The organism is Amycolatopsis sp. cmx-11-12, assembly GCF_046269425.1.
Classification (GTDB): domain Bacteria; phylum Actinomycetota; class Actinomycetes; order Mycobacteriales; family Pseudonocardiaceae; genus Amycolatopsis.
Map to the genome: position 1 here is coordinate 1 of NZ_JADNQM010000034.1, position 55,779 is coordinate 55,779.

Sequence of the window (55,779 nt, forward strand, 5' to 3'; positions counted from 1 at the left end):
TTTCGGTGGTTATAGCGTCAGGGAAACGCCCGGTCCCATTCCGAACCCGGAAGCTAAGCCTGACAGCGCCGATGGTACTGCAACCGAAGGGTTGTGGGAGAGTAGGACACCGCCGGACTAACATTGATAAAAGGGTCTGGGACCTGGTCGAGAACCCCTCAAGGTTCTCCCAGGTCCCAGACCCTTTTCTCATACCCAAAACCCGCCACACCCGTGATCAGATGGCGAACACACGTGCGTGAACGGAGAACACACGTGATCAGCCGGAGAACACGATGATCTCCAGCCAATCACGCGAGTTCTCCGCCTGAGCACACGAGATACGGGCTCAAGCACGGGAGTTACGGGTTAGGGCGGAGAGGGTCTCGCTTTCCCATACCCGCACCCGCCCGGCGATAGCAAAGGTCCCTTGCTCTCCCCGCCGCGGTCGTTCAGCTGCCTCGCCGGCCGACCGCTCTCCGGCGGACCGGCGACGAGAAGACCAGTGAGGTCGTCGTCTCCCCATAACGCTGCATCCGCTCAACGAGCTCCTCCAACTCCGCGGTGTTCCGACAGGCGACCCGCACCAGCCAACACTCATCGCCCGTGACGTGGTCGGCGTCGAGCACCTGGGGCAGCGGGAGGATGGCCTCGCGGAAACGAGCGGTGTCCAAACTCCGTACCTTGGCTCGAACCATCGCCTCGATGGGCAGCCCGAGCTTCGTCAGATCGACGTCGGCGCGGTACCCAGTGATGACCCCGTTCTCCTCGAGCCCTCGGACCCGCTCAGTCACCGCGGGCGCGGACAGTGACACCCGCCGGCCGAGCTCCGAGAAGGTCAGTCGCCCGTCGGACTGGAGCAATTCGAGTAGCTGCCAGTCGAGATCATCGAGGTTCACGGAACTCCAGGTCGATCGTCGTGCCAGCCAGGAATCTCCAGGCTAACCGGCGACAACACCTGGATTCTCCGATGTCCCGGTTGATCACTGATCAGCACGATTGAGGCATGACGATCGAACCCCGCGCGCTGACGTTCCCGGCTCTCGACAGTGCGACCGCGGCCACGCACCTTCGCGCCGAACTCGCCCTCGACGTGGACCCCGACGACTTGGCTCGCGATCTCACTGCCGGCACTCAGCGCGGCTACGTGGTCGTCGAAACACGGGCTCCCGGAGCGTTCGCATCTGCTCGCATCCCCGGCGCGATCAATCTCCCGTACCGGGATCTGACCCCAGAGTCGGTCAGCCAGCTCGATCGCGACCTCGTCTATGTCTGCTACTGCGAGAGCATCCACTGCAACGCCGCGACCAAGGGCGCCCTGAAGCTCGCGGAACTCGGCTTCAAGGTTAAACGCCTGTCTGGCGGGATCAGCTCCTGGCAAGCAGCCGGTTACCCCGTTGACCGGGACACCCCCGACCTCTCCCTCACCTCCACGCCCTCTCCACGCTGCGCCTGTTGACCAAGGGAGCAGGGGACCTTTGCTATCGCCCCTCCCGAGCGATAGCAAAGGTCCCCTGCTCTCCCGGCGGTCGTAGGCTGGGGTGGTGACCGCTCCCAAGCTGCTCGTCATCCAGCCAGACGAATCAGATCCGATCGGCCCTCTCGGCGACTGGCTCACCGAGGCAGGGGCTGAGCTCGACATCCGGTTGCTGCCCGATCAGGATCTTCCTGCCGATCTTGATGGATACGCGGGCGTCGTGTGCCTGGGTGGAGGGATGGGCGCGAACGATGACGCCGCCCATCCGTGGCTCGCGGACGTGCGGAAGCTTCTTGCGAACGCGGTCGGCGCTCGCATCCCGACGCTCGCGATCTGCCTGGGCGGTCAGCTCCTGGCGACGGCCTTGGGGGGAGTCGTCGTGACAGGCGATCAAGGACCCGAAGTCGGCCCGGGGCTAGTGTCCAAGAAGGACGCGGCCTGGTCTGATCCGCTCTTCGCCGACCTGCCGCTCATGCAGGATGTTCTGCAGTTCCACAACGACGCCATCAGCCGGCTGCCCGCAGGCGCTGAACTTCTCGCTTCGTCGCCGCGCTATCCCCACCAGGCCTTCCGATTCGACCGTTGTGCCTACGGTGTCCAGTTTCATATCGAGACAACACCGGACATCGTCCTCGACTGGGCGCGGCAGTCGCCGGAAATGGCGGAACTCACCCGGCCGGACGCACTGACCCCGGAAAATCTTGCTCGGGTGCATGCCGATATCACCGAAACCTGGCGACCGTTCGCGCATCGCTTCGTCCGACTGGTGTCCGGCGACCTCGCCCCGGCTGCGGAACGTCAACGTACATTGCCGATGGCTTAACGGCCTATGTCTCAAATGCGTATGGGTTGTTAACGCTCTGCTCTTGTGGTCAGGTACCTTGCGAAGGGAGTTTCGAAGGGTTCGGAGGTCGGGGTGGAGCCCTCAGTGTTGGTCGTGCTCGTCGTCGTCACGGCCCTAATTTTCGATTTCACAAACGGGTTCCACGACACGGCAAACTCGATGGCGACGTCGATCGCCACCGGGGCACTGCGCCCCAAGGTGGCGGTGACGATCTCCGCGGTCCTGAACCTGGTCGGAGCGTTCCTGTCGGTCGAAGTGGCCAAGACCATCTCGAATGGACTGGTCGACGACACCAAGATTGGCCCAGCGATCGTCTTCGGTGGTCTGGTCGGGGCGATCGTCTGGAACCTGGTCACATGGTTCGTCGGACTGCCGTCCAGTTCGTCCCACGCGTTGTTCGGTGGCTTGATCGGCGCGACGTGGGTATCGGCCGGAACCGACTCGGTCCACTTCGGAAAGATCATCGAGAAGGTGCTCGTTCCCGCTGCACTGTCGCCGGTCCTGGCAGGCCTCGTAGCGATGATCGTGACGTACTTCGTCTACCGGATCTTCGTCCGCCGGGGCCGTACTGCCGGCTTCCGCGTTGGACAGATCATCTCGGCTTCGCTCGTCTCGCTCGCCCATGGCACGAATGACGCGCAGAAGACCATGGGTGTCATCACGCTGACGATGATCACTGCCGGAACCCTGCCTGCCGGGGCTGGACCGCCGCTCTGGGTGATCGTGAGCGCGGCGCTGGCCTTGGCACTCGGCACGTACCTGGGTGGCTGGCGAATCACCTATACGCTGGGCAAGGGCCTGACGGACATCGATGGCCCGCAGGGCTTCGCGGCACAGACCAGTTCGGCGGCGGTCATCCTCGCCTCGACGAACTTCGGTTTTCCCCTTTCGACGACCCACGTCTGCTCGGGCGGCATCGTCGGATCCGGCGTAGGCAGGAATGAGGCGCCGGTCCGCTGGCGCACAGCCGGCCGCATGGTGATCGCCTGGCTATTCACACTCCCGGCGGCGGCCATCGTCGGAGCCGCGGCCGGTCTCGTCACTTCGACTGGCACCGTGGGCACCATCGCCGTCGGTGTCGCGGGCCTGGTGATCGGAATCGGGATCTACCTGCTTTCGCGGCGGAGCCCCGTCAACGCCGGCAGCTTCACCACCCCAGCCCCGACCGCTCCTGAGCCGGAAATCGGCAAGATCGCCGCTTAGGGAAGCAGGGGACCTTTGCTATCGCCTCCACTCGGCGATAGCAAAGGTCCCCTGCTTCCTTGCGCGTCCACCTGGTCATGGGCGGAACGGCGACTACGGTGGAAGCCGATGGTTGAGCGTGCCAGGCCGACCGCTTCCGTGGCGAGATACGGCTTCACCGACCCCCGTGCCGACGGGCAGCTTCGTGCTGCCGGTTGGTGGACCGAATCCGGCCCGGACAGCGCCGCGGTCGACGTGTTGTCAGCGCTTTCCCGTGCGGCGGACCCCGATCTCGCCTTGAGCGGGCTCGACCGGATCAGGGAAGCCGACCCCGTCGCCTGGACCGCGCTCGACCAGGCGCTTCGGACGAACCGCACCTTCCGCGGCGGGGTGCTCGGTGTTCTGGGCACCTCGAGCGCGCTCGCGGACTTCCTGGTCGCCAACACCGACTGCTGGAAGACCCTCGAAGTCGAGAAGAGCACTGAGCCGGATCAGTACGTGAGCCGACTCCTCGACCATTTGCGGCCGGAAGGCGAATTGCTCACCGGGCTCGAGTCAGAGCAGGCCCTCCGCGTCGGATACCGCGAGCTGCTTCTCGGAATCGCTGCGGCCGACCTCGGTCATCTCGTCGAACCCGGCCTCCACCAGCCGCCCTATGCCGAGATCGGGGCTCAGCTCACCAAGCTGGCCGAGGCCGCACTATCGGTCGGCCTTCTGGTCGCGGAGTCAGAAGTAGGCGCCGGTGTCGAAGGCCGGTTGGCCGTGATCGCGATGGGCAAATGTGGCGGTCGCGAGCTGAACTATGTGAGTGACGTGGATGTCATCTTCGTCGGTGACGGAGATCTTTCGGTCGCGACGCGGCTGGCCAGCACGATGATGCGTGTAGTCGGCAAGGCCTGCTTCGAGGTCGACGCGGCGTTGCGTCCGGAGGGCAAGGCGGGCGCGTTGGTCCGGACCCTCGACGGGCACGCCGCTTACTACCAGAAGTGGGCCAAGACCTGGGAGTTCCAGGCCTTGCTCAAAGCGCGGCCGGTCGCAGGCGACGCCGAGCTCGGGCGTCAGTACGCGGAGATGGTCGCGCCGAAGGTGTGGGCGGCGGCCGATCGGGAGAATTTCGTCCCCGAGGTGCAGAAGATGCGGCGCCGCGTCGAAGGCCATGTGCCGTCCGCGCACGCCGAACGAGAGCTGAAGCTGGGACGCGGGGGCCTTCGCGACGTCGAGTTCGCCGTGCAATTGCTGCAACTGGTCCACGGTCGAATCGACGCCGAGTTGCGTTCTCCGTCCACGATGGACGCTCTCGCAGCCCTGGGGGAAGGCGGGTACGTCGGCCGCACGGATGCCGCAGAGCTCGGATCGTCGTACGAGTTCCTCCGGACCATCGAGCATCGGCTCCAGCTTCGCCGACTACGGCGTACGCACCTGTTCCCCGCCGCTTCGGATGCCAGTGAGCTTCGAACGATCGCGAGGGCGAGCGGAGTACGGCCCGTCCGGGGCAGGAGCGAAGGCGATGTACTGCTGGCGGAGTTCCGACGTCACTTGCAGAGCATTCGCCGTCTTCACGAAAAGCTCTTCTACAGGCCGCTGCTGCAATCCGTCGCGAATGTGCCGACCGAAGCACTGCGGCTGACGACGAAACAAGCGGAAAGCCGTCTTGCCGCGCTCGGTTATGCCGCACCGGATGGAGCGCTGCAGCACATCAAGGCGCTGACCGCGGGAATGTCTCGGCGGGCGGCCATTCAACAGGCTCTGCTGCCGGTCTTGCTGGATCTTCTCGCCGACACCCCGGATCCGGACCGAGGACTGCTGTCCTACCGCAAGGTCTCGGAGGCGCTCGAAGAAACGCCGTGGTATCTCAGGGTTCTTCGGGACGAGGGTGCGGTCGTCGAGCGGCTTGCCTTCCTGCTTGGCACGTCGCGGTTGGTGCCCGACCTGCTGGCGAGAGCGCCGGAAGTGCTGCAGTTGCTCGGCGACCCTGCTCGGCTGGCCGGTCGCACTCCCGCGGAAGTGGCTACTTCGCTGCGGGCCGCGGTGCGCCGGCAGCCAGGTTTGAACGCCGCGGTCACCGCCGCGAGATCACTGCGTCGGCACGAGATGCTGAGGATCGCGTCGGCCGACTTGCTGGGGTTGCTCGATGTCCCGTCCGTCTGCGATGCGTTGTCGAGTGTGTGGGTCGCTGTGTTGCAAGGTGCCTTGGCCGCTGCTTATCGCCAGCGTCAGGCAGAACTCGGCCGGACACCCGCGAAGATCGCCGTCATCGGCATGGGTCGACTTGGTGGGGCCGAACTCGGGTACGGCTCCGATGCGGACGTCCTCTTCGTATGCGAGCCGGACGAGGGGGTGTCCGACGCTGAAGCAGCGAAGTTCGCTTCCTCGGTCGCCGAGACGGTTCGTAAGATTCTTGGTGCGCCCAGCACCGACCCGGCCTTGGTCGTTGACGCCGATCTCCGCCCGGAGGGGCGGAGCGGGCCATTGGTGCGGACGCTGGAGTCCTACCGCAGCTACTACGGGCGGTGGGCAGAGGTCTGGGAATCGCAGGCGCTTCTCCGTGCCCGGTTCATCGCCGGTGATGACGATCTGGGTGCGCGGTTCATCGAGATGATCGACCCCATTCGATATCCCGAGGAGGGACTCGACGCGGTTCGAGTGCGCGAGATCAGGCGGATCAAGGCGCGCGTGGAGAGGGAGCGGATGCCGAAGGGCGCTGACCCGACCCGGCACACGAAACTCGGCCGCGGCGGGCTCGCGGACGTGGAGTGGACCGTGCAGCTCATGCAACTGCGCCATGGCAACGAAATAGCAGGCCTTCGGACCACATCGACGACTGAAGCGCTGAAGGCCGCCGTGGAAGCCGGGCTCGCTGAGCCCGCCGAGATCGAATCTTTGACCGAGGCCTGGCTACTGGCGACGCGCGTGCGGAACGCCGGGATGCTGGTCAGGGGTAAAGCCGTCGACGAGATCCCCAGCTCCGGCCGCGATCTCGCCGCGGTCGCCCGGGTGCTCGGCTACTCCGCCGATGACGATCCCGGTGAGTTCCTCGACGCCTACCGGCGGACGACGCGGCGTGCTCACGCTGTGGTGGAGACGCTCTTCTACCAGGACTGACCGCTCTGACCTGCGGGAAGTGAGCAAGGGACCTTTGCTATCGCCTGCCGCGCGTGGACGAGGCGATAGCAAAGGTCCCTTGCTCACACTTGGGCGTCGCGGACGGAGAGCGGCACTTACAGTGGACCGGTGACTGTGCGCGAGCCGTTTCGCACCCGGATCAAGGTGCGCCATTACGAGCTGGACACTCTTGGCCATCTCAACCACGCCGTCTACCACTCGTACGGCGAGGTCTCCAGACTCGAGCTGATGGAGCTCGCCGGTGGCCTCAACTCAGGCATGCGAGACGCGAATCTCGCCTTCGTGCTGCTTGAGTCCCACATCGTGTTCCGGCGCGAGCTTCGGGCCGGCGATGTCGTCGACGTGACCTGTGACGCCAAATTCGGTACCGGCAAGACCTTCCACATGGACTCGAACATCTACAAGGCCGATGGGACTCTCTCCGCGGAGATCACGTGCACCCTGGGGCTGATGGATCTCGAGCGACGCAAGCTGGTGGACGACCCACGCGGCCGTATCGAGCGAGCGGGTGTCGACCTGAAGGTTCTCTCCACTTCGGAGTAGCCGAGCCGCCGGACCACAAGAAACGCCGGTGGTGAGGGCGTTTCCGCGCCTCACCACCGGCGTGCTCTTGGTGTTGCTACCGCACGACTTACACGTCGTAGTACAGCGAGAACTCGTACGGGTGCGGGCGCAGCCGCAGCGGGTCGATCTCGTTCTCACGCTTGTAGGAGATCCACGTGTCGATCACGTCGGGGGTGAACACGCCACCCTCGAGCAGGTAGTCGTGGTCGGCTTCCAGCGTGTCGAGAACCGCGCCGAGGTCGCCAGGAACGAGCTTGACGTTCTGGGCCTCCTCCGGCGGGAGCTCGTAGAGGTCCTTGTCGATGGGCTCCGGCGGCTCGATCTTGTTCTTGATGCCGTCGAGGCCGGCCATCATCATCGCCGAGAACGCCAGGTACGGGTTGCCGGACGAGTCCGGACACCGGAACTCGGCGCGCTTGGCCTTCGGGTTGTTGCCCGTGATGGGGATACGGACACAAGCCGACCGGTTCCGCTGCGAGTACACCAGGCTGACCGGCGCTTCGAAGCCCGGCACGAGCCGGTGGTACGAGTTGACGGTCGGGTTGGTGAACGCCAGCAGGCTCGGCGCGTGCTTGAGCAGGCCGCCGATGTAGTGGCGGGCGGTGTCGGACAGCCCCGCGTAACCCGACTCGTCGTGGAACAGCGGCGTGCCGTCCTTCCACAGCGACTGGTGGCAGTGCATACCCGAGCCGTTGTCACCGGCGAGCGGCTTCGGCATGAACGTCGCGGTCTTGCCGGCGGCGAACACGGTGTTCTTCACGATGTACTTGAACAGCTGCAGGTCGTCCGCAGCGTGCAGCAGCGTGTTGTACTTGTAGTTGATCTCGGTCTGACCGGCGGTGCCCACCTCGTGGTGCGCGCGCTCGATCTCGAAACCGGAGCCCTGGAGTTTGCGGACGATCTCGTCGCGCAGGTCGGCGAAGTGGTCGACCGGCGGGACGGGGAAATAGCCGCCCTTGAACTTCGTCTTGTAACCCTGGTTGCCACCCGGCACGTCGGCACCGGTGTTCCACCAGCCTTCGACAGAGTCGATCTCGTGGAACGAGGCGTGCTCGGCGGAGTCGAACCGGATCGAGTCGAAGATGTAGAACTCGGCCTCCGGGCCGAAGAACACGTTGTCGGCGACGCCGTACTCGGAGATGTACTGCTCGGCCTTGCGCGCGATGTTGCGCGGGTCGCGGCTGTACGCCTCGCGGGTGAACGGGTCGTGCACGAAGAAGTTCAGCGAGAGCGTCTTCGCCTTACGGAACGGGTCGATACGCGCAGTCTCGGCGTCCGGGAGGAGCAGCATGTCGGATTCGTGGATCGACTGGAAACCACGCACCGAGGAGCCGTCGAAGGCCAGGCCTTCTTCATAGGCTTCTTCGTTGAACGCCTTCGCCGGAACGGTGAAGTGCTGCATAACGCCGGGCAGGTCGCAGAACCTGACGTCGACGACCTCTACGTTCTCGTCGGCGATAAGGCGCTGAATGTCGTCTGGAGTAGTGGGCACCCTCGGTGACTCCTTCTCGTTCGTTGCCGGCGGCAGTACTCTCTTCGGCTCACGCTAAGAGCGCGGTGTTGCCCGACCGTCACCCGTATGTTTCGCCGGTGTTAACGGGGCGGCGATATCGGGTAGTCGACCAGGGCGAATGTGTCCCGCGCCACCGGCATACCCTGGATGGGTGGCGAGATGGACCGGAGAATGGCTGCCCGGAGCCGGGGACGGAACGACGGCCGGTGGCGAGGGTACGCAGCGGTGGCGTGGTGAGCGACTCGGCTTGCCCCAATCGGGTGTCGGGTCCGTGGCGAGCGGCGGGCCGCGTCTCCTCGGGTTGATCATCGATCTGGTCCTCGCCTCATTGGTCACCGCTCTCTTCGTGAAGCCGAGCTTCCAGGATCCGACCGTTATGCAGACGTTCAACCTCTGGTCAGTAGGCGTCTGGGCGGTCATCACGGTCATTCCCGCGACCTTCTTCGGCTTCACGCCCGGGATGGCAGCGGTCGGAATCCGCGTCGCCAGGCTCGACGGTGGGCAAATGGTCGGAGCGTGGCGAGCCGTCGTGCGAGCGGCACTGACCTTCGTGATCCTCCCGGCCGCGTTCCGCAACATCGACGGGCGAAGCTGGCTCGACCGGCTGACCGGAACCGTCGTGATCCGGATGCGATGACCTCGGCTGGGGGAGCAAGGGACCTTTGCTCTCCTCCCGGGCACCGGCTGTGTCAGGCGGCGGGTGTCGCGGGATCGCTGCCGAACTCCGGAGGCGGTCGTTGCCGAGCGCGCCGGTGAGCAGCTCGCAGTTCCTGGATCACCACCAGCGGCTGGTCTCGGAGTCGCGCCGGGCTTACTTGGACGACGATGAGACCGGCGGCGGCCAAAGTGGGTGTCTCCGATGGGCTGCTCGGATCGAGAGCGACCTCGTCGTAGCGGATCTGCATGGCGACACCGACCTTCGGCCACCAGGCGTCGGCGACACCGATGACCTGTCCGTCCGAGGTCCGTAATACGGCTTTCCGCATTGGCCTGGGCAACCCGCTGCGCTCGAGTGCGGTCTCCAGCCATTGCTCGACGGCCGAGTCGACGCCGTCTTGGAGGGCGCCGACAACGATCCGGGGGAGTGCCGAGCCGATCGTGCTTGCCTGCGCCAACTCCTCTCGTAGTTCCTCTGGAGTGCAGAGTCCGCGATGGACCGCATCGTGGATCATCGCCCGCACGGACTGGAGTTCGTCCATACGTCGAGCCGCGTCGATCAGGGCCCTGGCGAGCGGAGCGACCGGCAGCCCGTCGATCTCCACCGGTTCCGGCAGGTGGATCGTTCGTTCGACGACGGCGAATCCCCAGGTGGCGACCTTGCTCTGGTGGGGGATCAAGGTGTGAGCCCGTCTTTCCGGCGGAAGTCTTCGGACTCCGTACAACCGGGCCGCCTGGACTCCGGTGAGCATCGCGTCCGGGCCCGCGTGGGTCAGCGCGACCTTCAGAAGCTGACGCATGGTCGGCGTGGCGTTGGTCAGGAGAATGACGCCGGGAATCGGACGTCGCCACGGGCCGCCTTCGCGGCAACGGCGAGAGATCCAGGAGTGGGAGTGCCCCAGGGCGACAAGTTTCGCCCGGGCGGCCACGCCGTCCGGGAACATCGCTGCCAGCGTCTTCTGCAAGACGCTCTGGGTTCCGTCCACACAGTGATCATGCGACCACCCACCGACAGTTTTTGTCCGGCGACAGATCAGGGGTCCTTTACTACCGCTCGCGGCGGTAGTAAAGGACCCCTGATACTCGTTTGGTCAGCGGCGGCGGATGGTGCGCTGGACGTTGCGCATCTTCGCGCCGGCAGGCATCGGGCCCTTGGGCATCGCGGCGCCCCGGCTGCCGAGGGCGGCCAGCTTCGCTTCCAGCGCGTCGACCTGGGCGGGCTTGAGGTTGCGCGGGAGCTTCGTGAGGTAGCCCTGCAGCTTCTTCAGCGGCACCTGCTGCTCTTCGTTCCCGATGATCACGTTGTAGATCGGGGTCTCACCGATCAAGCGGGACACCCGCTTCTTCTCCTGCGCGAGCAGGGACTTCACGCGGTGCGGCGCGCCTTCGGCGACAAGCACGACACCCGGGCCGCCGAGCACTCGGTGCACGGCGTCGAGCTGGGTCGTGGCCGCCACGGTCGGCGTCACCTTCCAGCGGCCTCGCATGTTCTCGAGTGCCCAGGCCGCGGCACCCGGCTGTCCGTCGGCCTTCGAGTACACGGTCTTCTGAACCCGCCTGCCGAAGATGATCACAGCGGCGAGTGCGCCGAGCAGGATGCCCAGAGGCAGCACCACCCAGTGGACGTCGAAGATGAACCCGATGCCGAATACGACACCGGTGATGACCAGGAGCGATCCGGCCATCCAGGGGATGAGCGCCTTGTCTTCCTTGCGCTGCATCTTGAAGGCCTCGAAGATCTGCCCGCGGCGAGCCTTGCTCGCGGCGCGCTTCTCCTTCTTGGCCAGCTTCGCTGCTTCCTTGTCCTGCTTTCCCGCCATGTGACCAGGATACGGCCGCGTGCCCTGCGTCGATCCCGTCGGGCCCTCTGCGAGGATCGGAGTGTGGTTAGCGCATCGTCCCCGAAGAGTCGTCCAGGCCTGCTCGATGGGCTCGATCCCGAGCAACGCGCCGCCGCCTGCGCGCCGAGGGGGCCGGTCTGTGTCCTCGCGGGAGCGGGAACCGGCAAGACTCGGACGATCACGCACCGCATCGCCCACCTTGTTCGTTCCGGGCACGTCGCCGCTGGTCAGGTCCTCGCAGTCACCTTCACGACCCGCGCCGCGGGCGAGATGCGCGCACGTCTTCGGGGGCTGGGTGTCGACGCCGCCCAGGCGCTCACTTTCCACGCTGCCGCTCGCCGCCAGCTCCGGTATTTCTGGCCCCAGGTCGTCGGGGATCGGCCATGGGAGCTGCTCGAGAACAAGTTCCGCTACGTCAGCCAGGCCGCCAACAAGGCAGGTCTCGGCACCGAGACAGAACTCCTGCGCGACCTCGCCAGTGAGATCGAGTGGAGCAAGGCCTCTTTGGTATCGCCGGACGACTATCCGGCCGTCGCCGCGCGCACGCAGCGGGACACACCCGCACCCGCGTCGCAGGTCGCGGAGGTCTATCGCAACTACGAGAAGGTCAAGAACGCCGCCCAGGTTCTCGACTTCGACGACCTGCTCCTGCACACCACCGCCGTTCTCGAGGAGCACACGGTGGTGGCCCAGGAGTTCCGCGAACGCTACCGCTGTTTCGTCGTCGACGAGTACCAGGACGTCACCCCGCTGCAGCAGCGGCTGCTCGACGCATGGCTCGGCGGCCGCGACGACCTGACCGTGGTCGGCGATGCCAACCAGACCATCTACTCGTTCGGTGGTGCCTCTCCCCGTCCGCTGCTGGAGTTCACTCGGCGGTTCCCCGAGGCGACGGTCGTGAGGCTCGAGCGGGACTACCGCTCGACTCCCGAGGTCGTCGCTCTAGCCAATCAGGTGATCGGCGCCGCGCGCGGCCGTCCCGCGGGGTCGAGGCTGAAGCTCATCGGCCAGCGTCCTTCGGGGCCCGTCCCGCGGTTCGCCGAGTATGACGACGAGACGGCCGAAGCCGCCGCTGTCGCGCGCAGGATCCGGGATCTGCTCGACGGCGGAGTGGCGGCCAGCGAGATCGCGGTGCTCTACCGGGTCAACGCCCAGTCAGAGGCCTACGAGCAGGCGTTGGCTGAGATGGGTATCCCCTACCTCGTCCGCGGCGGCGAACGGTTCTTCGCCAGGGCCGAGGTCCGGCAGGCGATGTCCGCGTTGCGGATGGCTTCGACCGACGCGGACACCGGCGAGATGGTGACCAGGGTCCGCTCCGTGCTCGCGAAAGTAGGGCTCACCGATCAGCCTCCGGCCGGAGGTGCGGCGAAAGAGCGGTGGGACGCGCTCCTGTCGATCGTCGAGTTGGCCGAGGAGCTGGCTTCCACCGTCGACGACGCGGATCTGCCCCGATTCGTGGCGGAGCTCGAACAGCGGGCGAGCGCGCAACATCCGCCGACGGTGGAGGGCATCACCTTGGCCTCGCTGCACGCGGCGAAGGGGCTCGAATGGGACGCTGTGTTCCTTGTGGGGCTCGCCGAGGGGACCATGCCGATCCTCCACGCCGATGGTGACGACGCCGCCATCGAGGAAGAGCGCCGTCTCTTCTACGTCGGCGTCACTCGAGCACGAGAGCACCTCTCGCTGTCGTGGGCCCTGGCCAGGACGTCGGGAAACCGCCGCAATCGGCGACGCAGCCGCTTCCTGTACGGCCTGATCCCTGAAGACCACCCGGCGGCGAGGGTCGCCCGATCGCAGCAGCCGAAGCAGTCCGGCAACAAGGCGCGATGCCGGGTGTGCGGCGGTCCGCTGCTGGAGACCTTGGACATCAAGCTGGGACGCTGTTCTCGTTGCCCGTCCAATGTGGATGAGCAGCTGCTCGAGAAGCTGAAGTCCTGGCGAGGGGAACGCTCCCGTGAGCTCAAGGTGCCGGCCTTCGTCGTCTTCACGGACGCGACGCTGGTCGCCATCGCCGAACAGCGGCCGACCGATGACACAGCGTTGTGCGCCATCTCCGGGATCGGCGCGACGAAGCTCGAACGCTTCGGAGCGGAGGTTCTCGACGTCGTGCGGGCTTCGGTGGAGTCTTGACCGCGCCCCAGGCTTGATCCACGCGGCGAACCCGCTGCTCAGAGCCGATCTTCGTAGCTTCGACGGTTTTTCTGGAAAATAAGTTGCCCCGGTATGGTCAGGGGCAATAACCTGCAAGTACCGGGCGCGGGAAGCGCCTGGGATGGGGAAGAACTTCTACAACACAGCGTAGACCGCAGGGCGGTTCGCGCGCGACAGAGAAAGGTGGTGCCGGTGAAATGACGATCAAGATGATGCTCACGAACCCCGGTACCCGTCTGTCCTGCGTCGCGGAAGTCCCGCAGGCTCAGCGCCAGGGCACCTTCATGCCCGTGAGCATCCTCGCCGCCCGCGGCGGCCAGCGTTTCGACCTGAGCCGGATCGCCGCTGACAAAACCTTCGCGCACGCTGCCGCCTTCGGTGGAGCGTACGTGAATGGTGGCGTCGATCTGCCGGTCATCAAGCAGTTCCGTGTTCCGTTGTCCATACGGGAGCGAAGTTCCTGACCTAGTCAGGACTAGAGGCTCACGAAGGCCGCGGAACCGGTTACCGGATCCGCGGCCTTCGTGTTTTTTGCTGCACAAACAAGTTGGCTGCACAACCTAATTGGGGTTCAGCGTTGTCCAGTTCCACCGTCAGTACGAAATCCGTCACGGAACAGAGGAGTGCACTCATGTCATCGGCCATAGCTTTCGCGCCGGAGGAGGCCCTGCCCTTCGCCGACTCCGGCGTCGTCGACCTGCTCGACGCCCTCGACTCGCCTGAGTCGATGCTTCCCTGCCGTTCGGGCGACGCGGACCTTTGGTTCGCCGAGTCACCGGCAGAACTCGAGCGTGCGAAGGCGTTCTGCGCGGACTGCCCGGTCCGTTCAGCCTGCCTCGCGGGCGCCCTTTCGCGGCGTGAGCCGTGGGGTGTCTGGGGTGGGGAGATCTTCGAGCGCGGCGTGGTCGTCGCGCGGAAGCGGCCCCGTGGCCGCCCCCGGAAGAACCCGGTCGTCGAGCCCGCCGTCGAGGCTCGTCCCGTCGTGCGCAAGGTCGAGCGGAGCGCAGCGGCATGACCGTCGAACCCATCACCACCAGGGATTACGAGGCGCGAACCGGTAACCGGACTCTCGCGTCGGCCAAAGTGAACGAGATCAAGGTCGAGGAGACCAGCGAAATGTTGCTTTATGAAGAACTGTCCAGGGCCCGAATACGAGACCTCGAGGAGGGAGTCCGCGCCCAGCGGGCTCGAAGCGGCCCACGCGCCGTACGCAGGTGGACCAGGGTCGCACGATGGGCGACCCGGCGAGCCGAGCACCTTCAGGCCTGACCACTCGGGGGAGCGGGGGACCTTTGCTATCGCGCGGCGATAGCAAAGGTCCCCCGCTCCCCCTTTGGGGCGTGGTGCGGCTTGGTGTGGTGTTCACTGGGGGAATGGCCGTACACACGCACGACGATATCGACTGGGCGGAGCGGCTTCGGTCGCTGCGCATGGCCGAAGCACTCGACGCCGAGTCGACGCGAGTGGCGGCCCGTCGGCTGCTGGAAGGCATGCCGGCGGGGCCGACCATCCTCGACGTCGGCTGCGGTGCGGGCGGGATGAGCGTGCTCTTCGCCGAGGAGCTCACCTCCGCCGACGCCAGGATCGTGCTGGTCGACGCGACAGAGCACCTGCTGGACGAAGCGCACCGGCGTGTCAGCGCGGCCGCGGGGGACAGGGCCACCGTCGAGACGATCCACGCCGACGTGGCCGACGACGGGTTGCCCGCCCGGCTTCCTCCGGCCGATCTGGTCTGGGCTTCCCGCGTGGTTCACCACCTGCCCGATCAGCAGGCCGCCATCGACACCCTCGCTCGGCTCGCGCGCCCTGGTGGGCTGGTAGCCATTTCCGAGGGCGGATTGGACTTCAACTGTCTCCCTTGGGATCTCGGTATCGGTCGCCCAGGGCTCGAGGAGCGACTGCTCGCCGCGCGAGGTGAGTGGTTCGCCGAGATGCGGGCGGGTATCCCCGGCTCCGTCTCCATGCCCTACGGCTGGAACGTCGCACTCCAGCGGGCCGGTCTCGACGACGTCGACTCCTTCGGGGTGCTCATCCACCACCCGGCGCCTGGGCCGGAGCTGCTGCGCGAGTTCGTGATCGAGCGGGTGACCTGGCTGGCCGAGGTGGCAGGCGACCTTCTGAGCAGCGACGATCGCGAGACCGCGGCCACCTTGGTGGATCCGGCGAGCCCCGCCTTCCTCGGTGCGCGCCAGGATCTGTTCCTCCAGGGGGCGAAGACGATCCATTGTGGACGGCGGTCGTGAGCGACCAGGTCGGCTGCTCGTTGTGCGGCCGGATCCGTGGTGCGGACGAGGAGCCCGCGCAGACGCTCGCCTGGGTTTCCACCCGCGAGAAGAACGTCGTGCGCTGGATGTGTCCAACCTGCGCTCGCCGCCACACCCGCGACATCGAGGGAAAGCTGCCGGACGAGTACTGGTGAGCCCTTCAAGCGGCGTCGTTGATCCGGCCGATCGTGCGGACCTTCGGCCGCGGCGTCCTCGCCGCCTCGGCGTACGCCCTGACGAGCTCGGCCGCGACCTCCAGCGGAACCTTCCTCAGCTGGTCGATGGTGCAGCGGACCAGCACTGTTCCGGTTGCGGTCAGCGCCAGAGGATGGAAGTTCGCGGCGCCTTGTTTCGGGACACGGAATTGCCACGCCAGGCCGATGTCGTCCCACCAGGCGTCGGCAGCGCCGATGGGACGCCCGCGCCGGTCGCAGATCGTCATGTTCCACGACGGCGAGGGCAGCGGGCACCCGTCGAGGACCTTCCTCGCCAGCCCATGCGCGTAGGTCTCTTCGGGATCGACGCGGCGTAGCGCCGCACGGACCGCGGCTGAGCCTCGCCGGTTACCGGAGTCGAGCTCTTCGCTGAGCTCTTCGACCGTGCAGAGCCCCCAATACACCGGTAGCGAGATCAGCTCGTCGATCCGTGCCGGATCGACCTCCAGCCGGGCCAGATCGAGCGCGGCCCTGGCCGGCGGGGCGAACGGGACGCCGTCGATCAAGATCGGCGGCGGCATCCGCGTGGTTCTTCGGGGCAGCATGCCGGGTTCCGCCGGCATGCGTCGATAGTCGGGGACGAGGAGATGGACCTCCCGCGTCACCGGGCAGTCCACGCCTCGCGCGCGAAGCGCGTCGGCGCCCGTCACCACCACGTCCGGACCGAACCGCGCGACGGCGGCTTGCAGCAGTTGAAGCCGGGTGGGCGCGCAGTCGCGCAACAAGATCACACCCGGCATCAGCCTTCGCCAAGGACCGCCAGGGCCGCAGAGCTTCGCGGCGTAACGCGCGGTCACGCCCGCCTTGCGCAGCTCCCGGCTGGTGATGATCCCGGATTCGCAGGTGTTACTGAGCGCCATGAGCCGGGCGCTTCGTGTAGTGGTCATGAATCGAGGATGACCGTTGGGCCGTCCGGGTGGAACCACTTCCGCGAAGTTGTGGACAACTCGCCCGAACGACCCCGATTTTGGCTCAGTCCCAACGATCCCTGTGGATAACTTCTCAGGCCGCGAAGCCCGGCTGCCACCGTTCGACGATCGCGCGGGCGGGGATCTCCGCGTCGAGCTGGCAGAGGATGCCGGTCGATCCGGCGGTCACCCGGTGGATCATCAGGTACTCGGGCGGCAGGTTGAGCGAGCGGCCGATCCGGAAGTCCCTGCCACGGGTGTCGCCGACCCGGCCCGCCTGCCGTTGCATCCAGCGGCGGGTGAAGTGGAACGTCTCGCCGGCCAGCGGTTCGGTGAACGGCGCGAGGTAGGCGAGCACGTCATCGGCCTGCAGATCCGCGTCGGCCCGGATGAAGCCGGACTCCCTGAGCAGCCGCATGAGCTTCGAGGACTCGCCGTCGAGCGCCAGTCTGGTCATCTCGCCGAGGTGCTGCGGGATGCCTTCGGGCAGCCGGGACACCCCGCCGAAGTCGATCACGCACAGCCTGCCGTCGGCGGTCAGCATGAAGTTGCCCGGATGCGGGTCCGAGTGCAGGAGCCGGGCTCGTTCCGGCGATGAGTAGTGGAACTCGGTGAGCAGGCTCCCCGCGCGATCCCGCGCCTCCTTGTCACCGCTGGAGATGATCTTCGACAACGGGGTTCCGGTGACCCATTCCGTGACGATGACCTTCGGCGCGCTGGCGACCACTCGTGGAATCAGGAAGCCCGAGACGCCTTCGAACGCTTTCACGAAAGCACGCTGGTTCTGGGCTTCCGCCTGGTAGTCGAGCTCTTCGTTCATCCGCTCGGCGAGTTCCGCCAGGAGCGGTTTCACTTCGGTCCCCGGCACGAAGGCCTGGAACAACCTGCTGAAACGCTGGAGCTGCCGAAGGTCGCTCCGCAACGCATCGTCGGCTCCGGGGTACTGGACCTTGACGGCGACTTCGCGGCCGTCGTGCCAGGTCGCCCGGTGCACCTGGCCGATGCTCGCGGACGCGGCCGGTTCGTCATCGAACGTGGCGAATCGCTGCTGCCAGGTGCGTCCCAGCTGCTCGGCGAGGACGCGGTGGGTCTGCCGGGTCGGCATGGGCGGTGCCGCCGCCTGAAGCTTGGTCAGGGCCTCGCGATAGGGCTTCGCCATCTCATCCGGCACCGCGGCCTCGAAGACACTCAAGGCCTGGCCGAACTTCATGGCGCCGCCCTTGAGCGTGCCGAGGACCTCGAAGAGCTGCTCCGCGGCCTTGGCGGACAGCGTCGCGTTGACTTCTTCGGCACTCTGCCCGGTCAGCCGCCTGCCCCAGCCGCCGACCGCCCGGCCGGCTATTCCGAGCGGAATACTGGCCAGCTTCGCCGTTCGCGCGGCCCCGTTGCGGGGGATGGCGGCTTCACGGTCCTCGGCGCTGCGGGAGTCGGTCACCTTCGCGATTCTGCCTTGATTCACTCCGCCCGCGCAGCCTGTTGGGGGCGTGCGTGTGGGCTACGTCGCTCGCGGTATCAGCGGGCACCACATCCGCATCCCGGATGGGGCGGCCAATCACGGTGACGAATGGCACCTTCGAAGAAATCGATCTCCAGTGTGGCATTCCACGCGGGCGGTGCCTGGTCACTGGGCGACAGAAGCCGCAGTGCCTGCGCAGCGGCCAGCGCGGCACACGCGTGCACGGCGCCGAGGTCCGGTCGTTGCACGCGCCCCGCGAGCTGACTCGCCACCCTCGGCCAGGTCTCGTCTGCGCGGGCACGGTGCAGATCGGCACAGCGCAAGCAACTGCTGCGGCCGGGCACCACCAGCGGCCCGACGATGCCGATGCCGTCCCGGACGCGGACCGGCAGATGGCTGATGCCGTTTTGGACGAGTTCGTCGACCACTTCGGGCGCGGGTACCACGGCATCGGTGAGCAGCACGAGTTCCGGCTGGTGGTCCGAGTAGAGCCGAGAGGTCGACGTTTCCCCACCGGCGCGCCGCACGACCTGCGTCATCGCGTCCCGGCGGAACATGCCGATCTCGGCCTCGGTGTAGCCCGAACCCAGGTCACGTTCGCGGACCGTGCCCGACGCCCGGACGTCGATGTGCCCGATGCCGGCGTTGGCGAGGAGCACCGCGATCGCCACGGCCAGCCTGCCGTCGCCCTGGACCGCCACCGCCGTATGCCTGCGGCGCGCGGTGAGCGCGGCCTGGTGGTGGCGGGCGCGGAGCGACCAAAGTCCCGTCTCGGGCCTGGGGCTCGGGTGCCGCCGGGGCTGCCCCGCGTCGGTCACCAGCCCGCGGATCGTCAGGTCGGCCATCAGCTCCCGAAGTTGTTCATCGTGTTCGCTCTGCGCGAGCACGATGTCGTCGACGGCCCGTTTCCCGTCCAGCTTGCGGAGCGCACCGGCCACTTCGGAGGCCACCTCGGTGATCACCACCGCGTGCGCGGGATCGAGGCCGACCTGGACCTCGCCGTTCCCACGTTCCAGCACATCGAGGCCGGGAAGCAGGACCGGGAAGGCAGGCAGGATGATCGACCGCAGGTCCGGTTCGCGAAGGTTCATGATCGCAGGATCGCACTGCCTCGCTAACCAACCGCCAAGAAATACCCGAGTTATCCACAGGTGAGCCCCGTTGTGGATAACTCGAGGCTGTGACCTTTCGGCTCTCGGACTTGTCGGTGACTGGCCTTACCGTGGTCGAGTGGTCGAAGCACGGATGCCCTCATTGAGGAGCCGGGACAATCCCCTGTCGGACACTCCCGAACACAAGGTCGAGGTACGGCGTAGCCAGCGCCGCCACCGGACCGTCACCGCGTACTGGGACGAGGACACCCTCGTCGTGCTGATCCCCGCCCGGATGACCCGGGCCGAGGAGAAGCACTGGGTTGCCGAGATGCAGCGCAAGCTGTTGCGCACGGGCCCACGGCGGGCCGCTCCGCCGAAGGCCTCGGACGAGGCGCTGCTGGCGCGCTGCGCCGTGCTCTCGGCGAAGTATCTGGACGGAAAGGCGATACCCGCGAGCGTTCGCTGGGTGCCGCCGATGCGGACGAGGTGGGCGTCCTGCACGCCGGTCGACGCGACGATCAGGGTCAGTGATCGTCTGCGCCGGGTCCCGGCCTGGGTGCTGGACTACGTCCTCGTGCACGAACTCGCGCATTTGAAAGAACCAGGGCACAACGCGGCGTTTTGGGAGCTCGTACGCCGTTATCCCAAGACCGAACGCGCCATCGGCTATCTGGAGGGCCTGTCCTCCGCCGCCGGATGGGGCATCGCGGCGGAGGACTGACGGTGCCTCAGTTCTTGTCTTCGTCGCCCTTGTCGTTCTCGGGCTTGTTCTTCTCACGCTCGGTACGTTCGATCTCGGCGATCGGGTCGATGCCCTCGAGGGTCGACTCGCCGTCGCCGAGGCGTTCGGCGAAGTCGAGCGGCTCGTCGAGGTCCCCGGCGGTCGGCATCAGGTCGGGGTGGGACCAGAGGCCGTCCCGTTTCTCGATGCCGTACTGGTCGCCGACCAGCTTCCACAGCGCGGAAGCCGCCCGCATCCGCCTCGGCCGGAGTTCGAGCCCGACCAAGGTGGCGAAGGTCTGCTCCGCCGGGCCACCCGTGGCCCGGCGGCGGCGCAGCGTCTCCCGGAGTGCGTCCGCACCCGGGAGACGGTCGCCGATGGCCTCGGCGACCACGACGTCGACCCAGCCTTCGACCAGCGCGAGCAGGGTCTCCAACCGGTTCAGCGCCGCTTTCTGCTCAGGCGAGGTCTGCGGCTCGAGCAGGCCGGAGGACATGGCCTCTTCGATGCTGGCCGGGTTCGACGGGTCGATCTGGCCGGCGAGCTGCTCCAGCGCCGAGGTGTCGACGGAGATGCCGCTCGCGAACTCCTCGACGGTGGCCAGCAAGCGCTGCCGCAGCCAGGGAACGTGGGCGAACAGCCGCTGGTGGGCGGCTTCGCGCGCGGCGATGAAGACCAGCACCTCGCTGGTCGGCAGCTCCAGGCCCTCGGTGAACTTCTCGATGTTCGCCGGCAGCAGCGCGGAGGTCGCGGCGGGGCCGAGCGGAAGGCCGACCTCGGTGGAGGTGAGCACTTCGGAAGCCAACTGAGCAAGGGCGTTGCCGAGCTGAGAGCCGAAGGCCATTCCGCCCATCTGCCCCATCATCGAAAGCAGCGGGCCGGCGGCCTGTTTGGCTTCTTCGGGCAGGGCCTCGACCCACGCGCCCGAGACCTGCTGGGCGACAGGGTCGCAGAGGCGTTGCCAGGTGGGCAGGGTCTTCTCGACCCAAGTGCGCGCGGACCACGCGACGGTCGTCGAAGCACCGGCGGGCAGGATCGTCGCGGCGTCGAGCCACAGCTCTGCCAGGTGGGCGGCGTCACGGACGGCCGTGCTCGAGTCGCCGCCACTGGACGACGAGAAGCCGAGCTTGACGTCGCTGTCGCTGCTGCTGAGGTTCTGCAGCGCGATCTGTTTCGCCAGGTCATAGTTGACCGGCCCGGTCGAGCTGCCGGCCTGGCTGAGCATCTGGCCCAGCTGGCTGAGCATCTGACCGAGCTGATTGAAGGCCTCGGCGCCGGAGGGTTGGCCGCCGGAATCCGACGGCTCGTTCTCGCCTCGTTTGTCGGGATCGGGCGGTCCGAAGCCGAACGGGGGTTTGCTCATGGCACCACCGTACGCGGCCCCCGGGACCCAGAGCTCGTCAACTGGAGTGATGCGCGTGGCCTTCACCGAGAAGCGAACACCGTCACCGTACGCTGTCACGCGTGACAGAGCCCTCGGAGGAGACCACAGCAGCGCGGAGCCGTGCGGGCTCCGCGAGTGACCAGGACCGCTCCGAACGGCGGCTGACCCGGCGGGGCTGGACGGTGCTGGTCAGCGGCGTGTTGTTCGTGGCTCTCGCGCTGGTCGGATTCTTCATCCCGGTGCCTTATGTGGCGATCAGCCCCGGCCCGACCTACGACACCCTCGGCAAGGACGCCGCCGGACAGTCGGTGATCCAGGTCAACGGGCACGAGAGCTTCCAGACCACCGGCGAGCTGCGCATGACGACGGTCTCTCTGCGGGACGGCGGCATCACGCTGTTCAACGCGCTCGGGCTCTGGGCGAGCGGCCGGTACGCGCTGGCGCCGCGCGAGGAGTACTTCAAGCCGGGCGAGACCAACGAGCAGGTCCGGCAGGAGAACATCCAGCAGCTGCAAGACTCGCAGACTGCGGCCCAGGTCGCGGCGCTGCGCCGCAAGTTCCCGGTGAAGGTGCTCGCGAGGACGATCGTCTCGGGCAGTCCGGCGGACAAGGTGCTCGCGCCCGGTGACCGGCTTCTGGTGGTCAACGGGAAGACGGTCACGGAGGCCGCCGAGGTGCGGGCCGCGCTGAACGGCACCAAGCCAGGGCAGACCGTGCAGATCACCTTCAAGTCCGACGGGCAGGCCGAGCGAACCGTGCCGCTCACGCTGGCCCAGCGGCCCGACGGCCCGGAAGGCTTCATGGGGCTGACCGCGGTGGACCGCGCGGATGTCCCGTTCGATGTGAAAATCTCGCTGCAGGACGTCGGTGGCCCGTCGGCCGGTCTGATGTTCGCGCTCGCGATCGTCGACAAGATGGAGCCCGGCGACCTCGCCGCGGGCAGGCACATCGCCGGAACGGGCGAGATCTCGGAGAAGGGCGTCGTCGGCCCGATCGGCGGCATCTCGTTCAAGGTGGTCGGCGCCCGCGAGGCCGGTGCCACCGATTTCCTCGTGCCCGCACACAACTGCGCCGAGGCGAAGACCGCCGCGCCCGATGGCCTGAACCTGATCAAGGTGGCCACGCTGGACGAGGCGATCGCGCAGCTCGAAAACCTGAAGGCGGGCAGGCCGACCGCTTCCTGCTGACCGCCGGGGGAGCAAGGGACCTTTGCTGTCGCCCCCGGGTCTGACTGACGAGAGCAAGGGACCTTTGGTATCGCCCAGCGTGCCTCCTGGGGCGGGCGATAGCAAAGGTCCCTTGCTCTCTTTTTGCAGGTCAGGGCAGCAGGGTGGCCTTCAGGGCCTCCAGCAGGTTAGGGGCCAGCTCCGGGTTCTCGATGATCTCGTCGATCGGGACGTCGCCGGGTTCTTCGGGTTGCCCGGCGCCGCGAAGCCGCAGGACGCACGCTCCGCCGCCGTCCCGCAGCACAGCGGCCACGAGCCGGGCTTCGGTACGGCGCGGGTGGTCGGCGGCCGCTTGGCGCAGACGTTCGGCATCGGTCTCGGGGACGACCGGGAGCTCCGCCTCGGCGTCCGGCGGCAGCACGATGATCTCCTGCGCGAGGGCGCATCCCAGCACCAGATCGGGCCACGCGATCTGCGCCAGCGCTTCACCGAGGTCACCGTCCGGCAACGACTCCTGGGCGACCGGCGTCAGCGGGGCCGACGGGTCGAGCTGCCCGGCCAATTCGGGTTGCTCGTCCAGCAGCGCCGCGGTCGGGACCAGCGCGAACAACTGCGGCGGCTGGTCCCATCCTCCGGAGGCGACGAACTCCTCGACTTCGCGGGCCAGGCCGGCCACGCCCTGCTGCTTACTCGGTGCCATTGGCACATCGTTCCAGGCGTCCGAGGCGGCGGCCTTCCGAGTCCGGTTTGGGCGGGTTCCGGGAACTTCCGACGGCATCCGTAGAGTTAGAGCATCAGGGGCCGCACGCGGTACGCGCGCCCCCGCGAAAAGTTCACCAAACCAGGAGCGTGTGCAGTGGCCACTCGGCCCCCCGTGAGCCTGCCGAAGCTGTCCCGGCGCAGCCGGGTACTGCTCATCATCGCCGCCGTAGTCATCCTGGCCCTGCTACTGGGCGCGAGACTGCTGGACACCTATGTCGACTGGCTGTGGTTCGGCGAGGTCAGTGCCCGCAACGTGTTCAGCACGGTGTTGATCACCAGGGTCGTGTTGTTCTTCGCCGTAGGGATCCTGGTGGGAGGTGCGCTCGCGGTCAGTTTGATGATCGCGTACCGGACCAGGCCGGTCTTCGTGCCGATCTCCGGGAACGACGACCCGCTCGCGCGCTACCGCTCCGCGATCGTCGGCCGGATCCGCCTGTTCGGCATCGGCATCCCGGTGCTGACCGGGCTCATCGCCGGCGCGTCCGCGCAGAGCGACTGGCAGGTCGTGCAGTTGTTCCTCAACGGCACACCGTTCGGCCAGACCGATCCCGAGTTCGGCAACGACGTCGGCTTCTACGCCTTCGACCTGCCGTTCTACAACTGGCTCCTGGGCTGGCTGTTCATCGCGGTCGTCATCGCGTTCTTCGGCGCGCTGATCTCGCACTACGTCTTCGGCGGAATCCGGCTCGCGGGCAAGGGCGGCCAGCTCGCCGGCCCGACGCGCGCCCAGCTCGCCATCATCGTCGGCGTTTTCGTGCTGCTGAAGGCGGTCGAGTACTTCTTCGACCGCTATAACCTGCTGCTCTCCGACCGCGGACTGCCGCTGTTCACCGGTGCGACCTATACAGACCTGAACGCGGTTCTACCCGCGAAGCTGATCCTCCTGTGTATCTCGGTGATCTGCGCCGTCGCGTTCTTCGCCGGCGCGTTCCTCCGCAACTTGCAGCTGCCCGCGATCGCGTTGGTGCTGCTCATTCTGTCGAACGTGCTTGTCGGCGTCGCGTGGCCCGCGGTACTCGACCAGTTCTCGGTGCGTCCGAACGCGAACGAGAAGGAGGCCGCGTCGATCCAGCGCAACATGGACGCGACGCGCCAGGCGTTCGGTCTCACCAACGTCGAGTACAAGGACTACAGCGGCAAGTCAGAGGCGACCTCCGCGGAGATCAAGGCGGACAAGGGGACTGTCCCGAACATCCGGCTCCTCGACCCGAACATCCTCAGCGACACCTTCACTCAGCGCGTCGGTCGTGAGAACTTCTACGGCTTCCCGTCCAAGCTGGACATCGACCGCTACACCCTCAACGGTGTCACGCAGGACTACATCGTCGCGGCCAAGGAGATCAAGACCGAAGGCCTCGCCGGTAACCAGACGAACTGGATCAACAAGCACCTCGTCTATACGCACGGGAACGGTTTCGTCGCCGCGCCCGCCAACACGATCGACCGGGCACTGAAGGACGCCAACTCCGACGGCGGCTACCCGATCGCCACCACGAGCGACACCCAGAACCCGACAGGCGCCGGCTCGACCGACCCGACCAAGCCGGGCATCAAGGTCGAAGAGCCCCGCATCTACTACGGCGAGCTCGCCACCGATGCCGCGTACGCGATTGTCGGAGGCAAGGCTGGTCAGGCGCCCGGCGAGTACGACACGGCCGTCGATCGCGCCTACATCTACAAGGGCTCCGGCGGCGTGCCGATCGACAACTGGTTCAACAGGCTCGTTTTCGCCGCCGAGTACGGGGAACGGAACATCCTGTTCTCCGACGCCATCGGTGATGGGTCCAGGATCATGTTCAACCGAGAGCCCAGGGATCGCGTCGCCAAGGTCGCCCCATGGTTGACCCTCGACGGCGACCCGTATCCGGCGGTCGTCGACGGCAAGATCAAGTGGATCGTCGATGGCTACACGACGATGAACAACTTCCCGTACGCCCAGCAGACCCAGCTCGGGCAGGCCACCAACGACTCGCTCAGCGGCACCACCCGCCAGGCGAACTCCTCGATCAACTACATCCGTAACTCGGTCAAGGCCACCGTCGACGCGTTCGACGGCACCGTGGACCTGTACGGCGTCGAGGACAACGAGCCCGTGCTCAACGCCTGGAAGAAGGTCTTCCCGGGGCTGGTCAAGCCGAGCAGCGAGATCTCGCCGGACTTGCGGTCGCACTTCCGCTATCCCGAAGACCTCTTCAAGGTTCAGCGGGAACTTCTTTCGAAGTACCACGTGAACAACCCGGCTGAGTTTTACGCCCAGCAGGCCTTCTGGAGCGTTCCGCAGGATCCGACACAGGAAGGCGGCGTGAACGCGTCCGCGTCCGGTGTCGCCAACCAGCCCGGCTACTACGTGCTGGCCACCGCGCCGGGCGACTCCAAGTCGCGCTTCCAGCTCACCAGCTCACTGACCGGTCTTCAACGGCAGTACCTGGCGGCCTGGATGTCGGTGTCCTCGGACCCCGACGATTACGGGAAAATGCGGGTCCTCAGACTGCCGACTGACGCCAGCGGTGCGACCCAGGTGGACGGTCCCGTCCAGGTCCAGAACAGATTCCAGAGTGACCCGCGGGTCGCGCAGGACCGGACACTCTTCAACAACCCGAATGTCACGGTCACCTACGGAAACCTGATCACGCTGCCCGTCGCCAACGGCTTCCTCTACGTGGAACCGGTCTACATCCGGCAACGGAACCAGCTGAGCTATCCGCAGCTGGCCCGCGTCCTGGTCTCCTACGGCACCAAGATCGGCTTCGCGCCGACCCTGAACGAGGCCCTCGACCAGGTCTTCGGCCCCGGCACGGGTTCCGGGGTCACACCGCCCCAGACCGGCGGTACACCCGGACCTACGACCCCGCAACCGCCGGGCACGACGACGCCGCAGCCGCCCGCCGGCGGCAACCCGGCGCTCGACAAGGCCGCGGGCGAGATGCACGACGCCTGGGCCAAGTACAAGGCCGCCCAGCAGGCGGGCAACTACGCGGATCAGGGTGCAGCTCTCGCCGCACTCGATGTCGCGTACCGGGCCTACGAGGCGGCCAAGGCCAACCCTCCGGCAGCCAGCGCGCCGCCCACCAGCAAGCCCGGAGGGTGACGTCGCTTACCAAAAGGGCACCTGCTTTGCGCCTGCTCGAAACGCAGGCGTAAGGTAGGTGTCACGACGCGGGGTGGAGCAGCTCGGTAGCTCGCTGGGCTCATAACCCAGAGGTCGCAGGTTCAAATCCTGTCCCCGCTACAGAGGTTGGAGGCGCGGTCTGCGGAAATCGCAGACCGCGCCTCTTTCGCGTTGTACCGGGGGTCGAACCCCCGGACCCCCGCCAGGAGGGGCTTCGCCCCCTGGACCCCCAAGCGAGTTGGTTGCTCAGGTGCCCGAGGCTGTCTTGGGAGAGCAGGGGACCTTTGGTATCGCCGGGTAGCAAGGGACCTTTGGTATCGCGCTGGGGGCGGGGGAGCGGGGGACCTTTGCTATCGCGGCGGGGTGGGGGCGGTCCAACAGGCGTAGCCATCGGGGCGGTACAGGACGGCTTCGGTGGACGGCCAGGGCAGCTCCGTGACGAGCTGGGTGGTCAGCCGGAGTGCCTGAGCGCGGGCAGCGTCGATGTGGGCCGGTGTGGTCGTCAGGAGCACGAAGTCGCCGTTGTGAAAGAGCGTGCTGGGGCGGATAGGCCCGGCGTCGGTGAGGACGTCCTGGTCCGTCAGGCGCGAGCCGAGCGCGGGGTGCGACGTCCCGTAGGTCGCGTAGCGGATCCCGAGACCGGAGACCATGCCCGCCAGGTACCGGTTCACCTCGGGTAGCGCGACCAGATCGCCGAAGAGGGCGCGAAGCGCGCGAGACTCGTGAGACCGCGGAGTCAGCCCTAGTTGAGCGGCGACGTTGTGCAGCACTTGAGCGCCGACAGGGTGCCGTTCGGCCTCGTACGTGTCGAGCAGGTCGTCACCGGCCCAGCCGTGCACGGTCGCGGCCAGCTTCCAGCCCAGGTTCATTGCGTCCTGCACGCCCAGGTTCAGTCCTTGGCCACCGGCCGGGAAGTGGATGTGCGCGGCGTCGCCAGCCAGCAGCACCCGTCCCGCGCGGTAGTGCTCCGCCTGCCGAGCGGCGTCGGAGAACCGTGACGCCCACCGGATTTCCGACACCGTCGCGGACTCGCCGTAGGAGTCGAGCACTGCCTGCCGGACTTCGTCGTGCGTGACAGCGGACCGCATGTTCGCAGGCCGCGAGGCCCTGTCGCCGTACACGAAACGGTAGAGACCCGGTTCTCCCAACGGAATCAGGCCTTTGAACGTGGTTTCGCCGGTCGGCTCGCCGATGTTCCGCATCGTGCGCCACTGTTTTTGCGCACTGGCAGGTGTTTTGTAGAACAGGACGTCCGCGACCACGCCGAAACCTTCACCGTCCACGCCGGGAAAGCCCATGCCGAGTCCTTTGCGTACAACGCTTCGTGAGCCGTCGCAGCCGACGAGGAACTTCGCGCGCAGCCGCGGTTCTCCACCGTCTGTTCGGTACCGAACAGATACAGAGTCCTTGTCCTGCGCGAAATCGACTACTTCGCTGCCTCGCAGCACCTTTGTTCCTTGTGCGGCAAGCCGTTCCTCCAAGAACTCCTCGACCGTCGCCTGCGGAATCCCCAGTTGAAAAGGGAATCGAGTGTCCCAACCGTCGTAGCCGACGGGGATCATCGCGAAATGCCCGTCCTGCACCGTGGCGTACGAGCGGGCCTCCACATCGTCCAGAAGTCCGCGTAGCTCCAGCATTTCCGCGGTGCGCGGCTGCAGGTTCAGTGCCTTCGACAGTCCCGTGCGCTCGGGATGCCGTTCCAGTACCACGACATCGACGCCGGCGAGCGCGAGTTCGTGCGCGAGCGTCAGCCCGGTCGGCCCCGCCCCGGCCACGATCACGTCCGTCCCCAGGTTGTTCATACCACTCCTTAACAACGTTAAATTGACCTGCGCCCAGCGTGCCCTTAACATCGTTAAATTGTCAAGGAGCTACCGCTGGAAAGAGGGTTGAAAGTGGGTCTGACCAGGCAGGACATCGTCCGCGCCGGGCTTCGGCTGCTCAATGATGTCGGGCTCAACGGGCTGACGCTCCGCCTGATCGCGCAGGAACTCGGGGTCAAGGCTCCGGCGCTGTACTGGCACATGAAGAACAAGCAGGAGCTGCTCGACGAGATGGCGACGCAGATGTATGCCGACGCGATGCCGGGCCGCGTGCCGGAAGGTATGGGAGAGAGGGAGACTCTCGAGCTGGCGGCACGGGCGATGCGCCGGATGATGCTCGCTTACCGTGACGGAGCGAAGGTCTTCTCCGGGACTTTCATGACCGATGACAGCCTGCTCGGTGACAATCCGCTCCTGGGGCGGGTCGAAGCGGGGCTCGAACCGTACCTGGCCGGACGAGCGTTGTTCACCGTCTACAGCTACGTCGTCGGCTTCACCATCGAAGAGCAGGCCGTTTACCCGGTTCCGGGCGAACGGGACCCGCGTTACGACGTCACGCCCACGGCGTGGGTCTTCGACGAGGACGTCGAGGGCAGGTTCGGCGACGGGCTGACCATGGTGCTCAACGGCGTCTTCGCTTGGCTGGATGACAAACTCGCGCCATAAAGGCAGGTCAAAGGCCCTTCGGAAAGTTAAGGGTACCCCCCTGAAACCTGGTTTCGCCCCCATGTAATCTATTAACACAACGACGCGGGGTGGAGCAGCTCGGTAGCTCGCTGGGCTCATAACCCAGAGGTCGCAGGTTCAAATCCTGTCCCCGCTACAGAGAAAACGAGGCGCGGGTCTGCGGAAATCGCAGACCCGCGCTTCTTTGTTTTCCGGTTTCCGTGGTGCGTGCGCCCTCCGGGTCGATCACCCGCCGTCGTTGGGCGGGGCGGGGGACGCGTACCGCTGTCCGTGGCGAAGGCCGGTCGCGCAGCGTGTCCGGTCCATTGTGGACAGGTGTAGTGCGTTGGGCCGAATGAGCGCATATCACTAGCCACAATGGACAGATGTGCTGACCACAGTGGACACAGGTTCGGAAAAGTGGGACCGTAGAGTACGTGTCCGAATTGAATGCAACAGCCGCCGCACTGCTCGGTCTTCTCCACGACGGTCCCGCCACGGGCGGGCAACTGGTCGCGGGGGCGGGTGAGCGTTTCGGCGCCTTCTTCAGCGTGACCCGCAGCCAGGTGTACCGGGAGCTCCCCGCCTTGTCGAAGGAGGGCCTCGTCCGCCTCGGCAAGCAGGGCCCGCGGTCGAGCCAGCAGTACCTCATCACCGCGGCGGGCAAGAAGGCGTTCAAGACGTGGCTGTCCACCGAAGCCGGTCCTGACCACCTCCGCAGCCCGCTGATCCTGCGTCTCGTGCACGCCGGTTCGCTGACGGTGAAGCAGCGCTCGATGCTGCTCGAGTCGGCGCGCGCCAGCTACACCCAGCAGCTCGACGAAGCCAAGGCCGCCACCAAGAGCGCCGACGGCCCGTACGCCAAGGCGGTCGCCGAGTTCGCGCAGGCGCAGGCGAAAGCAGCACTGAAACTGCTGGATTCCATCCCCCAGTCCTGACCCGGACAGGTGCCCACGACCGGTTCCCCGCAACCGGTCGTGGGTTTTGCCGTAACCTTGGCCGACGTGAGTGATGAGTTCGATGCGGCACTGAAGGACCTGGCCGGCAAGCTAGCGCAGATCGAGTCGGTGATGGACCTGGACGCGCTGCGTGCCCAGGTGGCCGAGCTGGAGGAACAGGCGTCCAGCCCGAACCTCTGGGACGACCCCGAAGCGGCGCAGAAGGTCACCAGCCAGTTGTCCCACCGGCAGAGTGAGCTGCGACGCATTTCCGAGCTGCGTCAGCGGCTCGACGACCTGGGCATCCTCGCTGAGCTGGCCGAGGCGGAGGGCGACTCCGCCAGCGTGGCCGAGTCCGAATCCGAGCTGACGGCGCTCACCAAGGACATCGACGGGCTCGAGGTCCGCACCCTGCTGTCGGGTGAGTACGACGTGCGGAACGCCGTGATCACCATCCGATCCGAAGCGGGCGGCGTCGACGCGGCCGACTGGGCCGAGATGCTGCTCCGGATGTACCTGCGCTGGGCGGAGCGGCACAACTACCCGACGGACGTCTACGACATCTCCTACGCCGAAGAGGCGGGCATCAAGTCCGCCACGTTCAAGGTGACCGCGCCCTACGTCTACGGCACGCTCTCGGTCGAGCAGGGCACGCACCGGCTGGTGCGCATCTCGCCGTTCGACAACCAGAGCCGCCGCCAGACCTCCTTCGCACACGTCGAGGTGATGCCCGAGGTCGAGGAGGTCGACCACGTCGACATCCCCGAGAAGGACATCCGCGTCGACGTGTACCGCTCGTCCGGCCCCGGCGGCCAGAGCGTCAACACGACCGACTCGGCGGTGCGCATCACGCACATCCCGACCGGTGTGGTCGTTTCGTGTCAGAACGAAAAGTCGCAGCTGCAGAACAAGGCGGCCGCGATGAAGGTTCTTCAGGCGCGGCTGCTGCAGCGGAAGAAGGAAGAGGAGCGCGCCGAGATGGACGCGCTCAAGGACGGCGGCTCCAGCTGGGGCAACCAGATGCGTTCCTACGTGCTGCACCCGTACCAGATGGTCAAGGACCTGCGGACCGAGTTCGAGGTCGGCAACCCGTCGTCCGTTCTCGACGGTGAGATCGACGGTTTCCTGGAGGCGGGCATCCGCTGGCGCAAGCAGTCCGGAGCCGCGTAACAACCCTGCGTGAGAGAGCAAGGGACCTTTGCTGTCACTTTCCGGGAGAGAGTGACAGCAAAGGTCCCTTGCTCGCTTGGCCGCCGGGACCGGGCTACCCGGGCTTAACGACGGGCATGGGTAGTATGCCGAACCGTGATCCGGCTCGAAGAGGTTTCCAAGGTCTACAAGACCTCGACCCGTCCCGCCCTCGAAAGGGTGTCGGTCGAGATCGACAAAGGTGAGTTCGTCTTCCTGATCGGTCCCTCGGGATCCGGGAAGTCGACGTTCCTGCGTCTCCTGCTGCGCGAAGAGGTGCCGAGCAAGGGTCGCGTGATGGTCTCCAACTTCGACGTCGCCAAGCTCGCCCGCCGCCGGGTGCCGCGTCTGCGGCAGACCATCGGCTGCGTCTTCCAGGACTTCCGCCTGCTGTCGAACAAGACCGTCGCCGAGAACGTCGCCTTCGCGCTCGAAGTCATCGGCAAGCCCCGCCCCACGATCCGCAAGGTCGTGCCCGAGGTACTCGAACTCGTCGGCCTCGACGGCAAGGCCGACCGCCTCCCCAACGAACTGTCCGGTGGTGAGCAGCAGCGCGTCGCGATCGCCCGCGCGTTCGTGAACCGCCCGCTCGTGCTGCTCGCCGACGAGCCGACCGGGAACCTGGACCCCGACACCAGCCAGGACATCATGTTGCTGCTGGAGCGGATCAACCGCACCGGCACGACGGTGCTGATGGCCACCCACGACCATTCGATCGTGGACTCGATGCGGCGAAGGGTCGTCGAGCTTCAGCTCGGCAAGGTCATCCGTGACGACGCCCGAGGCGTCTACGGCATCGGCCGCTGACCGGCCCCGCCCTCCTCCGTAACCCACGACTTCCAAGGGACATCAACCCCGATGCGCGCCAGTTTCGTCTTCAGCGAGGTAGTCACCGGCTTGCGCCGGAACGTCACGATGACCATCGCGATGATCCTCACCACCGCGGTCTCCCTCGCCATGCTCGGCTTCGGTCTGCTGGCCGTCGGAACGATCGACAAGATGAAGGCCAACTTCCTCGCCGACGTCGAGGTTTCGGTCTATCTGGTCAACGACATCAGCTCGGGTGACCCGAACTGCTCGCAGTCCGCCTGCCAGGCGCTGCGCCAGGACCTGCAAGGCAACGACGGCGTCGAGTCGGTCGTGTTCGAGAACCGCGAGCAGTCCTACGAGCGGTTCAAGAAGATGTTCGAGAGCCAGCCGGAACTGCTCGCGCTGACCGGGCCGGAGGCGTTGCCCGCGTCGCTGCACGTCAAGCTGAAGAACCCCGAGCGCAGCCAGGCGATCATCCAGGAGTACACCGGCAAACCCGGCGTCAGCAAGGTCGACGACCAGCAGAAGGCACTGGACCGCGTGTTCAACGCGCTCAACGGTGTGCGGAACCTGGCCTTCGGGGCCGCGCTGATCATGGCCGTCGCCGCGCTGCTGTTGATCGCCAACACGATCCAGGTGTCGGCGTTCACCCGGCGCACCGAGGTCGGCATCATGCGCCTGGTCGGCGCGACCCGCTGGTACACGCAGCTGCCGTTCCTCCTGGAGGCGGTGGTCGCCGGCCTTGTCGGTGCGATCATCGGCATCGTCTTCCTCGTGCTCACCAAGGTGCTGTTGCTCGACCTGGTGCTCACGGGTGACGTGTTCCCCGCGGTCGGCATGCTCGAATTGCTGTTCCCGGTGGCGCCGATCCTGCTCGCCGTGTCGGTCATCATTTCGGCCATCACCGGCTACGTGACGCTGCGCCTGTACGTGCGCCACTGACCCGCCCGATAACCACCTGCCCGAACACAGAAACTCACGTAGAGTCGCCGCTATGCCCAAGGAACGTGGACACAAGGTGATCGTGTCGAACCGCAAGGCTCGCCACGATTACTCCATCCTCGATACCTACGAAGCCGGTCTCGTGCTCGTCGGTACCGAGGTGAAGAGCCTGCGTGAAGGACGGGCGTCACTGGCCGACGCGTTCGCCACTGTGGACGACGGCGAGGTCTGGCTGCGCAACGTGCACATCCCGGAGTACGTCCAGGGCACATGGACGAACCACACACCGCGGCGCACCCGGAAACTGCTGCTGCACCGCCAGGAGATCGAGCGGCTCATCGGCAAGACCAAGGAGAGCGGGCTTTCCCTGGTGCCGCTCTCGATGTACTTCAAGGACGGCAAGGTCAAGGTCGAGATCGCGCTGGCCAAGGGCAAGAAGTCCTACGACAAGCGGCAGGACATCTCCAAGCGTGACGCGGAGCGCACCATCAGCCGGGCCCTGGGCCGGGCGTTGAAAGGCCGGTACAACGATTGATCCACGGGCCAGCTTCGGACGCCGAGATCCCGGACTGGATCGCGGCGCTGGGCATCGACGGGCTCGTGGACCTTCACCTGCACTTCCTGCCGAAGCCGGTCATGGACAAGGTGTGGGCCTATTTCGACCAGGCCGAGGAGCACTACGGCATGGCCTGGCCGGTGTACTACCGCACGTCGGAAGAAGAGCGGATCGAAACCCTGCGCTCGTTCGGCGTGCGCAAGTTCGCGCCGCTGGTCTATCCGCACAAGGCCGGTATGGCCGAATGGCTGACGTCCTGGGCGCTGGAGTTCGCCGAGCGTGTCCCGGACGCCGTGCCGACGGGCACGTTCTACCCGGAGCCGTCGGCACTGTCCGTTGTGGACGGTGCGCTGCGCGCGGGCGCCCGCTGTTTCAAGGCGCACGTCCAGGTCGGCGCCTACGACCCGCGTGACGCGCTGCTGGACGGCGTCTGGGGCGCCCTGGCGGACGCGGGTGTCCCGGTGGTCGTCCACTGTGGACACGGACCGTTGAAGGGCGCCTACACCGGGCTACGGCTGTTCGAAGAGATCCTGGTGCGGCATCCGAATCTGACCCTGGTGCTCGCCCACGCCGGGATGCCCGAGATCGATTTCGCGTTCGAGCTGGCCAGGAAGTATCCGCGCGTGTACCTCGACACCACGATGGTCGGGGTGGAGTTCACCCAGCGCGGCAACCCGCTCCCGCCGGACTGGACGGACCTGCTTGCCGAGTTCCCCGACCGCGTCGTGCTCGGCACCGACTTCCCCAACATCCCGTACTCCTACGCCACACAGTTGCAGGCGATCGCCGGCTGGGCAGCCGACGATCGCCTGGGTGAGCCGTTCCTGCGGGCGGTGCTGCACGACACCCCCGCGAAACTGCTCAGCGTTTGAGCTGCGCCGACTCGGTGACCGCGAGCGCGCGGCCGAGCAGCCGCGTCCCCAGATCCGAGATCGAGATCTGCTTACCGGCCAAGACGAATCCGCCGGTCGCCAGCGCCACCCACGGCACCGGGCCCTGCGTGATCCCGTCGCTCAGCGGGGCGAAACCGTGCGCGGCCAGTCCCAGCAGACCACCGGCGATCGCCAGGCCGGCGACGACGAGCTGAGGCGTGTGCGCGGTCGACGCCGGGCCGGAGCCTTGCGTTTCGAAGCGGGCGAAGAGCCGCAGGAGACCGAGGAGCACCAGTCCGCAGGCGCCGAGCCAGGCCGGGACCATCGTCAGCCACAGCACGGAACCCGGTTCGGGAGTCTCGTAGCCCAGGCCGTAGACCGCGACACCGGAGACGACGATCAGCGCCGGCATGTGCCACAGGTAGACACTCATGAACCGCGGGCCGATCCACTTCAGGGCGGCGTCGAGGTTCGGGCGGGCGGCCAACGCGTTCAGCTGCGGTTTGAAGGCCAGCAGGAGGCCGATCTGGCCGATCGCGAGGAAGGCCAGCAGCACGGTCGGCGGGCTCATGTTGGACACCGGGGCACCCGGCATGCCGATCATGCTGGCGGGGTACGGGCCGAAGGCGACCATCAGCGCGGTGATGCCGAAACCGGCGGCGGACATGCCCAGCGCGGCGTTGCGGCTCAGCGAGCCGAGACGGCCTTGCGTGTAGTGGAAACCGAGCTGGTGCACGGCCATCCAGACGAAGACGGCGTTCGCGAAACCGATCAGGCCGAGGTCGTTGAAGCGGGCGACGTCGACGAGGACGGCGGCGGCGAGCATCACGACCGGGACTTTGAGGCCCCAGCGACGGTGCGCCGCGGCCAGCATCGGCGTGAGCAGCACGGTGAGCACGTACACGGCCAGGAACCACAGCAGCTGGGCCGCGATCGCGCCGCCGACCTGCAGCGGCTGCTCCGGGACGCCCAGCCCGCGCAGGATGTCCGGGACGAAGAGCCAGACGGCCACGAGCGGCAGCACCGGGATCATCAGCCGCTTGAGGCGGGCCGCGAGCCAGGACCGCGAACTTTCCGCGCGGCCCAAGGAGATCAGGTTCGCCGCGCCACCGGCGAAGAACACGAGAGGCATGACCTGGGACAGCCAGGTGATGACCCACCAGCCAGGCGTCGCGAGCGCGTTCCCGGTGGAGAGGTGGCCGTCGGCGTAGGAGAGCACCGGCATTCCCCAGTGCTGAACGACGACCGCGAGGATCGCGACCGCTCGGACGATGTCCAGGAACCTGTCCCGGCCCTGTTTCTGGCTCGTGTGCATGGAAAAGAGCCTGGTGCTTCAGTGCCGCGAAAACAGCGGTGCGGGCCGCCGTATCGATCTTCCGGTTTTCGCCCTCCGAGGGTGGAGTTTTCCCTACCCCACACCGTCGTTTTCGGGCTCCGGCCGCGGCGCGGGTTCCGGGACCGGAGCGGAGCACAGCCGGAACTCCCAGCAGTCGTCCTCGGCGAGGCCGAGTTCGTACCGGGTTTCGATCTTCGGCCCGTCGTGCAGATGGACGTGTTTGAGCACGGTGCCCGCGATCGGCTCGGTGTCACCGAGTTCCTGGACACGCCCGTCGAGAGGCCCGCCGAAGAAGCGGACGCTGTGGGAGGGCCTGTCGGTCATGGGTCCTCCTCGGTTCGGCTCGTCTCTACACCAACAGTCTGCCCATGTTAGGTGAGTGACGGCTTCGCCACCAAGAGCTACTTCAGCGTCCTAAGTAAGTGAGAACCGCGCGGACCCGGCGGTGCTCCACCGAACTCGCTTCGAGGCCGAGCTTCGAGAAGATGTTGCCGATGTGTTTCTCGACGGCGCCGTGCGAGACGACGAGCGAGTTCGCGACCGCGGTGTTCGACAGGCCCTGCGCCATCAGCCCCAGCACCTCGGACTCGCGGGCCGTGAGGGCGTCGAGGGGGTTCTTGCGGCCTCGTGCCATCAGCTGCGCGATGACGTCCGGGTCGATGGCCGTACCGCCGCCGGCGACCCGCTTGACCGCGTCGAGGAAGTCCCCGACGTCCGCGACGCGTTCCTTGAGCAGGTAGCCGACTCCGCCCGCGCCGCCGGACAGCAGCTCGACGGCGTAGCTCTCTTCGACGTACTGGGAAAGCACCAGGACAGGCAGCCCTGGGACGGCCTCACGGGCGCCCAGCGCCGCACGCAGGCCTTCGTCGGTGAAGGTGGGCGGCATCCGCACGTCGACGATCGCGAGATCCGGTCGGTGCTCCTTGACCGCGCCCAGCAGGTCGTCGCCGTTGTCCACGGCCGCGACGGTCTCGATGTCCTCGTCGGCGAGCAGGCGGATCACCCCCTCGCGCAACAGAACCGCGTCTTCGGCGATGACAACCCGCATGCTGCCCCCAGCTTCGTGAGTGAATGGCAGAGCCTATTCACTCACGAGCTGGTCACCATTGACACGGCAGGTCCGCGCGAATCACCGTCGGGCCACCGGGCGGGCTGACGACGGTGATCACGCCGTCGATCGTGGCCGCCCGATCGGCGAGCCCGGCGAGACCACCGCCAGGCCGGACCTCAGCGCCGCCATGTCCGTTGTCGGTGATCTCGACGATCACCATCGAGTCCGTGCGCCACACCTTCACGCTCGCTTCGGTCGCTCCGGAGTGCTTCGCGATGTTGGTCAGCGTCTCGCCGACGGTGAAGTACGCCGTCGTCTCGACCGCCGCCGGCGGCCGCGGCTCGACGTCCACCTGGACATCGACGTGGATCGGGGACTTCGCGGCCTGTGCGGACAGCGCGGCGTCGAGGCCGCGGTCGCCGAGCACGGCCGGGTAGATGCCCCGGGCGAGGTCACGCAGTTCGGACACCGCGAGCTTGGCGTCCAGGTGCGCTTCGTCGATCAGTTCGCGCACCGCGTTCGGGTCCTGGTCGAACTTCGACTTCGCGCGGCCGAGGCTCATCGCGACGGCGACCAGGCGCTGCTGTGCGCCGTCGTGCAGGTCACGCTCGATGCGGCGGCGTTCGGCCTCGGCCGCGTCGACACCGCGGGCCCGTGACGCTTGCAGGTGCTCCGCCTTCTGCTCCAGTTTCTGGGTGCGGTTCGGGCCGAGCAGCGAGTACGCCAGGTTGCCGTGCAGCCACCCGAGCCACGGGGTCACCCAGATCGCCATGGGCAGCAGCACGATCGACGCGATCGCGATCGGGAACTCCACGCAGGCCAGCGGGAACGCCACCATCAGGTAGGCGAGGTCGCGCCACGTCGTCGGGTCGGTCAGCCGGGTCAGCCAGCGCTTGACCAGCGGAAGTCCTTCGACGGGGAGGCGCTCGACCGGCTCCAGCGGGGTTTCGAGCATCTTCCGCGCCCAGCCCCGCTCCCGGTCGGCGGACCAGCGGATGAAGTTGGTCGTGGCCATGAGGATCGGGAAGCCGATCCACACCACCGCCGTCCCGATGCCGACCGACAGGCCGACGATGATGAGAATGAACTGGAGCAGCCGGAACACAAAGCTGACGAACATGTAGACGATCGACCTCATCGGCCGCGGCCGCGGGATCCCTACTTGCTGCACCTGCTGGTCGATCGTCATCCGTTCACCGTGCTCTCGCCCCAAGAGTCCTCGAGACGGCGGCGCTGGGCGTGGGTGGGCCCGAGCAACGCCGTCGCCAGCCGGGCATGTGTGCCCGCCAGCGCTTTCGTCAACGCTACCGAGAGGGCGATGCACAGCACCCCGAGCGCGGCCCACGGCAGCGCCGAGACCGTCGAGTCGACGGTGAACCACGGAACGTCGTAGTTCGGGAAGCGGTACTCGCCGCCCGGCAGGAAGCGGTAGTAGATCGGCAGGCCAGCGAGGCCGAGACTGGTCGACCAGAACACCGTGACCAGCACGAACTCGACGATCCCGACCGGGAACAAGAGGACGAAGTACCCGAGGTCGCGCCAGGTCGAACGGTCCTTCAGCCGCGCCTTCCAGCGCACGGACTGGCCACCGGCGGGCAGCGGGAGGTACGGCAGGTCGATGTAGCGGTCGAGCAGCGCGTACACCCTGGCGCGCTCCATCCGGGCCGCCCCGCGGATCGACAGGATCACCAGCGCGAGGATCGGCAGCCCGATCCAGACGACCGCCGTGCCGATGCCCAGCCAGATGAACGACATCAGGAGTGTGAACGCCAGGATGCCCATCGGCAGGTTCATCAGCAGGTAGACCAGCGAGCCGCCGAACGACGGATCGGACCTGCTCAGCTCCCGCTCGGCCGCTAGCGAACTCATGGTCGTGCCCCTCTCTGGTTCGAGGAGACAAGCATCGCCTGCCGGAGCGGGCCGGTGACATGGTGCCCGCGGGCATCTCGCAGGTGGGGCTAGCCCCACCGCCGGGATTAACCCGGTTGCCGTCCGCGTTATGCTGTACAGGTTGTGTCCCACCAAGGGGGTGAACGGTTTCGACTTTGGACGTTGAATCAGGAGAAGCGTGCCGGTGCAGGCGAGAGACCACCGTAAGCGTCATCGCAAACCAATAAGCGCCGAGCCTAAGAGCCAGCGCGAGTTCGCCCTTGCTGCCTAAGCAGTAGAGCAACTCTGTCGGTCCGGGGTCGCCTCCGACCCGGTCACCGGCATCAGCTAGGAGGCTTACCGCCACACTCGGCTACGGGGTGTGGTTGGGAATCAAACAGTGGCTGGGCTCGTCACTTCAGCTTGTTCGCGTGACTGAAGGGGCCAAGTAGAGACATAGCGGACTGCGCACGGAGAAGTCCTGGTGATACGCCAGAGGACCCGGGTTCAATTCCCGGCACCTCCACTGGTCGGATGGCGAGCGCTCGGATCGAGCGCTCGCCATTTGTCGTTTCGGGGTGGGTGGGTGCCTCGGTTAGGTGGCCGGGTTGCGGTGAAGGCGAAGATGTGTTCAAAATATGGTCATGTTCAGTCTGAATGAACATGACGAGTCGCTGAACGCGGCCGGATGGACCGCGGAAGTGCGCGCCCGGCTCCAGGAGCTGGGCTTGCGGGTCGAAGTGCTGGGCACCGACCTGCGAGATCTTGGTCAGCTGGATGTCCTCGTGAAGCTCACTACGGAGTCCGGTGCTGCCCGGACGTTCGGTGTCGAGATCAAGCGACGGATGACCGCGGAGCTGGCCACGGCGGTCCATTTCCCGCGGACTCCGCCGCCGCTGCTGTTCACCACGCACCTCAGTGAACCGATCGCCGAGCGGCTGCGCGCCCGGGGGATCGATTACGTGGACACCGCTGGCAACGCGCATCTCGCTTGGGATGACGTCCTGATCGACGTCCGGGGCCGCCGCAAGCCCACCGTGTCTGCCGGACGAACCTCGTCGCGAGGCGCGGGGGCCTTCGGAAGGGCCGGTCTTCAGGTCCTGTTCATCCTGCTCAGCTGGCCGGAGACGGCCGCCTTCCCGTACCGCTCGTTGGCCGCGATGAGCGGCGTGTCGCTCGGCACGGTCAAGACGGTCGTCGGTGAGCTCGCCGGAGCCGGTTACCTGTACGAGCGCGGGAACGAGCGGCGGCTCGCCCGCGGAGCCGAGCTGCTCGACCGTTGGTCGGAGGCATACTCGATCAGCCTGGATGCCGCGCTGGTCCTCGGAGAGTTCGCCGCGGCCGACCTTTCGTGGTGGCGCACCGCGGAAGCCGAACTGCGTTCCCTGGGAGTCCAGGTGGGCGGGGAAGCCGGGGCGAGCCTCATCGACCCGCATCTGCGGCCGGTCTCGCTCACGCTCTACGCCACCCAGCTGCCGGTACAGCTCATCGGCCGACATCGCCTGGCTCGGGCGGAAAACGACGGGAACGTGCACATCAGGACCCGGTTCTGGAAGGAGCCCTTTCCGGAGCGCGAGCCCTGGATCGTGCCGTCACCTCTGATCTACGCTGACCTGCTGGCCTCCGGGGATCCGCGCCAGCGTGAGCACGGAGACCGGCTTCGGAGCGGTGATGATCGACTTAAGCGCATCGACCGAACCTGATCTCCTTCTCGCCGCGAGAGTGCTGGCCCGGGTGGATGTCGTCGCCCGCGCCGCGGCGGTCGACTACCTCGTGGTCGGGGCGACGGCGCGCACGATCCTGTCGATCGGACTGGTCGGCGGCCCGCCCGAACGGGCCACCCGAGACATCGACATCGCCGCCGCGATGGGTACCTGGGACGACTTCGAACAATTCGTGAGCCGCCTGGAACGGAACGGCCGGAGCGTGCATTCGTTTCTCGTGGAGGGCGTCGAGGTCGATGTGGTGCCTTACGGCGGCATCGAGGAGGAAGACCGGACCATCCTCTGGCCCGACGACCACCGCATGAACGTCCGCGGGCTGAGTGAAGCCGTGGCAACGGCCGAACGGGTGCGCCTGCCCGGTGGGCTCGTCATCAAGGTCCCCGCGGTGCCGGCGTTGGCTCTGCTCAAGCTCCTGACCTGGTGGGATCGGCGGGCCATGACTACGCGCGACGCCATCGACCTCGGGGCGATGATCGCCTGGTACTCCTCGGGGCCGTACTGGGATCGGCTCTATGACAAGGAATTCGAAGCCCTCGAACGGTACGGCTATGACCCCGCGCTCGCGGGAGCCTGGCTCCTGGGTTCGCATATGCCTGGTCTGCTCGATCCAGAGGGTGTAGCGGTCCTGCTCGACATCGTCGGTGACGACGACGTAATGGCCCGGCTGGCCAACGACGTTCGTCTCATCCGGGGGCAGGACCTCGTTTCCGCGCTGGCTGCGGGCATCAAGGAGGCGCAGTCCTAAGCGCGACGGACTGTTCCGTGAGCATCTGCCGCACGTAGTCAGGAGAGGCTGTCAGGCCCGCGATGGTCGTGTCCTCGACGGTTGGGCCGCCTTTCCGGGCATGGACAGGAATTGCCCGGGATGGCCTCGGAGCATGAGGCTTCACGCGCATCAGTGGGGATCCGGACAGCGAATCGTGCTCGTCCATGACGTGCTGCTCGGCGCCCCTTGACTGAGCGGTGGACGCTGCTCGCGCCGGACCGCCTCGGGCACGGGAAGTCGCAGGACGGCGTGCGGGACTTCGAGGTCGACGCCGGGCTGATCGCGGAACAGTTGCTCGACGAGCCCGCGCATCTCGTCGGGCTGTCCTATGGCGCGATCGTCGCGATGTTCACGGCCGCGACGGTTTGAGATGGGTCGGACACTCACCGTGGTCGAGCCGCCCGTGACCAGGGTGATCCCGGGCGACAAGGTCATCGGTGTGTGCGACGCGGAGCCGCGGAAGCGTGGCGCTCGCGCGCTGATCGGGATGCGTTGGCGTCAGCGGAATTCCGGACTCTCGTGGTCGCCGATGACCATCGGCCGCAGTACGAAATCATCGCTGACAGAACCGGCGCGGGGCATTTGGTATCCGACATGGGTGTGCCGTTTAATGCCCGATCGAGTTCCTGTTGAATCACGGAGCGTAGCTGAATCTAGATCATTTTCATCTCAATTCACCCGCGCCGGGAACTGTCGACGGGTGGGATGTCATGCTAGGTATCCGACCATGGCCCTCTTTCGAACCGACCCCGTGTCGCCGGAGGGCCGGAAGAAGGTGGCAGATGACCTGGGCTAGGCATTCCAGTCGTCCCGACCCCGCTGAAGACCAGAGCCGGATGGCTGGGGTGCGCGCGGAAGAAGAAGTCCGCCTCACCCTGCAGAACGGCAGAGCCGCGCGAACCGTCGCCGGGCACGCTTCGAGTGCTCTCGACTGTGCGGAACTGCTGGCGATGCTCGGGCTCGAGGGAGTCCAGAAGAAGCACGCTCAGCGCACCTGACCCCCGATCCGGGTGGTCAGTTCGGCCGCGGTCAGACGGACCTCTTCGGCGAGGTCAGGCCAAGTTTCCTCACAGCCTTCTGCCCCTGGGCAGAGGTGGCGGAGGGTCACGCTGATCGCGGCCATCGGCCGCCCGCCGTGGTCGAAGACCGGGCAGGCCACCGAGGCGAATCCTTCGGTGACGTGGCCGTCTTCGACCGCCCAGCCGAGCCTGCCCTCCGCGTTCAGCGTGCGGCGCAGTTCGGCGAGGGTGCGCGGGCCGCGGCCGGTGCGCAGGACGAACGCCGACGCCGCGGGGAAGAGCGCACGCACGTGTGGTGACTGCAAGTGCCGCAAAATCGCCCTGCCTGAGGCTGTGAGCTGGCCGGGTAGCCGGACGCCGACCTCGGTGACCAGTGTTTCCGGCCGCGTGGGCCGCTCTTTGACCAGATAGAGCGACTCGTTGCCGTGCAGCACGCCGAGATGCGCGGTGTGGCCGACCCGGTCGGCGAGTTTGCGCAGTAGCGGGGCCGCGAGCCTTTCCAGCGGGTCGTGTCTCAAGTAGGCCGAGCCGAGCTCGAACGCGGCGATGCCGAGGCCGTACCGGCGTTCGGTGGGCAGGTGTGCCACAAAACCGGCGGCCTCCAGTTCGGCGAGCAGGTGATACGTCGTCGAGCGCGGGAGGTCGAGTTCGCGCGCGATCGCGGCGGCGGACACCGGCCCTGGCCGGGCGGCGAGGGCGCGAAGGATGCCCAGACCGCGTCGCAGGGCTGGGACCTCGCTGCTCTCACCCATCGTGACCTCCGGTCTCGCTCAGCGGCGGTAGCAGGGGACCTTTGCTATCACTTCTCTCAACGTTGAGAGAAGTGATAGCAAAGGTCCCTTGCTCCCCTCGTTCGTTCCTCGACCGGGACGGCTGTGGCGACTGCAAAATCCACACAGTCAGTCAGCATCACTACGCGGCGTACAGGGTGTGTGGAAATAGGGACACTCAACGTCCCTATTTCCACACACCCCCTCCCGTCGTCGCCCGCGATAGCAAAGGTCCCTTGCTCTCCCGGGCAGTGTCTTGGATACCAGACACAACCACCGGTTGGGGCCGCCCACCAGCGGGCATGGCGTTGTCCAATGGGGTCATGCCGGAAACCGTACTTCTGGGGTCCGAACCGCTTCGGCCCGAACAGGTCGTCGCGGTCGCCCGTGACCACTCGCCCGTCGCGGTCAGCGAAGCGGCCGAGAAGAATCTCGCCGCGACGCGTCAGCACATCGACAACCTCGCCCATGCCGAGAAGCCGACCTACGGCGTTTCGACGGGCTTCGGGGCTCTCGCCACCAGGCACATCCCGCTCGAGAGCCGTACGGCGCTTCAGCGGTCGTTGATCCGCTCGCACGCGGCCGGCGCGGGCCCGGTCGTCGAGACCGAGGTCGTGCGCGCGCTGATGTTGCTGCGTCTCCGCACCCTCACCAGCGGCTACACCGGTGTCCGCCCGAGCACCGCGCAAGCGCTTGCGGCCCTGCTCAACGCCGGGATCACCCCGCTCGTCCACGAGTACGGCTCCCTGGGTTGCTCCGGAGACCTCGCGCCTCTCGCCGCCGTAGCGCTCGCGCTGATGGGGGAGGGCGAAGTCGAGTACAACGGCGAAGTCGTCCAGGCCGCCGTAGCGCTGAAGCACGCCGGGATCGAGCCGGTCGTTCTCGCGGAGAAGGAGGGCCTCGCCCTCACGAACGGCACCGACGGCATGCTCGGCATGCTCCTGCTGGCCGCGGCGGACCTGCGCAAGCTTTTCGACACCGCCGACATCACTGCGGCGATGAGCGTCGAAGCGCTCCTCGGCACCGATCGCGCCTTCGCGGCCGATCTCCAGGCGCTGCGCCCGCACCCCGGGCAGGCACTGAGCGCCGAGCGCATGTGGAAGGCGCTTCAGGACTCGAAGATCGTCGAGAGCCACCGCGGCCCGGACTGCAATCGTGTCCAGGACGCGTACTCGCTCCGCTGTTCGCCCCAGGTGCACGGCGGCGCACGCGACAGCCTCACGCACGCCGAACTCATCGCAGAGCGTGAGCTCCACTCCGCGGTCGACAACCCGGTCGTGCTGGCCGACGGCCGGGTCGAGTCGAACGGCAACTTCCACGGCGCCCCGATCGCGTACGTGCTCGACTTCCTCGCCATCCCGCTCGCGGACGTCGCCAGCATCGCCGAGCGCCGCACCGACCGGATGCTCGACAAGGCCCGCTCGCACGGCCTGCCGCCGTTCCTCGCGTTCGACCCCGGCGTCGATTCCGGCCACATGATCGCCCAGTACACGCAGGCGGCCATCGTCAGCGAACTCAAGCGTCTCGCGGTGCCGGCGTCGGTCGATTCGATCCCGAGCAGCGCCATGCAGGAGGACCACGTCTCCATGGGCTGGTCCGCCGCGCGCAAGCTGCGTAAGGCCGTCGAGGGCCTCAACACCGTCCTCGCCATCGAACTGCTCACCGCCGCGCGGGCCCTCGACATGCGCGCGCCCCTCGTCCCGTCCCCGGTCACCGGCCGGGTCCGGGATCTGCTCCGTACCAAGGTCGAGGGCCCCGGCCCCGACCGTCACCTGGCGCCGGAGATCGCCGCCGCCGAAGAACTCGTCGCGTCGGGCGCCGTCCTCGCCGCGGCCCAACTGGAGGTCTGAGCCCATGTCCCGCACGGTCCGTGCCGCCCGAGGCACCACGCTCACCGCGAAGAACTGGCAGACCGAAGCCGCGCTGCGGATGTTCCACAACAACCTCGACCCCGAGGTCGCCGAGCGCCCCGAAGACCTGGTCGTCTACGGCGGCACCGGCAAGGCCGCCCGCAACTGGGCCAGCTTCGACGCGATCACCCGCGAACTGACCACTTTGGACAACGACGAGACGCTGCTCGTCCAGTCCGGCAAGCCGGTCGGTGTGTTCCGCACGCACGAGTGGGCACCGCGCGTGCTCATCGCGAACTCCAACCTCGTCGGCGACTGGGCGACCTGGCCGGAATTCCGCCGCCTGGAAGCACAAGGCCTGACGATGTACGGCCAGATGACCGCGGGGTCCTGGATCTACATCGGCACGCAGGGCATCTTGCAGGGCACGTACGAAACCTTCGCCGCTGTCGCGAAGAAGCGGTTCGGCGGCACTCTCAAGGGCACGCTCACCGTCACCGCCGGTCTCGGCGGCATGGGTGGCGCGCAGCCGCTGGCCGTCACGATGAACGACGGCGTCGCGCTCGTCATCGAATGCGATCCGCAGCGCGCCCACCGCCGCGTCGAGACCCGCTACCTCGACGAGGTCGCCGACGACCTCGACGACGCGATCCGCCGTGTGGAAGCCGCGAAGAAGGAGAAGCGCGCGCTGTCCGTCGGTGTCGTCGGTAACGCCGCCGAGGTGCTGCCCGAACTGCTGCGCCGCGGCGTCGAGGTCGACATCGTCACCGACCAGACCTCCGCGCACGACCCGCTTTCCTACCTGCCCAAGGGGATCGGCGTCGACGAGTGGCAGGACTACGCGGACAAGAAGCCCGACGAGTTCACCGAACGTGCCCGCGAGTCGATGTCCGAACACGTCGAGGCGATGCTCGGCTTCCTCGACAAGGGCGCCGAGGTGTTCGACTATGGCAACTCCCTGCGCGGCGAGGCGAAACTCGGCGGCTGCGAGCGCGCGTTCGACTTCCCCGGTTTCGTGCCCGCCTACATCCGCCCGCTGTTCTGCGAGGGTAACGGACCGTTCCGCTGGGCGGCGCTGTCCGGTGACCCCGAGGACATCGCGGCGACCGACCGCGCGATGCTGGAACTGTTCCCGGAGAACGAATCCCTCGCACGCTGGATCAAGCTGGCCGGTGAACGCGTGGCCTTCCAAGGACTTCCGTCACGGATCTGCTGGCTCGGCTACGGCGAACGGCACCTCGCGGGCCTGCGGTTCAACGAGATGGTCGCCAGCGGCGAACTGAAGGCGCCGGTCGTCATCGGCCGCGACCACCTCGACTCGGGCAGTGTCGCCTCGCCGTACCGCGAGACCGAGGGCATGGCCGACGGTTCCGACGCGATCGCCGACTGGCCGTTGCTCAACGCGCTGGTCAACACCTCGTCGGGTGCCACCTGGGTGTCGATCCACCACGGCGGCGGCGTCGGCATGGGCCGCTCGATCCACGCGGGCCAGGTCAGCGTGGCCGACGGAACCCTGCTGGCCGCTCAGAAACTCGAGCGCGTGCTCACCAACGACCCTGGTATGGGCGTCATCCGGCACGTCGACGCCGGATACGACAGCGCGGCCGCCGTCGCCGACGAGCGCGGCGTGCGCGTGCCGATGCGGGACGCCGAGTGACCGCGTCCTCGCTGCTGGAGGAGATTTCGGACGTCGGCCGCGACCCGAAACGTGGCGGCTATTCGCGCCACGCCTTCGACGCGGCCGAAACCGAACTGCGCGCGTGGTTCGTCGAACGCGCGGGCCGACTGGGCCTGGGCATCGAGACCGACCGCAACGGCAACATCTGGGCCTGGTGGGGCACCCCCGGTCCGGACGCCGTCGTCACCGGGAGCCATCTCGACTCGGTTCCCGGCGGCGGCGCTTTCGACGGCCCGCTCGGTGTCGCGAGCGCGCTCGACGCGGTGGAGAGCTTGCAGGCCAAGGGATTCCGTCCCGCCAAGCCGTTCGCCGTCGTGGTCTTCGCCGAGGAGGAGGGTGGCCGTTTCGGGGTGCCGTGTCTCGGGTCGCGGTTGCTGACCGGGACCATCGACGCGGACAAGGCACGCGGCCTGCGCGACCCCGACGGCGTGACGTTCGCCGAAGCGGCGGCGAAATCCGGCCTCGACCCCGAACGCGTCGGCCGCGATTCCGAACGGCTCGGCCTGATCGGGCGGTTCCTCGAACTGCACGTCGAACAGGGGCGCGGGCTGATCGACCTCGGCTCGCCGGTCGCCGTCGGCAATACGGTGATCGCACACGGACGTTGGCGATTCTCCTTTCAGGGCCAGGGAAACCACGCCGGTGCGACGCTGATCGGTGACCGCCGTGACCCGATGATCCCGGCTGCCGAGACCGTGATCGCCGTGCGGAAACTGGCGAAGGCGACGGCTGACGCCAGGGCCACGGTCGGCAGGCTCGTGCCGGTGCCGGGCGGCACCAACGTCATCGCGTCCACTGTGGACCTCTGGCTGGACGCGCGGGTGCCGGGCACGAGCACACCCGAGCTGGTCGCGGAGATCGCGAAACTGGCCGAGGAAGCGGCAGGTCAGGAAGGGTGCCGGGTCGAGGTGACCAGGGAGTCGTACTCGGACGACGTGATCTTCGACGACGCGCTGCGCCGCGACCTCGGCACCTGGCTTGGCGGGCCGCCGGAGCTGCCGACCGGCGCCGGGCACGACGCCGCGATCCTCGCCGGGTTCGTCCCGTCCGGGATGCTCTACGTGCGCAATCCCACCGGTATCAGCCATTCTCCGGAGGAGTTCTCGGAGGCGGAGGACGTCGACCACGGTGCCCGCGCGCTCGCGGACGTCCTGGAGAAACTGTCGACATGACGACATTTTGGTGTGAGCGGGCCTGGCTTCCCGACGGGATCACCGATGCCGTCCGGATCGAGGTCGACGCCGGGAAGATCGCTTCCGTGACGGCGAACGCGTCTCGCGAAGGAACTGTCCTTAATGGACTGACCTTGCCCGGCTTCGCCAACGGGCATTCGCATGCGTTCCACCGGGCGCTGCGAGGGCGGACGCACCACGACCGCGGGACCTTCTGGACTTGGCGGGAGCGGATGTACTCGCTCGCGTCCCGGCTCGATCCGGACACGTACTACCGGCTGGCGCGCGGTGTCTACGCCGAGATGGTGCTGGCCGGTTACACGAGTGTCGGCGAGTTCCACTATCTGCACCATGCGCCGGGCGGAAAGCCTTATGTCGAGCCGAACGCGATGGGGGAGGCGCTGAGGCAGGCGGCCGAGGACGCCGGGATCAGGCTCACGCTGCTCGACACCTGCTATCTCGCGGGCGGCATCGGCGTCGAACCCGACGAGGTGCAGCGGCGGTTCTCCGACGGCTCGGCCGAGAAGTGGGCGCAACGAGTCGGCGACTTGCGGGAGAAGGAGACGTTCCGGGTGGGTGGCGCGATCCATTCGGTGCGGGCCGTTCCCGAAGATCAACTGTCCGAAGTGGACAATGGGACCCCCGTGGATCGGCCGCTGCACATCCATCTTTCGGAGCAGCGGGCGGAGAACGAGCAGTGCATGGCGGCCTATCACTGGACTCCGACGGGGTTGCTCTGGGACAACGGAGTGCTCAGCGAGCGGCTCACCGCGGTGCACGCGACGCACCTGACCCCGGGTGACATCAAATGGCTCGGCGAGGCGGGGAGCCGCGCCTGTTTCTGTCCGACGACAGAACGGGATCTCGGCGACGGCATCGGTCCCGCGCGGACGTTGCTGGACGCCGGGGTGCGGCTCTGTGTCGGCAGTGACAGCAACGCGGTCGTCGACGCGTTCGAGGAGACCAGGGCGCTGGAACTGAACGAGCGGCTCGCCAGCGAGCGGCGCGGCCGGTTCAGCGCGGAGGAACTGCTCACGGCGGCGACGGATCACGGCGCCATCGGCTGGGACGAGGTCGGCGAGCTGGCCGTGGGAGCGGGCGCGGACCTCGTCACGGTCGGTCTCGGTTCGGTGCGGACCGCGGGGATCGAGCCGTCCGGGGTGGTCTTCGCCGCCTCCGGCGCGGATGTCCGGAATGTCGTCGTCGCCGGGCGCGAAATCGTGCGCGATGGCGCACACCAGCTGATCGACCGGCCGGAAACGGTCTTGGCCAAGGAGATCGAGGCATTGTGGCAGTCCTGATCATGGGTATCGGCGAACTCACCACGAACGACGCCGAGCTGGGCAAACTCCACGACGCGGCCGTCGTCATCGAGGGTGAAAAGATCGCCTGGGCCGGCGCGGCGGCGGACGCCCCGGACGCGGACGAGCGGGTCGACGTCGACGGCCGGGCGGTGCTGCCCGGCTGGGTCGACAGCCACACGCACCTCGTTTTCGCCGGGGACCGGACGGCCGAGTTCGAGGCGCGGATGGCCGGAAAGGCGTACAGCGCCGGGGGCATCGCGGTCACCGTCGATGCGACGCGGTCGGCGTCCGACGAGCAGTTGGCGGCGAACCTGCGGCGTCATGTCGATGAAGCGGCGAAGCAGGGAACGACCTGCCTGGAGACGAAGACCGGGTACGGGCTCAATGTCGAGGACGAGGTGCGCTCGGCGCGGATCGCCGCTGACGTGGCCGACGAGGTCACGTTCCTCGGTGCGCATCTGGTTCCGCCGGGTGCGGACGCGGAGTCCTATGTGGATCTGGTGTGCGGTGACATGCTCGACGCCGTGGCGCCGCTGGTGCGGTGGGCGGACGTGTTCTGCGAGACCGGTGCGTTCGACGAGGCGCAGTCCGGGCGGGTGCTGAAGGCGGCGCGGGAACGCGGGCTCGGGCTGCGGGTGCACGGGAATCAGCTGGGGGAGGGACCGGGCGTGCGGCTCGCCGTCGAGTTGGGCGCGGCGAGTGTCGACCACTGCACGTACCTGAGCGAAGCGGACGTAGCGGCTCTCGCTGCTTCGGAGGCCGTCGCGACCTTGCTGCCCGCGTGCGACCTGTCGACCCGGCAGCCGCTGGCGCCCGCGCGGCGGCTCCTGGATGCGGGGGCGACAGTCGCGCTGGCCAGCAACGCGAACCCGGGTAGCTCGTACACGACTTCGATGGCGTTCTGCGTCACGACCGCCGTGCTCCAGATGCGGATGACGATCGAGGAGGCCGTGTGGTCGGCTACCGCGGGGGGTGCGCGGGCGCTTCGGCGTGACGATGTGGGCGTCGTGCGGCCAGGGGCGCGAGCCGACCTTCAGGTGCTGGAGGCGCCTTCGGTCACTCACCTCGCGTACAGGCCTGGAGTGCCGCTGACGGCCGCTGTGTGGCGGCGCGGCATGCGTCTGACCAGCGGAAAGTAGCAAGGGACCTTTGCTATCACTCGCTTAGCATGCCTAAGTAAGTGATAGCAAAGGTCCCTTGCTCTCCCGCTGGGATCAGGAGGCTTGGCCGAGGGTTTCCTCGACGCGCTCGCGCAGCGCGGGCGGGAGTTCGTCGAGTAGGTGGGACCACTGCTCGATCCGCTTCTCACTCAGGTGGGTGAGCAGGTCGAGTACCGGCGGCCACAGGTCCTCGTCGGCGGCCGCGACTTGCAGGAGGCCCCGGAAGCGGCTTTCGGAGAGCAGGCCGAGGACGTGATCGATCCGGCCCTTGTCGTCGAGGACGAACGCGATCCGGATCAGCGCTTCGTCGCCGATGACGTCGAGTGCCTTCCGCACCGTCGGATCGGGCAGGTGACCGACGAACCGGCCGACGGTGATCCAGTCCTCGCGGCGCACCAGTTCGCCCGCGACCGCGACCACGGTGTCGAGCGGGATCCGCGCGATGATCGCGCTCGCCCGGCGCGGGTCCAGTTCGGCCGCGACGTCGGACAGGAACTGCGGCCTCAGGCGTTTCGCGACGTCGACGCCCCGGGAGACGTCCACCAGCCCGGCGATCCGGGCGCACAGAAGCGGGCCGAAGACCTTCTCGGCGATCTTCGCGAGGATCGGGCTCGGGATGAGCTTGCTCGCCATCGCCATCCGCTCGAGGGCGGCGCGGTTGGCGTCGAACAGCTTGTTCGTGACCTGCTCACGGAACGCCTGGAGTTCGGCCGCGTCCACGTTCTCCAGGTAAGAGAGCCGTTCGGGAGTGGTGCCGAGGACACGGGCGAGTTTGAGGATTTCCGCCTGCGAGGCGAAGTTTTCGGTGGTCACAGGCCCACCACCTTGCGGACAGTGCCACGCAGAAGCGCGGGTACGTATTTCAAGCCCTCTTCGCCCGCTTCGGCCAAAGCCTTGGCCTGGCGGTGGCGCGCGTCGCGCACCGCGTCGGAGAGGTCCTGTTTCTCGTTGTCGGCCAGCGCTTCGATGCCTGCCGGGACAGGACCGCCTAGCTGACCGGAGAGTGTGCGCTCGGCCATGGTCGATCATCATGCCTCATGGCCCGCGCGGAGGCGGGGTGATCGGACCATCTTGACTTTCGTCCATGGCGAAGCGGTCGTCGCGGCTTGTAGCGTCCGGTCCTGTGAAGGATCTTGAAGAGCCTGTGCGGCGCCGGCGGCGGCTGGCGATGGACCTCGCGCTGTGGCTCGGGCTCTGCGGCTGGGTGGTCATCGACGCGGGATCCAGCACGAGCCCCTGGGAACTGCTCGCCGGGCTCACCGCGACCACGGCCGCGATCGCGGTGTCGCGGCGGTACCCCGTGGTCTCGCTCACCATCGCGATGGTCGCCAGCTTCGTCATTCTGGGCAGTTTCGGCGGCCGGGTGCCGATCTGGGAAGGGTTCCTCCTGGTCGCGGTGAGCTACCTCGCCGGTTACCGGCAGCCGATCGCGAAGCCGATGTTGCGCGTTTTCACCGTCGTCTCTCTGGTCGCGGTCCCCGTGGCGCTGATGGTGGGCGAGGACGGGTTCGCCTCCTGGGGCGCCCTGCTCGGGCTCTTGGTCTTCGCGTCGGTGACGCCGTGGCTGCTGGGCAAGTACATCCGGCAGCGCGAGGACATGGCGCGTGACGGCTGGCGTCGCGCGGAGGAGATGGAGAGCCGTCAGCGGCTCATCGCCGACCGCGCGCGGCTGCGCGAGCGCACCCGGATCGCCAGTGACATGCACGATTCGCTGGGTCACGAGCTGAGTCTCATAGCGGTCCGCGCGGCGGCGCTCGAGGTCGCGGGCGGTCTCGACGAGAAGCAGCGGGAGGCCGCCGGTGACCTGCGGCAGAGCGCCGCGACGGCGACCGAGCGGCTGCGCGAGATCATCGGCGTGCTGCGAGAGGACGACGCGCCGACCGAGCCGGTGCACGAGACCGTCGACGAACTGCTGGACAGGGCGAGAGCGTCCGGTGTGCTCATCGAGTCCTTTGTGGACGATCCGGCCGAAGGTGAGCCACAGATGGTCGACCGCGCGGCCTATCGCGTGGTGCAGGAGTCGGTGACGAACGTCGTGAAGCACGCGCCCGGCGCCGCCGTCACCGTCCGGGTCGTGCGTTCGGAAGGGCGGACCGACGTCGTGGTCACCAACGTGCCGCCGCCCGCAGGGCCCTTGCCCGGCCGGTCTTCGGGACGGCGCGGGCTGATCGGTCTGCGTGAGCGGGTCCGGCTGGTCGGCGGGACCTTACGGGCGGGACCGCACGACGGCGGCTTCGAGGTCAGTGCGAGCTTGCCGCACGATGCCGCGCCATCGGAGGAATCGCCGGAAAGCCAGGCGGCGATGGACGCCGAAGTGGGACAGTCGACGTCGGCGAAGGAACTGGAACGTGCTCGACGGGACGTGCGGCGCAGCCTGATCCAGGCGATCGTCGTGCCGATCGGGCTCTTCGGCGTGGTGGTCGGGATCAGCGGGGTGGTGTTCCTCGTCCAGTGGTACGGCTCCGTGCTGCCCAAGGGAGACTATGACCGCGTCCGGCTGGGTCAGACGAGGGCGGAGCTCGCGGCCGTGCTGCCGGACGGCCAGCGGATCGCGCGGCCCCGGGTAGTGGAACCGCCGGTGCCCGCGGCGGCGACGTGCGAGTACTACGGCACCGAGCGCACCGTGTTCAACTTGAACTACGAGGCCTACCGGCTGTGCTTCGCCGAGGGGAAGCTCGTGGCGAAGGACATGATCAGTGAAGACGAGCAAAGGGGGAACCCGGATGATCCGGGTGGTGCTGGCCGATGACGAGGCGATGATCCGCGCCGGAGTGTCGGCGATCCTGGCCGCGGACGCCGGGATCGAAGTGGTAGCGGAGGCCGCGGACGGCCGCGCCGCCGTCGAACAGGCTCGTGTGACCAGGCCGGATGTCGTTCTCCTCGACATCCGGATGCCGGTCATGGACGGGCTCAAGGCGGCCGAGGAGATCCGGCGGCTGCTGCCCGACATCGGCGTGATCATGCTGACGACGTTCGGCGAAGACGCCTACATCGAACGCGCGCTGGGCCTCGGCGCGAGCGGTTTCCTGCTGAAGTCCGGGGATCCGCGGGAACTCCTGTCCGGGATCCACGCCGTCGCCGGTGGGGCGGCGTTCCTTTCGCCGAAGGTCGCGCAGCGGGTCATCGCGCGGTTCTCCGGCAACCAGGTGTCCCGTGCCGAAGAGGCGAGGGCGCTGATCGGCAAACTGACCCCGCGTGAACAGGAAGTGCTGGCGCTGCTGGGTTCCGGATTGTCCAATGCGGACATCGCCGGGAAGCTGTTCGTGGTCGAGGGCACGGTGAAGGCCTACGTGAGCACCATCCTCAACCGGCTCGGCGCGCGGAACCGGGTGCAGGCCGCGATCACGGCATACGAGGCGGGGCTGGTCGGCGGGGAACGGGCGGAGCCCAGCCGCTGACGCCGGCGCCGATGCGGGCGGTGAGCACGCCGGGGAGCATGCGGAACACGCTGTTGCGGATCGCGACCGCGAGGGGATTCCTCAGCTGTGGCCCCATTCTTCCGGCCTGGACCGAAGATTTGACGACCGCTTGGCTGCGTGGGCGGCGCTGCTCGTCGTAACTCTTCAATGCCGCGTCGACGTCCTCGGTCGTGCTGAGCGCGGCGGCGAGGACGACGGCGTCTTCGATCGCCTGGCAGCCGCCTTGGCCCAGGAACGGCGGCATCGCGTGCGCCGCGTCGCCGAGGAGCGCGACGCGGCCTCGCACGTACGACGGCAGGGGAGTGCCGAGCAGGTACAGGTCGTGGTGGAGCAGCGCCTCGGGCGTGCTCGCGGCGATGAGCTCGGGGATGGGTTCGTGCCAGCCGCCGAAGCGCCTCCGCAGGTACGCCTTCGGGTCCTCGTACCGGATTCCCGGCTCGGCGACGTAGCTCGCCCACCAATAGACCCGGCCGTCGTGCAACGGGATGACGCCGATCTCGGCGCCGTCGTCCCAGCTCGTGCTGAGCTCTGTGGGATGCGGGAGCGCGGTCACCGCGCGGAAGGCGGTGCTGCCGCTGTAGACCGGTTCGGGATGCCGCGGCCACAGCCGTTTCCGGAGTCCACTGTGGATTCCGTCGGCGGCGACGATGACGTCCGCGTCCAGGTCTTCGGGGTTCGTGACCTCGATGCCGGTGCGGACGCAGCCGGCGGGAAGGGCATCGTGGAGTGCGGCGATGAGATCGGCGCGGTGGATGGCGGCGAGTGGGCGGCCGTGGTGACGGCGGAACGCGTCGGCGTCCCACCGGGTGATGCGGCGGCCTTCGCGGTCGTGGAGGCCGCCCGACGCTTGTTCTCGCAGCTTGTCGAGGTGGATGTCCAGTGTTTCGAGTGAGCGCAGGGCATTCGGCCACAGGGAGATTCCGGCGCCGACCGCGGTGAGTTCCGGGGCCCGCTCCAGGACGGTGACCTCCCAGCCGATGCCGTGCAGCCCGATGGCGGCGCTCAGTCCGCCGATTCCTCCGCCGACCACGATCGCTTTGTGCATGTCGACCTCCTCTACATCCGTAGAGTACTACTACACTTGTAGAGTGCGAAAGGCGATGATCGGGGACGCGGCCATCGAGGTGATCGCGGCGGAAGGAATGCGCGGGCTGACGCATCGCGCTGTCGACAGGTTCGCCGGGCTGCCGCCGGGGTCGACCTCGTACTACGCGCGGACGAGGGCGGCGCTGCTGGAGCTGGCGATCTCGCGGATGGTCGAACTCGACGAGGTCACCCTCGATCCGCCGCCCGGCCGGCTGGCCGAGTACGTGGCGGGGTTCGCCCACGCGGCGATCACGAACGGGCGGACGCGGATGCTCGCGCGGTACGAGTTCGCGCTGGAGGCGACGCGGCGGCCGGAACTGCGCGAGGCGTATGACCGCGGAGGCCTGGTGATCCGGCGGCGGTGTGCCGAGGTGCTGGCCGACCGCGGCTCGGCGGAGCCGGAGCGGCACGCGCGGGTGCTCGTCGCTTGGCTGGACGGGACGATCTTCGACGCTCTGGCCGGGACCGGTTCGCTGCGGCCGCCTGGGTTGGCGGAGTTGACGAGGGGGGCGCGGGAGGTGCTGGCGGGGCTCGGGGTGGCGGGGTAGCAGGGGACCTTTGCTATCGCCTGGGCTCTGACCTGCGGTTTGTCGGGAAAGGGAGCAAGGGACCTTTGGTGTCGCCTGCTTGGGCTGTGGCGCGGCAGCCGTGGCGCGTCGGTCCGGAGGCGGGGTGTCGCGAAAGCCACTTTCGGGACATCTGGTGTCCTGAAAGTGGCTTTCGCGACATGTCGGCCGGGCAAGTGGGAGCAAAGGTCCCTTGCTCTCCCTCAGGCGTCGCGGCGCCGGAGCACGGTGGAACCGGCGGCGAGTCCGGCCGCCGCCCACGCCGTACAGAGCGCGATGCCGACCCAGGGCGCGTAGGGCGCGATGCCGCCGAAGATAGGGTTCGGCTCCCCTGGAGAGAGCATCGCGTTGACACCCGCGAAACCGGGGAAGTAGTTCACGACGTCCTCCCCGCCCAGTGAACCGGCGAACATCGGGATCATCACCAGCAGCACGAACACCGTCACGATCGTCCCCGCCGTGCTCCGCAGCGCCGTCCCCAGGCCCAGGCAGAGCAGGCCCAGCAGACCGAAGTAGCCACCCATGCCCGCGGCGGTCGCGAGGACGTCGCCCACCGAGGAATCCCGCGCGGGGATCAGCGGTGCCGAGATCGCCACGCCGAGGAGCGTGTTCAGGACGCCGTAGCCGAACAGCACCGGCAGCAGGACCGCCGATTTCGCCGCGAGGAGCCGGTTCCGCACCGGGATCCACTGCAAGGTCGAGCGGATGCTGCCGCTGGCGTATTCGCTCGTGATGAACAGCGCCGCCAGCGCGACCACGGCGAACTGCGTGAGGTAGAACGCCGCCCCGATCACCACGGCGTGC

54 protein-coding genes, 2 tRNA genes, 1 rRNA gene and 1 other RNA gene (1 of these 58 only partly in view) are annotated in these 55,779 nt (G+C 67.4%); 38 read left to right on the forward strand and 20 right to left on the reverse strand.

Going from position 1 to position 55,779, the window contains the following annotated elements; genetic code table 11:
- Position 1 precedes the first annotated feature (1 nt).
- Positions 2-118 (forward strand): 5S ribosomal RNA (gene rrf / locus ACLARN_RS34025).
- 313 nt (positions 119-431) lie between these two features.
- On the opposite strand, the gene ACLARN_RS34030 is transcribed toward rrf, so the two are convergent.
- A complete protein-coding gene (locus ACLARN_RS34030; protein WP_409495578.1) occupies positions 432-878 on the reverse strand; it encodes an Lrp/AsnC family transcriptional regulator in 447 nt (148 codons plus the stop codon).
- Positions 879-985: 107 nt separating this feature from the next.
- On the opposite strand from ACLARN_RS34030, the gene ACLARN_RS34035 reads away from it, so the two are divergent.
- From ACLARN_RS34035 to ACLARN_RS34055, 5 genes are all read left to right on the forward strand, one after another.
- Positions 986-1,438 carry a rhodanese-like domain-containing protein gene (locus ACLARN_RS34035; RefSeq protein WP_409495579.1) on the forward strand — a complete coding sequence of 151 codons (453 nt, stop codon included), beginning with the start codon at positions 986-988 and terminating at the stop codon, positions 1,436-1,438.
- A gap of 85 nt (positions 1,439-1,523) precedes the next feature.
- On the forward strand, positions 1,524-2,279 hold the full coding sequence (locus ACLARN_RS34040; RefSeq protein WP_409495580.1) for a type 1 glutamine amidotransferase: 756 nt from the start codon (positions 1,524-1,526) through the stop codon (positions 2,277-2,279).
- A gap of 105 nt (positions 2,280-2,384) precedes the next feature.
- Entirely contained in the window at positions 2,385-3,503 is a 1,119-nt protein-coding gene (locus ACLARN_RS34045; RefSeq protein WP_409495664.1) for an inorganic phosphate transporter, read from the forward strand.
- 108 nt (positions 3,504-3,611) lie between these two features.
- The gene (locus tag ACLARN_RS34050; RefSeq protein WP_409495581.1) at positions 3,612-6,584 is read left to right on the forward strand and encodes a bifunctional [glutamine synthetase] adenylyltransferase/[glutamine synthetase]-adenylyl-L-tyrosine phosphorylase; all 2,973 of its coding nucleotides are present in this window, start codon (positions 3,612-3,614) and stop codon (positions 6,582-6,584) included.
- 129 nt (positions 6,585-6,713) lie between these two features.
- Positions 6,714-7,148, forward strand: coding sequence for an acyl-CoA thioesterase (locus tag ACLARN_RS34055; RefSeq protein WP_395883122.1), 435 nt, complete (start codon positions 6,714-6,716; stop codon positions 7,146-7,148).
- A gap of 88 nt (positions 7,149-7,236) precedes the next feature.
- Here ACLARN_RS34055 and glnA read toward each other — a convergent pair whose 3' ends face one another.
- Positions 7,237-8,661: a type I glutamate--ammonia ligase gene (gene glnA / locus ACLARN_RS34060; RefSeq protein WP_409495582.1), complete on the reverse strand. Its 1,425-nt coding sequence runs from the start codon at positions 8,659-8,661 to the stop codon at positions 7,237-7,239.
- A 172-nt stretch (positions 8,662-8,833) separates the two neighbouring features.
- Between glnA and ACLARN_RS34065 the strand changes: the two genes are divergently transcribed.
- Positions 8,834-9,319, forward strand: coding sequence for an RDD family protein (locus tag ACLARN_RS34065; protein ID WP_409495583.1), 486 nt, complete (start codon positions 8,834-8,836; stop codon positions 9,317-9,319).
- A gap of 52 nt (positions 9,320-9,371) precedes the next feature.
- Here the strand turns inward: ACLARN_RS34065 and ACLARN_RS34070 are convergent, their stop codons facing one another.
- Positions 9,372-10,325 carry a hypothetical protein gene (locus tag ACLARN_RS34070; RefSeq protein ID WP_409495584.1) on the reverse strand — a complete coding sequence of 318 codons (954 nt, stop codon included), beginning with the start codon at positions 10,323-10,325 and terminating at the stop codon, positions 9,372-9,374.
- A gap of 105 nt (positions 10,326-10,430) precedes the next feature.
- The gene (locus ACLARN_RS34075) at positions 10,431-11,159 is read right to left on the reverse strand and encodes a DUF4191 domain-containing protein (RefSeq protein WP_409495585.1); all 729 of its coding nucleotides are present in this window, start codon (positions 11,157-11,159) and stop codon (positions 10,431-10,433) included.
- 63 nt (positions 11,160-11,222) lie between these two features.
- Between ACLARN_RS34075 and ACLARN_RS34080 the strand changes: the two genes are divergently transcribed.
- From ACLARN_RS34080 to ACLARN_RS34105, 6 genes are all read left to right on the forward strand, one after another.
- The gene (locus tag ACLARN_RS34080) at positions 11,223-13,310 is read left to right on the forward strand and encodes an ATP-dependent DNA helicase UvrD2 (protein WP_409495586.1); all 2,088 of its coding nucleotides are present in this window, start codon (positions 11,223-11,225) and stop codon (positions 13,308-13,310) included.
- A gap of 218 nt (positions 13,311-13,528) precedes the next feature.
- Positions 13,529-13,795 (forward strand): hypothetical protein, encoded by a 267-nt coding sequence (locus ACLARN_RS34085; protein WP_409495587.1) that lies wholly within the window; start codon positions 13,529-13,531, stop codon positions 13,793-13,795.
- Positions 13,796-13,962: 167 nt separating this feature from the next.
- On the forward strand, positions 13,963-14,346 hold the full coding sequence (locus ACLARN_RS34090; RefSeq protein WP_409495588.1) for a WhiB family transcriptional regulator: 384 nt from the start codon (positions 13,963-13,965) through the stop codon (positions 14,344-14,346).
- Positions 14,343-14,600 (forward strand): hypothetical protein, encoded by a 258-nt coding sequence (locus tag ACLARN_RS34095; protein WP_409495589.1) that lies wholly within the window; start codon positions 14,343-14,345, stop codon positions 14,598-14,600. The genes ACLARN_RS34090 and ACLARN_RS34095 overlap by 4 nt, the downstream gene beginning before the upstream one ends.
- A 104-nt stretch (positions 14,601-14,704) precedes the next feature.
- Entirely contained in the window at positions 14,705-15,574 is an 870-nt protein-coding gene (locus ACLARN_RS34100; protein WP_409495590.1) for a class I SAM-dependent methyltransferase, read from the forward strand.
- Positions 15,571-15,750, forward strand: a complete 180-nt coding sequence (locus tag ACLARN_RS34105) for a hypothetical protein (protein ID WP_409495591.1) — start codon at positions 15,571-15,573, stop codon at positions 15,748-15,750. Before ACLARN_RS34100 ends, ACLARN_RS34105 begins: the two co-directional genes overlap by 4 nt.
- Before the next feature lie 5 nt (positions 15,751-15,755).
- On the opposite strand, the gene ACLARN_RS34110 is transcribed toward ACLARN_RS34105, so the two are convergent.
- From ACLARN_RS34110 to ACLARN_RS34120, 3 genes are all read right to left on the reverse strand, one after another.
- Positions 15,756-16,670 (reverse strand): hypothetical protein, encoded by a 915-nt coding sequence (locus ACLARN_RS34110; RefSeq protein WP_409495665.1) that lies wholly within the window; start codon positions 16,668-16,670, stop codon positions 15,756-15,758.
- Positions 16,671-16,812: 142 nt separating this feature from the next.
- Positions 16,813-18,153: an ABC1 kinase family protein gene (locus tag ACLARN_RS34115; RefSeq protein ID WP_409495592.1), complete on the reverse strand. Its 1,341-nt coding sequence runs from the start codon at positions 18,151-18,153 to the stop codon at positions 16,813-16,815.
- 77 nt (positions 18,154-18,230) lie between these two features.
- Positions 18,231-19,265 (reverse strand): TOMM precursor leader peptide-binding protein, encoded by a 1,035-nt coding sequence (locus ACLARN_RS34120; protein WP_409495593.1) that lies wholly within the window; start codon positions 19,263-19,265, stop codon positions 18,231-18,233.
- 163 nt (positions 19,266-19,428) lie between these two features.
- On the opposite strand from ACLARN_RS34120, the gene ACLARN_RS34125 reads away from it, so the two are divergent.
- The gene (locus tag ACLARN_RS34125) at positions 19,429-19,989 is read left to right on the forward strand and encodes a M48 family metallopeptidase (RefSeq protein ID WP_076168951.1); all 561 of its coding nucleotides are present in this window, start codon (positions 19,429-19,431) and stop codon (positions 19,987-19,989) included.
- Positions 19,990-19,996: 7 nt separating this feature from the next.
- Here the strand turns inward: ACLARN_RS34125 and ACLARN_RS34130 are convergent, their stop codons facing one another.
- A complete protein-coding gene (locus ACLARN_RS34130) occupies positions 19,997-21,352 on the reverse strand; it encodes a zinc-dependent metalloprotease (protein ID WP_409495594.1) in 1,356 nt (451 codons plus the stop codon).
- 203 nt (positions 21,353-21,555) lie between these two features.
- Between ACLARN_RS34130 and ACLARN_RS34135 the strand changes: the two genes are divergently transcribed.
- A complete protein-coding gene (locus ACLARN_RS34135) occupies positions 21,556-22,560 on the forward strand; it encodes a PDZ domain-containing protein (protein WP_409495666.1) in 1,005 nt (334 codons plus the stop codon).
- A 130-nt stretch (positions 22,561-22,690) separates the two neighbouring features.
- Here ACLARN_RS34135 and ACLARN_RS34140 read toward each other — a convergent pair whose 3' ends face one another.
- A complete protein-coding gene (locus tag ACLARN_RS34140) occupies positions 22,691-23,239 on the reverse strand; it encodes a PPA1309 family protein (protein WP_409495595.1) in 549 nt (182 codons plus the stop codon).
- Positions 23,240-23,395: 156 nt separating this feature from the next.
- Here ACLARN_RS34140 and ACLARN_RS34145 point away from each other — a divergent pair, with 156 nt between their 5' ends.
- Both ACLARN_RS34145 and ACLARN_RS34150 read left to right on the forward strand, forming a co-directional pair.
- Complete coding sequence (locus tag ACLARN_RS34145) at positions 23,396-26,389, forward strand: UPF0182 family protein (protein WP_409495596.1); 2,994 nt, start codon at positions 23,396-23,398, stop codon at positions 26,387-26,389.
- 67 nt (positions 26,390-26,456) lie between these two features.
- Positions 26,457-26,530 (forward strand) — tRNA-Met (locus ACLARN_RS34150).
- Between the two features lie 230 nt (positions 26,531-26,760).
- Here ACLARN_RS34150 and ACLARN_RS34155 read toward each other — a convergent pair.
- Complete coding sequence (locus ACLARN_RS34155; protein WP_409495597.1) at positions 26,761-28,212, reverse strand: FAD-dependent oxidoreductase; 1,452 nt, start codon at positions 28,210-28,212, stop codon at positions 26,761-26,763.
- A gap of 93 nt (positions 28,213-28,305) precedes the next feature.
- On the opposite strand from ACLARN_RS34155, the gene ACLARN_RS34160 reads away from it, so the two are divergent.
- From ACLARN_RS34160 to ACLARN_RS34195, 8 genes are all read left to right on the forward strand, one after another.
- Positions 28,306-28,899 (forward strand): TetR/AcrR family transcriptional regulator C-terminal domain-containing protein, encoded by a 594-nt coding sequence (locus ACLARN_RS34160; protein WP_409495598.1) that lies wholly within the window; start codon positions 28,306-28,308, stop codon positions 28,897-28,899.
- Between the two features lie 83 nt (positions 28,900-28,982).
- A tRNA-Met gene (locus tag ACLARN_RS34165) sits at positions 28,983-29,056 on the forward strand.
- Between the two features lie 280 nt (positions 29,057-29,336).
- Positions 29,337-29,837, forward strand: a complete 501-nt coding sequence (locus tag ACLARN_RS34170; RefSeq protein ID WP_409495599.1) for a PadR family transcriptional regulator — start codon at positions 29,337-29,339, stop codon at positions 29,835-29,837.
- Between the two features lie 66 nt (positions 29,838-29,903).
- Positions 29,904-31,007, forward strand: a complete 1,104-nt coding sequence (gene prfB / locus ACLARN_RS34175) for a peptide chain release factor 2 (RefSeq protein ID WP_409495600.1) — start codon at positions 29,904-29,906, stop codon at positions 31,005-31,007.
- A gap of 135 nt (positions 31,008-31,142) precedes the next feature.
- Complete coding sequence (gene ftsE / locus ACLARN_RS34180; RefSeq protein ID WP_005168409.1) at positions 31,143-31,832, forward strand: cell division ATP-binding protein FtsE; 690 nt, start codon at positions 31,143-31,145, stop codon at positions 31,830-31,832.
- A 51-nt stretch (positions 31,833-31,883) separates the two neighbouring features.
- Positions 31,884-32,777 (forward strand): permease-like cell division protein FtsX, encoded by an 894-nt coding sequence (gene ftsX, locus ACLARN_RS34185; protein ID WP_409495601.1) that lies wholly within the window; start codon positions 31,884-31,886, stop codon positions 32,775-32,777.
- 52 nt (positions 32,778-32,829) lie between these two features.
- Positions 32,830-33,312: an SsrA-binding protein SmpB gene (gene smpB / locus ACLARN_RS34190; protein WP_061981176.1), complete on the forward strand. Its 483-nt coding sequence runs from the start codon at positions 32,830-32,832 to the stop codon at positions 33,310-33,312.
- Positions 33,309-34,205 carry an amidohydrolase family protein gene (locus tag ACLARN_RS34195; protein WP_409495602.1) on the forward strand — a complete coding sequence of 299 codons (897 nt, stop codon included), beginning with the start codon at positions 33,309-33,311 and terminating at the stop codon, positions 34,203-34,205. The genes smpB and ACLARN_RS34195 overlap by 4 nt, the downstream gene beginning before the upstream one ends.
- Here ACLARN_RS34195 and ACLARN_RS34200 read toward each other — a convergent pair.
- The 5 genes from ACLARN_RS34200 to ACLARN_RS34220 all read right to left on the reverse strand — a co-directional run bounded on the left by ACLARN_RS34200 (position 34,195) and on the right by ACLARN_RS34220 (position 38,461).
- On the reverse strand, positions 34,195-35,520 hold the full coding sequence (locus ACLARN_RS34200) for an acyltransferase family protein (protein WP_409495603.1): 1,326 nt from the start codon (positions 35,518-35,520) through the stop codon (positions 34,195-34,197). The two genes, ACLARN_RS34195 and ACLARN_RS34200, sit on opposite strands and share 11 nt — an antisense overlap.
- A 93-nt stretch (positions 35,521-35,613) precedes the next feature.
- The gene (locus tag ACLARN_RS34205) at positions 35,614-35,865 is read right to left on the reverse strand and encodes a hypothetical protein (protein WP_409495604.1); all 252 of its coding nucleotides are present in this window, start codon (positions 35,863-35,865) and stop codon (positions 35,614-35,616) included.
- Between the two features lie 82 nt (positions 35,866-35,947).
- Entirely contained in the window at positions 35,948-36,589 is a 642-nt protein-coding gene (locus tag ACLARN_RS34210; RefSeq protein WP_409495605.1) for a response regulator, read from the reverse strand.
- A 52-nt stretch (positions 36,590-36,641) separates the two neighbouring features.
- Complete coding sequence (locus ACLARN_RS34215; protein ID WP_409495606.1) at positions 36,642-37,781, reverse strand: sensor histidine kinase; 1,140 nt, start codon at positions 37,779-37,781, stop codon at positions 36,642-36,644.
- On the reverse strand, positions 37,778-38,461 hold the full coding sequence (locus ACLARN_RS34220; RefSeq protein ID WP_409495607.1) for a sensor domain-containing protein: 684 nt from the start codon (positions 38,459-38,461) through the stop codon (positions 37,778-37,780). The genes ACLARN_RS34215 and ACLARN_RS34220 overlap by 4 nt, the downstream gene beginning before the upstream one ends.
- A 156-nt stretch (positions 38,462-38,617) precedes the next feature.
- Between ACLARN_RS34220 and ssrA the strand changes: the two genes are divergently transcribed.
- From ssrA to ACLARN_RS34245, 5 genes are all read left to right on the forward strand, one after another.
- Positions 38,618-38,990: a transfer-messenger RNA gene (gene ssrA / locus ACLARN_RS34225) on the forward strand.
- A 115-nt stretch (positions 38,991-39,105) separates the two neighbouring features.
- A complete protein-coding gene (locus ACLARN_RS34230; protein WP_409495608.1) occupies positions 39,106-40,164 on the forward strand; it encodes a type IV toxin-antitoxin system AbiEi family antitoxin in 1,059 nt (352 codons plus the stop codon).
- Complete coding sequence (locus ACLARN_RS34235; protein WP_409495609.1) at positions 40,133-40,930, forward strand: nucleotidyl transferase AbiEii/AbiGii toxin family protein; 798 nt, start codon at positions 40,133-40,135, stop codon at positions 40,928-40,930. The genes ACLARN_RS34230 and ACLARN_RS34235 overlap by 32 nt, the downstream gene beginning before the upstream one ends.
- A gap of 207 nt (positions 40,931-41,137) precedes the next feature.
- A complete protein-coding gene (locus ACLARN_RS34240; protein WP_409495610.1) occupies positions 41,138-41,320 on the forward strand; it encodes an alpha/beta fold hydrolase in 183 nt (60 codons plus the stop codon).
- 413 nt (positions 41,321-41,733) lie between these two features.
- Positions 41,734-41,949, forward strand: a complete 216-nt coding sequence (locus tag ACLARN_RS34245) for a hypothetical protein (RefSeq protein WP_409495611.1) — start codon at positions 41,734-41,736, stop codon at positions 41,947-41,949.
- Here ACLARN_RS34245 and ACLARN_RS34250 read toward each other — a convergent pair.
- On the reverse strand, positions 41,937-42,722 hold the full coding sequence (locus tag ACLARN_RS34250) for an IclR family transcriptional regulator (protein ID WP_409495612.1): 786 nt from the start codon (positions 42,720-42,722) through the stop codon (positions 41,937-41,939). The two genes, ACLARN_RS34245 and ACLARN_RS34250, sit on opposite strands and share 13 nt — an antisense overlap.
- Before the next feature lie 341 nt (positions 42,723-43,063).
- Here ACLARN_RS34250 and hutH point away from each other — a divergent pair, with 341 nt between their 5' ends.
- From hutH to hutI, 5 genes are read left to right on the forward strand one after another with little or no spacing between them, the layout of a single operon-like run.
- Complete coding sequence (hutH, locus tag ACLARN_RS34255; protein WP_409495613.1) at positions 43,064-44,590, forward strand: histidine ammonia-lyase; 1,527 nt, start codon at positions 43,064-43,066, stop codon at positions 44,588-44,590.
- A gap of 4 nt (positions 44,591-44,594) precedes the next feature.
- Positions 44,595-46,247 (forward strand): urocanate hydratase, encoded by a 1,653-nt coding sequence (hutU, locus tag ACLARN_RS34260; protein WP_409495614.1) that lies wholly within the window; start codon positions 44,595-44,597, stop codon positions 46,245-46,247.
- A complete protein-coding gene (locus tag ACLARN_RS34265) occupies positions 46,244-47,440 on the forward strand; it encodes an allantoate amidohydrolase (protein ID WP_409495615.1) in 1,197 nt (398 codons plus the stop codon). Before hutU ends, ACLARN_RS34265 begins: the two co-directional genes overlap by 4 nt.
- The gene (locus tag ACLARN_RS34270; protein ID WP_409495616.1) at positions 47,437-48,741 is read left to right on the forward strand and encodes a formimidoylglutamate deiminase; all 1,305 of its coding nucleotides are present in this window, start codon (positions 47,437-47,439) and stop codon (positions 48,739-48,741) included. Before ACLARN_RS34265 ends, ACLARN_RS34270 begins: the two co-directional genes overlap by 4 nt.
- On the forward strand, positions 48,729-49,883 hold the full coding sequence (gene hutI / locus ACLARN_RS34275) for an imidazolonepropionase (protein WP_409495617.1): 1,155 nt from the start codon (positions 48,729-48,731) through the stop codon (positions 49,881-49,883). The genes ACLARN_RS34270 and hutI overlap by 13 nt, the downstream gene beginning before the upstream one ends.
- A gap of 75 nt (positions 49,884-49,958) precedes the next feature.
- Here the strand turns inward: hutI and ACLARN_RS34280 are convergent, their stop codons facing one another.
- Both ACLARN_RS34280 and ACLARN_RS34285 read right to left on the reverse strand, forming a co-directional pair.
- Positions 49,959-50,717, reverse strand: coding sequence for a hypothetical protein (locus tag ACLARN_RS34280; protein WP_409495618.1), 759 nt, complete (start codon positions 50,715-50,717; stop codon positions 49,959-49,961).
- Entirely contained in the window at positions 50,714-50,923 is a 210-nt protein-coding gene (locus tag ACLARN_RS34285; RefSeq protein WP_409495619.1) for a hypothetical protein, read from the reverse strand. The genes ACLARN_RS34280 and ACLARN_RS34285 overlap by 4 nt, the downstream gene beginning before the upstream one ends.
- Before the next feature lie 125 nt (positions 50,924-51,048).
- Here ACLARN_RS34285 and ACLARN_RS34290 point away from each other — a divergent pair, with 125 nt between their 5' ends.
- Both ACLARN_RS34290 and ACLARN_RS34295 read left to right on the forward strand, forming a co-directional pair.
- A complete protein-coding gene (locus tag ACLARN_RS34290; protein ID WP_409495667.1) occupies positions 51,049-52,653 on the forward strand; it encodes a sensor histidine kinase in 1,605 nt (534 codons plus the stop codon).
- Positions 52,628-53,302, forward strand: a complete 675-nt coding sequence (locus ACLARN_RS34295) for a response regulator (RefSeq protein ID WP_409495668.1) — start codon at positions 52,628-52,630, stop codon at positions 53,300-53,302. The genes ACLARN_RS34290 and ACLARN_RS34295 overlap by 26 nt, the downstream gene beginning before the upstream one ends.
- On the opposite strand, the gene ACLARN_RS34300 is transcribed toward ACLARN_RS34295, so the two are convergent.
- On the reverse strand, positions 53,247-54,368 hold the full coding sequence (locus tag ACLARN_RS34300; RefSeq protein ID WP_409495620.1) for an FAD-dependent monooxygenase: 1,122 nt from the start codon (positions 54,366-54,368) through the stop codon (positions 53,247-53,249). The two genes, ACLARN_RS34295 and ACLARN_RS34300, sit on opposite strands and share 56 nt — an antisense overlap.
- A gap of 43 nt (positions 54,369-54,411) precedes the next feature.
- Between ACLARN_RS34300 and ACLARN_RS34305 the strand changes: the two genes are divergently transcribed.
- Positions 54,412-54,957: a TetR/AcrR family transcriptional regulator gene (locus tag ACLARN_RS34305; RefSeq protein ID WP_409495621.1), complete on the forward strand. Its 546-nt coding sequence runs from the start codon at positions 54,412-54,414 to the stop codon at positions 54,955-54,957.
- A 221-nt stretch (positions 54,958-55,178) separates the two neighbouring features.
- Here ACLARN_RS34305 and ACLARN_RS34310 read toward each other — a convergent pair whose 3' ends face one another.
- Positions 55,179-55,779, reverse strand: the 3' portion of a protein-coding gene (locus tag ACLARN_RS34310; RefSeq protein WP_409495622.1) for an ABC transporter permease. 146 nt of this gene lie beyond the right edge of the window; 601 of the gene's 747 nt are visible here — the last part of the coding sequence; its start codon lies beyond the right edge, outside the window; it ends in the stop codon at positions 55,179-55,181.

What these genes read in the sequence shown, in the direction of transcription:
- ACLARN_RS34035 (WP_409495579.1), top strand. Translation starts at nt 986, where the DNA reads ATGACGATCGAACCCCGCGCGCTGACGTTCCCGGCTCTCGACAGTGCG.
- ACLARN_RS34050 (WP_409495581.1), top strand. Translation starts at nt 3,612, where the DNA reads ATGGTTGAGCGTGCCAGGCCGACCGCTTCCGTGGCGAGATACGGCTTC.
- ACLARN_RS34075 (WP_409495585.1), bottom strand. Translation starts at nt 11,159, where the DNA reads ATGGCGGGAAAGCAGGACAAGGAAGCAGCGAAGCTGGCCAAGAAGGAG.
- ACLARN_RS34085 (WP_409495587.1), top strand. Translation starts at nt 13,529, where the DNA reads ATGACGATCAAGATGATGCTCACGAACCCCGGTACCCGTCTGTCCTGC.
- ACLARN_RS34090 (WP_409495588.1), top strand. Translation starts at nt 13,963, where the DNA reads ATGTCATCGGCCATAGCTTTCGCGCCGGAGGAGGCCCTGCCCTTCGCC.
- ACLARN_RS34095 (WP_409495589.1), top strand. Translation starts at nt 14,343, where the DNA reads ATGACCGTCGAACCCATCACCACCAGGGATTACGAGGCGCGAACCGGT.
- ACLARN_RS34100 (WP_409495590.1), top strand. Translation starts at nt 14,705, where the DNA reads ATGGCCGTACACACGCACGACGATATCGACTGGGCGGAGCGGCTTCGG.
- ACLARN_RS34110 (WP_409495665.1), bottom strand. Translation starts at nt 16,670, where the DNA reads ATGGCGCTCAGTAACACCTGCGAATCCGGGATCATCACCAGCCGGGAG.
- ACLARN_RS34120 (WP_409495593.1), bottom strand. Translation starts at nt 19,265, where the DNA reads ATGAACCTTCGCGAACCGGACCTGCGGTCGATCATCCTGCCTGCCTTC.
- ACLARN_RS34130 (WP_409495594.1), bottom strand. Translation starts at nt 21,352, where the DNA reads ATGAGCAAACCCCCGTTCGGCTTCGGACCGCCCGATCCCGACAAACGA.
- ACLARN_RS34140 (WP_409495595.1), bottom strand. Translation starts at nt 23,239, where the DNA reads ATGGCACCGAGTAAGCAGCAGGGCGTGGCCGGCCTGGCCCGCGAAGTC.
- ACLARN_RS34155 (WP_409495597.1), bottom strand. Translation starts at nt 28,212, where the DNA reads ATGAACAACCTGGGGACGGACGTGATCGTGGCCGGGGCGGGGCCGACC.
- ftsX (WP_409495601.1), top strand. Translation starts at nt 31,884, where the DNA reads ATGCGCGCCAGTTTCGTCTTCAGCGAGGTAGTCACCGGCTTGCGCCGG.
- smpB (WP_061981176.1), top strand. Translation starts at nt 32,830, where the DNA reads ATGCCCAAGGAACGTGGACACAAGGTGATCGTGTCGAACCGCAAGGCT.
- ACLARN_RS34200 (WP_409495603.1), bottom strand. Translation starts at nt 35,520, where the DNA reads ATGCACACGAGCCAGAAACAGGGCCGGGACAGGTTCCTGGACATCGTC.
- ACLARN_RS34205 (WP_409495604.1), bottom strand. Translation starts at nt 35,865, where the DNA reads ATGACCGACAGGCCCTCCCACAGCGTCCGCTTCTTCGGCGGGCCTCTC.
- ACLARN_RS34210 (WP_409495605.1), bottom strand. Translation starts at nt 36,589, where the DNA reads ATGCGGGTTGTCATCGCCGAAGACGCGGTTCTGTTGCGCGAGGGGGTG.
- ACLARN_RS34215 (WP_409495606.1), bottom strand. Translation starts at nt 37,781, where the DNA reads ATGACGATCGACCAGCAGGTGCAGCAAGTAGGGATCCCGCGGCCGCGG.
- ACLARN_RS34220 (WP_409495607.1), bottom strand. Translation starts at nt 38,461, where the DNA reads ATGAGTTCGCTAGCGGCCGAGCGGGAGCTGAGCAGGTCCGATCCGTCG.
- ACLARN_RS34230 (WP_409495608.1), top strand. Translation starts at nt 39,106, where the DNA reads ATGTTCAGTCTGAATGAACATGACGAGTCGCTGAACGCGGCCGGATGG.
- ACLARN_RS34235 (WP_409495609.1), top strand. Translation starts at nt 40,133, where the DNA reads ATGATCGACTTAAGCGCATCGACCGAACCTGATCTCCTTCTCGCCGCG.
- ACLARN_RS34245 (WP_409495611.1), top strand. Translation starts at nt 41,734, where the DNA reads ATGACCTGGGCTAGGCATTCCAGTCGTCCCGACCCCGCTGAAGACCAG.
- ACLARN_RS34250 (WP_409495612.1), bottom strand. Translation starts at nt 42,722, where the DNA reads ATGGGTGAGAGCAGCGAGGTCCCAGCCCTGCGACGCGGTCTGGGCATC.
- hutH (WP_409495613.1), top strand. Translation starts at nt 43,064, where the DNA reads ATGCCGGAAACCGTACTTCTGGGGTCCGAACCGCTTCGGCCCGAACAG.
- hutU (WP_409495614.1), top strand. Translation starts at nt 44,595, where the DNA reads ATGTCCCGCACGGTCCGTGCCGCCCGAGGCACCACGCTCACCGCGAAG.
- ACLARN_RS34270 (WP_409495616.1), top strand. Translation starts at nt 47,437, where the DNA reads ATGACGACATTTTGGTGTGAGCGGGCCTGGCTTCCCGACGGGATCACC.
- ACLARN_RS34285 (WP_409495619.1), bottom strand. Translation starts at nt 50,923, where the DNA reads ATGGCCGAGCGCACACTCTCCGGTCAGCTAGGCGGTCCTGTCCCGGCA.
- ACLARN_RS34295 (WP_409495668.1), top strand. Translation starts at nt 52,628, where the DNA reads ATGATCCGGGTGGTGCTGGCCGATGACGAGGCGATGATCCGCGCCGGA.
- ACLARN_RS34300 (WP_409495620.1), bottom strand. Translation starts at nt 54,368, where the DNA reads ATGCACAAAGCGATCGTGGTCGGCGGAGGAATCGGCGGACTGAGCGCC.